49 protein-coding genes and 1 pseudogene (1 of these 50 running past the window's edge) are annotated in these 51904 nt (G+C 70.8%); 17 read left to right on the top strand and 33 right to left on the bottom strand.

Annotated elements, in window-relative coordinates; genetic code table 11:
* Positions 1–546, top strand: partial view of a bifunctional 2-polyprenyl-6-hydroxyphenol methylase/3-demethylubiquinol 3-O-methyltransferase UbiG gene (ubiG, locus tag ABLE88_RS13145; protein ID WP_348832130.1) — the 3' portion only. Its footprint begins 195 nt before the window's first position; 546 of the gene's 741 nt are visible here — the last part of the coding sequence; its start codon lies beyond the left edge, outside the window; the stop codon is at positions 544–546.
* A gap of 13 nt (positions 547–559) precedes the next feature.
* On the opposite strand, the gene ABLE88_RS13150 is transcribed toward ubiG, so the two are convergent.
* The 8 genes from ABLE88_RS13150 to ABLE88_RS13185 form a co-directional block, all read right to left on the bottom strand.
* Entirely contained in the window at positions 560–1042 is a 483-nt protein-coding gene (locus ABLE88_RS13150) for a DUF1178 family protein (RefSeq protein ID WP_348832131.1), read from the bottom strand.
* Positions 1039–1923, bottom strand: coding sequence for a carbon-nitrogen hydrolase family protein (locus ABLE88_RS13155; RefSeq protein ID WP_348832132.1), 885 nt, complete (start codon positions 1921–1923; stop codon positions 1039–1041). Before ABLE88_RS13155 ends, ABLE88_RS13150 begins: the two co-directional genes overlap by 4 nt.
* A 114-nt stretch (positions 1924–2037) precedes the next feature.
* Positions 2038–2295 (bottom strand): glutaredoxin 3, encoded by a 258-nt coding sequence (gene grxC / locus ABLE88_RS13160; RefSeq protein WP_348832133.1) that lies wholly within the window; start codon positions 2293–2295, stop codon positions 2038–2040.
* A 62-nt stretch (positions 2296–2357) separates the two neighbouring features.
* Positions 2358–3116 (bottom strand): ComF family protein, encoded by a 759-nt coding sequence (locus ABLE88_RS13165; protein ID WP_510182895.1) that lies wholly within the window; start codon positions 3114–3116, stop codon positions 2358–2360.
* Between the two features lie 156 nt (positions 3117–3272).
* Entirely contained in the window at positions 3273–3899 is a 627-nt protein-coding gene (locus ABLE88_RS13170) for a GNAT family N-acetyltransferase (protein ID WP_348832135.1), read from the bottom strand.
* A 158-nt stretch (positions 3900–4057) separates the two neighbouring features.
* Positions 4058–4330, bottom strand: a complete 273-nt coding sequence (gene rpmA, locus ABLE88_RS13175; RefSeq protein WP_348832136.1) for a 50S ribosomal protein L27 — start codon at positions 4328–4330, stop codon at positions 4058–4060.
* Positions 4331–4405: 75 nt separating this feature from the next.
* The gene (rplU, locus tag ABLE88_RS13180) at positions 4406–4714 is read right to left on the bottom strand and encodes a 50S ribosomal protein L21 (RefSeq protein ID WP_348832137.1); all 309 of its coding nucleotides are present in this window, start codon (positions 4712–4714) and stop codon (positions 4406–4408) included.
* A gap of 170 nt (positions 4715–4884) precedes the next feature.
* Positions 4885–6096 carry a linear amide C-N hydrolase gene (locus ABLE88_RS13185; RefSeq protein ID WP_348832138.1) on the bottom strand — a complete coding sequence of 404 codons (1212 nt, stop codon included), beginning with the start codon at positions 6094–6096 and terminating at the stop codon, positions 4885–4887.
* Between the two features lie 234 nt (positions 6097–6330).
* Between ABLE88_RS13185 and ABLE88_RS13190 the strand changes: the two genes are divergently transcribed.
* Positions 6331–6726 (top strand): acyl-CoA thioesterase, encoded by a 396-nt coding sequence (locus tag ABLE88_RS13190; protein WP_348832139.1) that lies wholly within the window; start codon positions 6331–6333, stop codon positions 6724–6726.
* 9 nt (positions 6727–6735) lie between these two features.
* Here the strand turns inward: ABLE88_RS13190 and ABLE88_RS13195 are convergent, their stop codons facing one another.
* Genes ABLE88_RS13195 through ABLE88_RS13215 form a run of 5 tightly spaced genes read right to left on the bottom strand, consistent with a single transcriptional unit; the run spans position 6736 to position 13056 of the window.
* Positions 6736–7875 (bottom strand): DUF1513 domain-containing protein, encoded by a 1140-nt coding sequence (locus ABLE88_RS13195; RefSeq protein ID WP_348832140.1) that lies wholly within the window; start codon positions 7873–7875, stop codon positions 6736–6738.
* A 12-nt stretch (positions 7876–7887) separates the two neighbouring features.
* Positions 7888–8973 (bottom strand): imelysin family protein, encoded by a 1086-nt coding sequence (locus ABLE88_RS13200; RefSeq protein WP_348832141.1) that lies wholly within the window; start codon positions 8971–8973, stop codon positions 7888–7890.
* A 58-nt stretch (positions 8974–9031) separates the two neighbouring features.
* The gene (locus tag ABLE88_RS13205) at positions 9032–10276 is read right to left on the bottom strand and encodes a di-heme oxidoredictase family protein (protein WP_348832142.1); all 1245 of its coding nucleotides are present in this window, start codon (positions 10274–10276) and stop codon (positions 9032–9034) included.
* Positions 10273–11745: a multicopper oxidase family protein gene (locus tag ABLE88_RS13210; RefSeq protein WP_348832143.1), complete on the bottom strand. Its 1473-nt coding sequence runs from the start codon at positions 11743–11745 to the stop codon at positions 10273–10275. Before ABLE88_RS13210 ends, ABLE88_RS13205 begins: the two co-directional genes overlap by 4 nt.
* Positions 11746–11763: 18 nt before the next feature.
* A complete protein-coding gene (locus ABLE88_RS13215) occupies positions 11764–13056 on the bottom strand; it encodes an imelysin family protein (RefSeq protein WP_348832144.1) in 1293 nt (430 codons plus the stop codon).
* 536 nt (positions 13057–13592) lie between these two features.
* Between ABLE88_RS13215 and ABLE88_RS13220 the strand changes: the two genes are divergently transcribed.
* A complete protein-coding gene (locus tag ABLE88_RS13220; RefSeq protein ID WP_348832145.1) occupies positions 13593–14438 on the top strand; it encodes an FTR1 family iron permease in 846 nt (281 codons plus the stop codon).
* Between the two features lie 19 nt (positions 14439–14457).
* On the opposite strand, the gene ABLE88_RS13225 is transcribed toward ABLE88_RS13220, so the two are convergent.
* On the bottom strand, positions 14458–14823 hold the full coding sequence (locus ABLE88_RS13225; protein WP_348832146.1) for a hypothetical protein: 366 nt from the start codon (positions 14821–14823) through the stop codon (positions 14458–14460).
* Positions 14824–15160: 337 nt separating this feature from the next.
* Here ABLE88_RS13225 and ABLE88_RS13230 point away from each other — a divergent pair, with 337 nt between their 5' ends.
* The 3 genes from ABLE88_RS13230 to ABLE88_RS13240 are packed head-to-tail and all read left to right on the top strand — an operon-like array spanning position 15161 to position 18008.
* Positions 15161–15907, top strand: coding sequence for a transaldolase family protein (locus ABLE88_RS13230; RefSeq protein ID WP_348832147.1), 747 nt, complete (start codon positions 15161–15163; stop codon positions 15905–15907).
* Positions 15904–17286, top strand: a complete 1383-nt coding sequence (locus ABLE88_RS13235; protein ID WP_510182896.1) for a Ppx/GppA phosphatase family protein — start codon at positions 15904–15906, stop codon at positions 17284–17286. Before ABLE88_RS13230 ends, ABLE88_RS13235 begins: the two co-directional genes overlap by 4 nt.
* Entirely contained in the window at positions 17283–18008 is a 726-nt protein-coding gene (locus ABLE88_RS13240) for an RlmE family RNA methyltransferase (protein ID WP_348832149.1), read from the top strand. The genes ABLE88_RS13235 and ABLE88_RS13240 overlap by 4 nt, the downstream gene beginning before the upstream one ends.
* A 4-nt stretch (positions 18009–18012) precedes the next feature.
* Here the strand turns inward: ABLE88_RS13240 and ABLE88_RS13245 are convergent, their stop codons facing one another.
* Positions 18013–19473 carry an MFS transporter gene (locus tag ABLE88_RS13245; RefSeq protein WP_348832150.1) on the bottom strand — a complete coding sequence of 487 codons (1461 nt, stop codon included), beginning with the start codon at positions 19471–19473 and terminating at the stop codon, positions 18013–18015.
* Positions 19474–19683: 210 nt separating this feature from the next.
* On the opposite strand from ABLE88_RS13245, the gene ABLE88_RS13250 reads away from it, so the two are divergent.
* Entirely contained in the window at positions 19684–19935 is a 252-nt protein-coding gene (locus ABLE88_RS13250; protein ID WP_348832151.1) for a hypothetical protein, read from the top strand.
* Between the two features lie 76 nt (positions 19936–20011).
* On the opposite strand, the gene ABLE88_RS13255 is transcribed toward ABLE88_RS13250, so the two are convergent.
* The 3 genes from ABLE88_RS13255 to ABLE88_RS13265 all read right to left on the bottom strand — a co-directional run bounded on the left by ABLE88_RS13255 (position 20012) and on the right by ABLE88_RS13265 (position 21864).
* Positions 20012–20590, bottom strand: a complete 579-nt coding sequence (locus ABLE88_RS13255; RefSeq protein WP_348832152.1) for a hypothetical protein — start codon at positions 20588–20590, stop codon at positions 20012–20014.
* Between the two features lie 276 nt (positions 20591–20866).
* Positions 20867–21628: a tRNA1(Val) (adenine(37)-N6)-methyltransferase gene (locus ABLE88_RS13260; RefSeq protein ID WP_348832153.1), complete on the bottom strand. Its 762-nt coding sequence runs from the start codon at positions 21626–21628 to the stop codon at positions 20867–20869.
* Between the two features lie 8 nt (positions 21629–21636).
* Positions 21637–21864 carry a putative signal transducing protein gene (locus ABLE88_RS13265; RefSeq protein WP_348832154.1) on the bottom strand — a complete coding sequence of 76 codons (228 nt, stop codon included), beginning with the start codon at positions 21862–21864 and terminating at the stop codon, positions 21637–21639.
* A 110-nt stretch (positions 21865–21974) separates the two neighbouring features.
* Here ABLE88_RS13265 and ABLE88_RS13270 point away from each other — a divergent pair, with 110 nt between their 5' ends.
* Entirely contained in the window at positions 21975–22982 is a 1008-nt protein-coding gene (locus ABLE88_RS13270; protein WP_348832155.1) for a polyprenyl synthetase family protein, read from the top strand.
* Between the two features lie 9 nt (positions 22983–22991).
* Here ABLE88_RS13270 and ABLE88_RS13275 read toward each other — a convergent pair whose 3' ends face one another.
* The 3 genes from ABLE88_RS13275 to ABLE88_RS13285 all read right to left on the bottom strand — a co-directional run bounded on the left by ABLE88_RS13275 (position 22992) and on the right by ABLE88_RS13285 (position 27296).
* On the bottom strand, positions 22992–24257 hold the full coding sequence (locus ABLE88_RS13275) for a cytochrome P450 (protein WP_348832156.1): 1266 nt from the start codon (positions 24255–24257) through the stop codon (positions 22992–22994).
* Positions 24254–25963, bottom strand: coding sequence for a di-heme-cytochrome C peroxidase (locus tag ABLE88_RS13280; protein ID WP_348832157.1), 1710 nt, complete (start codon positions 25961–25963; stop codon positions 24254–24256). Before ABLE88_RS13280 ends, ABLE88_RS13275 begins: the two co-directional genes overlap by 4 nt.
* A 196-nt stretch (positions 25964–26159) precedes the next feature.
* Positions 26160–27296: a helix-turn-helix transcriptional regulator gene (locus ABLE88_RS13285; RefSeq protein WP_348832158.1), complete on the bottom strand. Its 1137-nt coding sequence runs from the start codon at positions 27294–27296 to the stop codon at positions 26160–26162.
* Positions 27297–27607: 311 nt separating this feature from the next.
* On the opposite strand from ABLE88_RS13285, the gene ABLE88_RS13290 reads away from it, so the two are divergent.
* Positions 27608–29092 (top strand): peroxidase family protein, encoded by a 1485-nt coding sequence (locus ABLE88_RS13290; RefSeq protein ID WP_348832159.1) that lies wholly within the window; start codon positions 27608–27610, stop codon positions 29090–29092.
* Between the two features lie 124 nt (positions 29093–29216).
* Here ABLE88_RS13290 and ABLE88_RS13295 read toward each other — a convergent pair whose 3' ends face one another.
* On the bottom strand, positions 29217–30608 hold the full coding sequence (locus ABLE88_RS13295; RefSeq protein WP_348832160.1) for a PP2C family protein-serine/threonine phosphatase: 1392 nt from the start codon (positions 30606–30608) through the stop codon (positions 29217–29219).
* A 62-nt stretch (positions 30609–30670) separates the two neighbouring features.
* On the bottom strand, positions 30671–31099 hold the full coding sequence (locus ABLE88_RS13300) for a two pore domain potassium channel family protein (protein ID WP_348832161.1): 429 nt from the start codon (positions 31097–31099) through the stop codon (positions 30671–30673).
* A 266-nt stretch (positions 31100–31365) separates the two neighbouring features.
* Between ABLE88_RS13300 and typA the strand changes: the two genes are divergently transcribed.
* The 4 genes from typA to ABLE88_RS13320 all read left to right on the top strand — a co-directional run bounded on the left by typA (position 31366) and on the right by ABLE88_RS13320 (position 37301).
* The gene (typA, locus tag ABLE88_RS13305; protein ID WP_348832162.1) at positions 31366–33195 is read left to right on the top strand and encodes a translational GTPase TypA; all 1830 of its coding nucleotides are present in this window, start codon (positions 31366–31368) and stop codon (positions 33193–33195) included.
* An 855-nt stretch (positions 33196–34050) separates the two neighbouring features.
* The gene (locus ABLE88_RS13310) at positions 34051–34554 is read left to right on the top strand and encodes a hypothetical protein (protein WP_348832163.1); all 504 of its coding nucleotides are present in this window, start codon (positions 34051–34053) and stop codon (positions 34552–34554) included.
* Between the two features lie 344 nt (positions 34555–34898).
* The gene (locus tag ABLE88_RS13315; RefSeq protein WP_348832164.1) at positions 34899–35564 is read left to right on the top strand and encodes a hypothetical protein; all 666 of its coding nucleotides are present in this window, start codon (positions 34899–34901) and stop codon (positions 35562–35564) included.
* A 267-nt stretch (positions 35565–35831) separates the two neighbouring features.
* On the top strand, positions 35832–37301 hold the full coding sequence (locus ABLE88_RS13320; RefSeq protein WP_348832165.1) for an outer membrane protein: 1470 nt from the start codon (positions 35832–35834) through the stop codon (positions 37299–37301).
* 133 nt (positions 37302–37434) lie between these two features.
* Here the strand turns inward: ABLE88_RS13320 and ABLE88_RS13325 are convergent, their stop codons facing one another.
* The 3 genes from ABLE88_RS13325 to ABLE88_RS13335 form a co-directional block, all read right to left on the bottom strand.
* The gene (locus tag ABLE88_RS13325; protein WP_348832166.1) at positions 37435–37608 is read right to left on the bottom strand and encodes a hypothetical protein; all 174 of its coding nucleotides are present in this window, start codon (positions 37606–37608) and stop codon (positions 37435–37437) included.
* Between the two features lie 60 nt (positions 37609–37668).
* Positions 37669–38451: a DUF1499 domain-containing protein gene (locus ABLE88_RS13330; RefSeq protein ID WP_348832167.1), complete on the bottom strand. Its 783-nt coding sequence runs from the start codon at positions 38449–38451 to the stop codon at positions 37669–37671.
* 152 nt (positions 38452–38603) lie between these two features.
* The gene (locus ABLE88_RS13335) at positions 38604–39305 is read right to left on the bottom strand and encodes an HAD family hydrolase (RefSeq protein ID WP_348832168.1); all 702 of its coding nucleotides are present in this window, start codon (positions 39303–39305) and stop codon (positions 38604–38606) included.
* A 185-nt stretch (positions 39306–39490) separates the two neighbouring features.
* On the opposite strand from ABLE88_RS13335, the gene ABLE88_RS13340 reads away from it, so the two are divergent.
* Complete coding sequence (locus ABLE88_RS13340) at positions 39491–41002, top strand: extensin family protein (protein WP_348832169.1); 1512 nt, start codon at positions 39491–39493, stop codon at positions 41000–41002.
* Between the two features lie 310 nt (positions 41003–41312).
* Here the strand turns inward: ABLE88_RS13340 and ABLE88_RS13345 are convergent, their stop codons facing one another.
* Positions 41313–41915 (bottom strand): L,D-transpeptidase, encoded by a 603-nt coding sequence (locus ABLE88_RS13345; protein WP_348832170.1) that lies wholly within the window; start codon positions 41913–41915, stop codon positions 41313–41315.
* Between the two features lie 319 nt (positions 41916–42234).
* Here ABLE88_RS13345 and ABLE88_RS13350 point away from each other — a divergent pair, with 319 nt between their 5' ends.
* Both ABLE88_RS13350 and ABLE88_RS13355 read left to right on the top strand, forming a co-directional pair.
* Complete coding sequence (locus tag ABLE88_RS13350) at positions 42235–42447, top strand: hypothetical protein (protein WP_348832171.1); 213 nt, start codon at positions 42235–42237, stop codon at positions 42445–42447.
* A 259-nt stretch (positions 42448–42706) separates the two neighbouring features.
* Positions 42707–43684 (top strand): magnesium transporter CorA family protein, encoded by a 978-nt coding sequence (locus ABLE88_RS13355; protein WP_348832172.1) that lies wholly within the window; start codon positions 42707–42709, stop codon positions 43682–43684.
* A 15-nt stretch (positions 43685–43699) separates the two neighbouring features.
* Here the strand turns inward: ABLE88_RS13355 and ABLE88_RS13360 are convergent, their stop codons facing one another.
* On the bottom strand, positions 43700–44416 hold the full coding sequence (locus ABLE88_RS13360) for an SDR family NAD(P)-dependent oxidoreductase (protein ID WP_348832193.1): 717 nt from the start codon (positions 44414–44416) through the stop codon (positions 43700–43702).
* A 178-nt stretch (positions 44417–44594) separates the two neighbouring features.
* On the opposite strand from ABLE88_RS13360, the gene polA reads away from it, so the two are divergent.
* The gene (gene polA, locus ABLE88_RS13365; protein ID WP_348832173.1) at positions 44595–47594 is read left to right on the top strand and encodes a DNA polymerase I; all 3000 of its coding nucleotides are present in this window, start codon (positions 44595–44597) and stop codon (positions 47592–47594) included.
* 108 nt (positions 47595–47702) lie between these two features.
* Here the strand turns inward: polA and ABLE88_RS13370 are convergent, their stop codons facing one another.
* From ABLE88_RS13370 to nifH, 5 genes and pseudogenes are all read right to left on the bottom strand, one after another.
* Complete coding sequence (locus ABLE88_RS13370; protein WP_348832174.1) at positions 47703–48002, bottom strand: ferredoxin family protein; 300 nt, start codon at positions 48000–48002, stop codon at positions 47703–47705.
* A 27-nt stretch (positions 48003–48029) separates the two neighbouring features.
* On the bottom strand, positions 48030–49337 hold the full coding sequence (locus ABLE88_RS13375; RefSeq protein ID WP_348832175.1) for an FAD-dependent oxidoreductase: 1308 nt from the start codon (positions 49335–49337) through the stop codon (positions 48030–48032).
* A 12-nt stretch (positions 49338–49349) separates the two neighbouring features.
* Complete coding sequence (locus ABLE88_RS13380) at positions 49350–50459, bottom strand: electron transfer flavoprotein subunit alpha/FixB family protein (protein WP_348832176.1); 1110 nt, start codon at positions 50457–50459, stop codon at positions 49350–49352.
* Between the two features lie 41 nt (positions 50460–50500).
* Positions 50501–51349: an electron transfer flavoprotein subunit beta/FixA family protein gene (locus ABLE88_RS13385; protein WP_348832177.1), complete on the bottom strand. Its 849-nt coding sequence runs from the start codon at positions 51347–51349 to the stop codon at positions 50501–50503.
* Positions 51350–51781: 432 nt separating this feature from the next.
* A pseudogene (nifH, locus tag ABLE88_RS13390) lies at positions 51782–51904 on the bottom strand (nitrogenase reductase); the annotation flags it as partial.

Raw genomic sequence — 51904 nt, forward strand, 5'->3', positions numbered from 1 at the left:
TCGGTGCTCGACATCGGCTGCGGCGGCGGGCTGCTCAGCGAGCCGCTCGCCCGCATGGGCGCGCAGGTGACCGGCATCGATCCCGCCCCCGGTAATGTCGAGGTGGCGCGCGCCCACGCCGCCGAGGCGGGGCTCGACATCGAATATTTCCCCGTCACCGCCGAGGAGCTCCTGGCGCGCGGCGCGCGCTTCGACGTGGTGGTGGCGCTGGAGGTGGTGGAGCACGTGGCGGACGTGGCGCTGTTCGTGCGCACCGCCGGCGCTTTGGTGGCGGAGGGCGGCGCGCTGGTGCTCTCGACCCTGAACCGCACCCCGAAGAGCTTCGCCCTCGCCATCGTCGGCGCGGAATACGTGCTGCGCTGGCTGCCGCCGGGCACGCACCGCTGGGACCGCTTCATCACCCCCGACGAGCTCGAGGCGACGCTGGCCGGCGTAGGCTTCGCGGTCGCCGAGAAGGCCGGCATGGTCTATGACCCGCTGAAGAGCGCCTTCCGCCTCAGCGAGGACATGGACGTGAACTATTTTCTGGTTTGCGCGCGTAGCTGAACTAAAAGACAGTTCAGTTGCGGTCCTCCGGCAAAACGGGCAGCGGGAACACCTCCACCTCGTCCTCGCGCAGGGCCTTCACCTCGTCCTTGGTCGCCTCGCCATAGATCGAGCGATGCTCCAGCTCGCCTTCGTGCATCTTGCGGGCGAGGTCGGCGAAATCGGCACCCACATAATCGGCGTTCGAGACCACGTGGTCGCGCAGCCGGCGCAGCAGATCGGCGAGCTCGCCCTCGGGGCGGCCCATGAGCGCCACCGGGGTCGCGCCCGGCGGGGCCTCCTCACGGGCGGGATCGGGAGCCGCCGACACGGCGGGCCGGCCGGTCTTGTCGGTGCGGGCGACGGCGGGCGCCATCACCGCCTTCTCCACCGTGGTGGCGCCGCAACTCGGGCAGGTCACGAGCCCGCGCGCACGCTGGCCGTCATAGCTCTCCGAGGACGGGAACCAGCTCTCGAAGCGGTGGCCGCAGGCGCAGGTCAGCGTGTAGCGAATCACGATGTCGCCCCGACCACGTGCAGGTGCCCGCTCTGTCCCTGAGCCGCCACCTCGAAGCGCCGCCCATGGGTGAGCGAGGGGATGCGGGCGCGGGCGGCGGCGACCTCGGCGAGATCGAGCTCGGCCAGGATCACGCCCGGATCGGTGCCGCCTTCGGCGATCACACGGCCCCAGGGATCGACGATCAAGGAATGCCCGTAGGTCTCGCGGCCATTCTCGTGCCGGCCGCCCTGGGCGGCGGCGAGCACATAGGCGCCGTTCTCGATCGCGCGGGCGCGCAGCAGCACCTGCCAGTGGGCTTCCCCGGTGGGCCGGGTGAAGGCGGCGGGAACCGTGAGCACCCTCGCCCCCGCCTCGGCCAGGGCGCGGTAGAGCGCCGGGAAGCGCAGGTCGTAGCAGATGGTGACGCCGACCGGCACGGCGCCGATCTGCGCCAGCACGGCGCGCTCGCCCGGGCGATAGGCGTTGGATTCGCGATAGCTCTCGCCATTGCCGAGATCCACGTCGAACATGTGGATCTTGTCGTAGCGGGCGGTGATCTCGCCCTCGGGATCGATCAGGAAGGCGCGGTTGACGGCTCGGTTCTCCGACACCTTGAGGGCCAGCGAGCCGACATGGAGGTGGATCTTCTCCTCCCGCGCCGCCGCGCGCAGGCCGGCGAGGGTCATGTCGTCCTCCTCCGCGGCCAGCTTCTCGAACAGGAGCGCGCGGTCGAGCTCCATCATGTTCGTGGTCTCGGGGGTCTGAACGTATTGGGCGCCGTCGCGGGCCGCCTCGCGCACCAAGGCGCGCGCGGCCTCCAGATTGGCCCCGGCCTCGCGCCCGGAGCGCATCTGCACGAGTCCCACCCGCAGGGTGGTCGGCGTGTCGGAGGAGGTCATGCAATGATCTCTCGATGGGTGGGGCGGCGCGCGCGCGGTCCGCAGTCGGTCCATGACTAACCCATGTGGACGCGCCGTGTCACGGCGGCGCGCACGACGCAGGCCGGGCGGCGGTCAGGCCGCCATCAGGGAATCGAGCTTGCCGGCCTCCTCGAGGGCGTAGAGATCGTCGCAGCCGCCCACATGGGCATCGCCGATGAAGATCTGGGGCACCGTGGTGCGCCCGTGGGCGCGGCGCGCCATGTCCTGTTGGCCCTCGGCGTCGGTGGTGACGTCGATCTCGGTGAAGGTCCAGCCTTTGCGGCGCAGCAACTCCTTGGCCGCATGGCAATAGGGACAATAGCTCTTGGTGTAGATGACGATTGGCTTCATGGGATGTCACAGGTGGCCGCGACGGGGCGAATGCCGTCACGAAAGCGTCGCATCATAGGGATTCAGCCCGTTTCCACAACCCGCGCGAAGGTCAAGGCGTCCACTCGCGCGGCACCTGCGCGGACCAGCGCGCGGGCGCAGGCGTCGAGCGTCGCGCCCGTGGTGTAGACGTCGTCGACGATGACCACGCGCGCTTCGGCGACCCGACATGCTGCATCGCCGCGGACGGCGAAGGCGCCTGCCACGTTGGCGCGCCGCGCGGCGCGCGACAGCGTGGTCTGTGACGGCGTCCCGCGCGTGCGCGCGAGCAGATCGGTGCGGGCCGGCACGCCGCTCTCGCGGGCGATGTGGCGCGCCAGCAGCGCCGCCTGGTTGAAGCGCCGCCGCCACAGGCGCAGCGGATGGAGCGGCACCGGCACCAGCACATGGGCCTCGGCGAGCAGCTCGGCGCCGGCCTGGCGCATGAGGCGCGCCATGGGCCGTGCCAGATCTAGGCGGTCGGCATATTTGAGATTGTGGACCAGGTCCCGCGCCACGCCCTCGAACACCACCGCCGCGCGTGCCCGGTGGAAGCTGGGCGGATCGGCGGCCGCGTCGGCGCTGAGCATGGCGCCGGCGTCATAGGCGAAGGGGGCGCCGGTGCGCTCGCAATACGGACGGGTGATGAAAGCGAGGCGGCTCCAGCAGGTCCCGCACAGGCCGCCCTCGGCGCCGGTCACCTGGGCGCAGGAGATGCAGGTCGGCGGCAAGGCCAGGCCGAGCACGCTCTGCCCCAGACGACGCAGGGCGCCGGCGGCCGGACCGAGATGCGACGATGACAGGAGCATGAGGCCCCCTCCCGGCGCAACCATGGGTGGACGGACGGCGGCTGTAAAGATGGCACCACGCTGCCCTCTCCCCCAACGGGGAGAGGGGCCGCGCGGTGCCCGCTGACACGCGGCGCCCCCTTCCGGATGGTAAGCGGCGCCCGCCGCGCCTCAATGGGCGAGGCGGCGGGGCAAAGCGGCGGCGCCCCAGGCGCGCAGCGAAGCCCAGATGCGCCGGTCGAGCTGGAACCGGTCCACCGGCACCGAGGCGCCGAGCGCCTTGACCCGGCACAGGCCGACGCCCGACCATTGGAAGCCGCACTTTTCCAGCACCCGGCGCGAGGCGGGATTGACCACCCGGGCGGCGCCGATGATGAGCTCGGTTTCGGTCTCGGAGAAGGCGTAGTCGATCACGGCGCGCACCGCCTCGGTGGCGATGCCGAGGCCCCAATGGGGCTCGCCGATCCAATAGCCGATCTCCGGGGCGCTCTCGCCGGCGCGGCGGCCGAAGGAGCACATGCCGGCGAAGCCGAGGTCGCCCTTGCGCTTGAGGAACACGGCGAAGCTGGCGGCGTCCGGAGCGGCGCCGAGGGTCTCCACGAAGGCGCGGGCGTCGGAGGCCCGGTAGGGATAGGGCAGGTTCGCGGTCATCTCCGCGATCTTGCGGTTGTTGGCGAGCTCCGCGACGGCAGCGACGTCCTCGATGCGCGGGGCGCGGAGCACCAGCCGCTCGGTCTCGAGGACGGGGATACAGCTTTCCGCGAGCGGCGCTCCGGGCGTGGTCTCGATGGTCGTCATTGCGGGCTCCTGTCGACGGTCGGTGCGACAAATGAAAAACCGGAGAGGCTTGCCGCCTCCCCGGTTCTCGGGAGCCCAGTTGCGCGGTGCGCGGTCCTGGTCAGGCTCCCCCCGGTTCGGCGACACCGGCGGGACCCTGCATTTTCAGGTCTCGCCGCTTACTCGGCCGCCTCGGCGGCGGCGGGAATGACGGATACGAAGGTTCGGTCATTGGCTTTGGTGCGGAACTCGACCTTGCCCTCGATGAGCGCGAACAGAGTATGGTCGCGGCCCATGCCCACATTGAGGCCGGGATGCCATTTGGTGCCGCGCTGGCGCACGATGATATTGCCCGCGACCACGGCTTGGCCGCCGAACCGCTTCACGCCCAGGCGCTTGCTCTCCGAATCGCGACCGTTGCGCGAGGAGCCGCCTGCTTTCTTGTGAGCCATCTTGCTCTCCTGATCTCGTTCTCAGGCCTCGTCCGCGGCCATGGGCCGGCGCGGCCTTGCGTTAAAGGGGGCGGCTCAGGCGCCGCGGATCTCGGTGATGCGCACGACCGTGAGGTCGGCGCGGAAGCCCCGCTTGCGGCGCGAATTCTGCCGGCGGCGCTTCTTGAAGGCGATGACCTTGTCGCCGCGCGTCTGCTCCACCACCTCGGCGGTCACCGCCGCGCCCTCCACCAGGGGGGCGCCCACGACGATGCTTTCGCCGCCGAGCATGAGGACCGGGAAGGAGACGGACGCGCCGGCCTCGGCCTCGATCTTGTCTACCGTGATGACGTCGTCGGCGGCGACGCGGTACTGCTTGCCGCCCGTCTTGATGACCGCGAACATTCTTGTCTCGCTCTGTTCCGCCACGCCTCGAAGGGCGGGCTTCTTCCGGTCGGAAATTTCAGGGATGCGGACGCAAGCGCCCACGCGAAGCGGGCTCCTTACCGCAAACGGCCGCGATTGGCAACGGGCGGGCGCCCGCGCAAGGCGCGGCGCCGGCCGGCGCCGGGGCGCTATTTCACGTCCACCGGCATGAAGGGAAAGGGCTCGGCCGGCTCGAACCGGGCCGCCGCATTGCCGGCATAGACCTTGCCGCCGGTGAGGGTGAGCTTCTTCACCGGCGCGCCGGGCTTGAGGTCGAGGTCCCCGAGCGGCACCCAGAAGCTGTTGGGGCTGGTGGACGAATCGAAGAAATAGACCTTGTTCTTCTGGTCGCTCACCGTGCGCCAGATGGTCTGGGCGAGGTTCGGCGCGCCGGGGGTGGTGAAGCCCAGGGGCACGCTCACCGCGCGCATCACGCTCGCCACCGAGGCCACCGCCTGGTTGTCATAGGACCGGTCCGGCACCGCCGAGATGATGGCGGGCTCGGCCTTGGTGGGCAGCGACTTGATGAGGAAGCTCGCGCGCACGAACCGGTCCGCGGCCCGGAAGGTGCCGGGCAGGAACACCTCGCCGCCGATCTCCTCCCAATAGGCATCGAGGGCGAGCTGCTGGTCGAAGGTCGGCGAGTTGGTCATCACCTGGTACTGGCGGCCGTGATGGATGACGAGCTTGCCGCCGAGATACTCGAAGATGGCGCTGTCGCCGGAGGCGTCCGAGATGGCGAGGTGGAGTTGCGCCGCCCGCCCATTGGGCAGCACCGCGGTGCGCACCACGAAAGTCTCCTTGGCGAGCGCGTCTACCGCCTCGGCGACGGTGGCGAAATTGTCGAGCACATATTGCGCCCACAGCGCCATGGAGAGCACCGGCCTGCCGCCGGCGGCGGGATATTCCGATTCCGCGAGATAGAGCAGATTGGCGGCCAGCCCCTTCTCGTTCATGCCGTCGGCGGTCCCCACGTCATAGCCCGAGGCGATCAGGCTGCCATATTTGGAGGTCCATTTGGGCGTGTCGCCGCCGGCCGCTCCGGTGCGCGCCATGCCGGCCGGGAAGACCCAGAGGTTGGTGCGCATGTCCTCCGACCAGTCCATGTTGCGGCCGGTGATGTTGACCCCCTCGCCGCCGAGATAGACCGCGCGGGTGCAGGCCTCAGCCCGGCCCGCGCCCAGCACCAGGCCGCCCACGAGGGCCGCGCCGGCGCCCAAGGCGAGGGTGCCGACATGGCTCGCAGCGAGGCCGGTGGCGGCGGCCGCGATGGCCAGTCCGCACAGGGCCGCGGCGCGTCCGCCCCGTCTGCGGGAAGCGGCGCCGCGCACCGGCTCACAGGTCTTGGAACATGACGGCATGGGATTCTCCTCGGCCGGTGGGCGCCGCGTCTTGCGCCGCCGCGTGGCGCGCTGAGGCGCGCCGACCCGCCGGTGCCCGAGCATAGCCCGAAGCGGATGGCGCCCGCATCCTCTCCCCAAGCAAGGCGAAGGGCCCTGCGGGGGATCAATTTTGGCTGTGCGCGGGCGCGAATTTGTCTAATTCGGTGGGCGGATGGCCCTACGGCCCAGCCCGAGCCCTGCCGGAGACCCTCCATGTACGACAAAGAGTCGAAGATGCCGTCCGCCATTCCGGTGATCCGCACCATCGCCATGCCGGCGGACACCAATCCGAACGGCGACATTTTCGGCGGCTGGCTCATGTCGCAGATGGACCTTGCCGCCGGCAACGTGGCGGCGCGCCGGGCGCGCGGGCGCACGGCCACTGTGGCGGTGGAGGCCATGAGCTTCCTCTCGCCCGTGGCCGTGGGCGACGAGGTGAGCCTGTTCGCCCATATCGCCAGGGAGGGGCGAACCTCGCTGCGCATCGAGGTGGAGGCTTGGCGGCGCGCCCGCGCGAGCGAGGAGACCACCAAGGTGACCGAGGCGGTGTTCACCTTCGTCGCCATCGACGAGAGCGGCCGCCCGCGCCCCGTGCCGCCGCCGGAATGAAGGGCGACCTCAGCCCAGCGCCACCATGTGGTTGTCGAAGCGCGGGCCGCCGGTGCGCCGCGCGGTGATGGCAACGCCGTCGCGCGCGGCGGCGATGCGCACCACCTCGCCATAGCCGGAGGTGGCAACGAAGGTGCCGGTCTCCGGCCCCGCCGCGAGGCCGCAGCCGTCGTTCAGCGGCACGGCGCCGAGATAGCGCCCGTCGGCCTGCCACACCGCCACCCGCCCGCCGCGCGGGCTGGCGCAGCCGACGAACCGGCCCGAGCGGTCATAGGCCACCGAGCCCACATAGCCGCGCAAGGCGCGCCATTCGTTCTCCGGGGCGTCGAACGGCGTCAGCGCCCCCGAAGCGGCGATGGCGAAGAGCAAAGGCCGCGCAACGCCGTCCTTCAGCAGCTCCTGCGCCGCCGCCACCGTGCCGCCCCGGCCGTCGCGGTCGAGGTGGCGCAGCGAGAGGCTCGCGAGGTCGGCGGACAGGCGTCCCTCGCCCCGGATGGAGCCTGAGGCGGGATCGAGCAGCGTGATGCCCGAGCCGGTCGCCTCGGCGTCGCGCGCCTCCGGCGTGTTGGGCTCGACGCCGCCATTGGCGATCACCAGCGCCGCGCCGGAGCGCATGAGGTCGTGCGGGCCGTCGCCGCCGCTCGCCCATTCGCCGACGACCTCGAAGCCGGCATCGACGCGCCGCACGGCGACCACGCCCCGCCCCATGGTGGGCACCGGGCCGCCCGCCGGCCGCTCGATCTCGTTGGTGAGGAACAGCGCGCCGTCCGGCGTGAAGCGCCCGTGGCCGGAGAACACCCGGCCCGCGCCGGGCGCGAAGCGGGCCACCTCGCCGCCGTGGCGGCGGTCGAAGACGATGGCCACATGCCCGGGCCGCCGCCCCACGGCCACGGCCAGCGGGCCTTCGGGGCTCGGCGCGATGCCGTGCAGCCGCGCCGGGGCCGGCGCGCGCTCGGCGGCGGCGAAGGCGCCGTCGACCGCCACCGCGGCAAAGCCCTCCTCCACGCCGGCGGTGGTGATCCAGCCCTCCTCGACGGCGTGGTCGAAAGCGTGGAGCCCGCCCGCGAATGCGCGCCCCGGCCCGGCGAGCAGCGCGCCGGAGGCGGCGAGGAAGGCGCGGCGCGTGATGCCGTTGGCGGTGCCGGTCATGGGCGGGTCTCCTCAGTCGCCGTCGAGCGCGTTGAAGCCCAGCGAGATGCCGAAATAGGAGGCGATGGGCTTGTAGACCGTGATCTGCGCGCCCTTGAACGCCTTGACGGCGGCCTGGATCGCCGCCGCGCCGGAGGCCGTCTGCGCCGCCGCGCCGAGATCGACGGGAAAGGCGGCGGCGGCCTGATCGGCGGCAGTGGCGGCCTTGTTCACCACGAATTGCGGCCGGCTCGGCAATTGCAGCGCGATCGCCTTCAGCAGCGCGTCGGCGCTCTCGATCATGGACTTCACAACCCGTCCCGAGCGGCCCGAGCGCCAATTGTCGGCCAGCGTCGGCTTGGCCTCGGACGGCCCGGCGCCGAGCACGGGCAGGATCCTGGTGTCGGTCACCCGCTGATAGGCGCCGGCGAGGTCGGTGAGGATCATGCCCGGCAGCGCGCCCACGTCCGGGAACAAGGCCGGGTCGCCCTTGCCGGAGACGATGGCGCCGAGCGCGCCGGAGGTCCGGTCGCCCCAGCCGGCGCGGATCTCGGCGGCGATGCGCGCGAGATTGCCGGCGATGGCGCTGCCGAAAGCGCAGCGCCGCGCCGCCTCGCCGCCGGCGACGAGCGCGGCGTCCGCGCCCTCTTCGAACAGCAGCCGCTCCATGGCCGGCAGGCCCTGCACCGCGGCGCTCGCCTGCGCGAAGCGCTCGGGCGCGAGGCGGTCCGCATCGGTGTCGCCGATCACCTCCGCCATGGCGCGGGCGACGGCATTGCGCCGGTCGGGGAAGAACGAGAACCGGTCGGCGCGCAGCGACAGCGTCACCGGCCCGAAGGTGATGAACTCCACCGCGTTCCAGGCGTCGTCCGCGGCGCGGTAGGCGTCCTTCAGCGCGCCGACGCCCGCCGCCTCCGGCTTGGCGCAGAAGGCGCCCCAGGCGTCCTTCTGGGCCGCGGTGGTCTGCACCAAGGCGTCGTAGCGCGGCAGCAGCCAGGTCTCGATCGGCGGCACCGGATCGAGGCTGGCGGCGGCGGCCGGCACAGCCGGCACGCCGGCCGCCAGGATCAAAGCGAGCGCCGCGCGGCGGGCGAGGGCGAAGGGGCGGCTAAAGGTCATGTCGCACGGCTCCCGGCGATGAGAATGCGGCCGGCCGCGGCCGGCTTTCGAGGCGACGCTACAGCGACGAGACATAAGCGACGAGCGCGGCCTTCTGTGGACCGGTGAGGGCGTTGAAACGCCGCAGTGCGCTGGCCGCCTCGCCGCCGTGCCAGGCGATCGCTTCCGGCACGTCGCGGGCGCGCCCGTCATGGAGCAGCCCGGTGGCGCGGGCGAGCGCGTCCGAAAGGCCGGCGAGCGGGGCGGTGCGCCATTCGGTGGGGGCGATGCCGGGCTCGGCCATGCCGTCCTTCAAGCCCTCGCCCAGATCGTGGAGGAGGAGGTCGGAGAACAGGCGGGCGCGGTCCGCGCCGGCGCCGATCTGCGGGCGGTGGCAGGCGGCGCAGCCGGTGGCGGCGAACAGGCGCGCGCCCTCCTCGGACGGCGCGCCGTCCGGCGCGCGGACCGGGAGCGTGGCCACATAGGCCACCACCCGGGAGAGGATGGGGTCGCCGATCTCCAGCGCATTGCCCTCCGGCCCGCGGGAGCCCTCGCTTTGGCCGTGCGGGGCATTCCGGCAGGCGGCCTGGGATGGGGTGCAGTCGCCCCATGGCGCGCCGTGGAGCGGGTTGGACATGCCAAGGTCGAGGAAGAAGGCCTCGGCGATCTGCTCGCGCAGCGTCGGGTGGGCGGACTTCCAGCCGAACCGGCCGATCTCCACCCGCCCGTCCGGCCGGGCGATGCGCCGGGCGCGGCCGGAGACCTCGCCGCCGGCGCGCGCCTGCTCGGCCTCCAGCGCCAGGATGTCGGCGTCGGTGATGCGGGCCATGGCGCCGCGGCCGTAGAGGTCCGGCGCGACGCGCAGCGACACGCCGCTCGGGGGCGCGAGCGGGCCGTAGCCGAGATCGCTCGCCTGCGGATGGCGGGCGCGCCGCCCGTCGGGAAGGAATTCGTCGCGGGCGCCGAGCACGCCCTCGGCGCGGATGCCGGGGGCGGCGTCGATCTGCAGCCTGCGGCCGTAGACCGGATCGCCCGCGCCGTCCGGCGCGCCGATCATCAGCACCACGCCGCGGCCTTCCAAATGCCCCTCGGCGTCGAAGCGGGCGGCGGCACGCCCATCCTTGGGATGGCAGGAGGCGCAGGAGCGCGCGTCGAACAGCGGGCCGAGCCCGTCATCGCCGCGGGTGGAGGCGGGCGCCGGCACCCAGGGGCGCTTGAACAGCGCCTTGCCGATCTTGATGTCGAGCTGGTCGAGGGCGCCGGCCGGCTGCGGCAGAAGCAGGAGGAGCGCGCCCGCGGCGGCGAGGAGGCGCCGCGCGCTCATGTGATCCGGAACCAGCCCATGAGGCCGGAATCCATGTGCTCGAGGATGTGACAATGGAACACCCAGTCGCCACTGGTCGCCTTGAAGGCGATCTCCACGCTTTCGTTGGGCTCCACCAGCACCGTGTCGGCGAGATATTGCGGCACGCCCTTCTTCCGCGACGAGGAGAGCACGCGGAAGATGTGGCCGTGCAGGTGCATCGGGTGGGGGTGCTTGGTCACGTTGGCGATCGAGAGGACGTAGCTCTCCCCGTCATGGAGCTCGTCGAGCGGCGGCGGCAGGCGCAGATCCGCCCCCGCGCCCCAGGAATTGCGGTTGATGGCCCAGAAGGTCTTGTCGCCGACGCAGAGCGAATCGATCAGCGCCTTGGCGAGCGGGTCGCCGGGCGGCAGCGGCGGCGCGACGGCGATGGCGCCCGCCGCCGTCTGGACCAGGAAGTCGAGGCGCTTCGCCCGCGTGAGGTCGGCCTGCGGCACCTCCTTGGCGATCGGCAAGGCGAGCGGCTTGAAGGGGCGCTTCTTCTTGCCCTTGTCCACCGCCACGAGGGTGGTGAGCAGATAGGGCTCGGCGGTGCGGTAGTCGTAGATCTTCACTTCCGCGCCCGGCCCCGGCATGCGCACATGGACGTCGAGCCTTTGGGCCGGGCCCATGCGCCAGACGCCGTCCGGAACCTTGTCGAGGCGGACCGGCGGGATCGCCTGCCCGTCGCAGGCGAGGATGGCCGCATCCTCGGTGTCGCAGCCGAAATCGATGACGCGGGTGGAATCGGCGACGATGGCGCGCACCCTCACGTCGCCGTAGGCCGGCGCCGCAACGCGCGGCGGCAGCACCCGGCCGTTGGTGGCGCGCACGGTGCCGAAGGTGCCGGCGGTGGCGGCGCCGTCGTTGGTGAACATATCGAGGAACTGGCCGTCCTCGCCGAGGCGCCAGTCCTTCACCACGATCACGTGCTCGAGGTCGAACGGGACCTTCTCCTCGGCCGGGTCGTCCACCAGCAGCAGCGCCACCAGACCGCGCCCCACCTGGCCGGTCTCGTCGCAATGGGGATGGAAGAAATAGAAGCCGGGATCGGGCAGCGGCACGTCATAGGCGAAGGAGGCGCCAGGCGGGATCGGCTCCTGGGTGATGGGGGCGACGCCGTCCGACAGATAGGGCACGCGCACGCCGTGCCAGTGGACCGTGGTCGGGTCGGGCAATTGGTTGCGGAAATCCACCTTGAGGCGGGTGCCCCGCCGGGCGCGCACGCGCAGCAGCGGCGTGCCGTTATAGGCGCAGACGTGGCGCGTCGCCGGCTTGCCCGCGCCGAGCAGGGGCACCTCCATCTCCTTGGCGAGCAAAGAGAAGGGGCGCACCGGCGCATCGGCGGGCAAGGTGTCGAGGGAGCGCGGCATCGGTCCGGCGGCAGAGGGGGAGAGCGCCAGCGTTCCCGCCGCCGCTCCCCCCAGAACGAAACCCCGCCGTGAGATCATGCGATGCTCCCGCTGGCCTCACTTCTTGCCGACCTTGCTCGGATCGTCGAGGCTGTCCGAGCCCTCCATCTTGATCTGCAGCTTCAGCGCCGCGACGCCGCGCTCGAAGGCGTGGGCCTGGGCGACGAGGGCGTCGACCCCGTCCTGGATCATCTTGTTGCCGGCCGCGTTCCCCTCGGCCAGCATCATGTCGTAATACATCTCGCCGCTGTCGCCCGCGTCCTTGATCTTCTTCAGCGCGGCGAGCGCCGCGTCGGACGCGGCGTCGATCTCGTCGGCGGCCTTCGGGTCGGCGGCGCGCACCAGATCGGCGACCGAGGCGCCGGTGACCTCGCTGCCATCGGCCTTCTTGTAGCGGCCATAATAGACGTCGCGGATCCCCACCTCGTCGAAATAGTGCGAATTGTGGGTGTTGTCGGAGAAGCAGTCGTGCTCCTCCTCGGTGTCGTGGAGGATCAGGCCGAGCTTCATGCGCTCACCCGCCAGTTCACCGTAGGAGAGCGAGCCGATGCCGGTGAAGATCACCGCCAGGCCGGCCTTGTCCTTCTTCTTCATGAGCGCGGCGCGGGCCTTGCCCTTCGGGCCCCAGGCCTTGGCCATCTCGTCGAGGTCGGCGACCAGCGTGTCGGTGGCGACCTTGAGATACTGGGCGCGGCGCTCGCAATTGCCGTGGGTGCAGGCCTTGGCGTCGTAGTCGGTATAGGGCCGCTCGCCGGCGCCCTTGGCGGTGCCATGCAGGTCCTGGCCCCACAGCAGGAATTCGACGGCGTGCCAGCCGCTCGTCACGTTGGCCTCGACGCCGCCGGCGGAATTGAGGTCGTGCAGCAGCTTGGGCGTGATCTTGGTGACGTCGATGGTCTTCTTGCCGACGCGGATCGACTTCGAGGCGATGATGTTGGCGGTATAAAGCGGATTCTCGTCCGAGGTCTCGCCGTAGGACTTCGTCTCCACATAGTCGATCAGGCCTTCGTCGAGCGGCCAGGCGTTCACGTTGCCCTCCCATTCGTCGACGATGGGGTTGCCGAAGCGGAACGCCTCGGTCTGCTGGTAGGGCTCGCGCGCCTTGCGCCAGGCATCGCGCGCGGCGCCGAGCGTCTCGGCGCTGGGGGCGGCGATGAACGCGTCCACCTTGGCCTGCAGCGCCTTGGCCGCAAGCGTCGCGCCCTCGTACATCGTCTGCGCGAGGTCGGCATAGTGCACGATGACGTCGCGCGCCTTGGGCGCCTTCGGAGCCTCCGCATGCGCCGGCATCGCGCAAACCGATGCGCCGATCGCTGCCGCGAGTGCGCCAATCATGATGTGGACGCGCATCGACCTGTCTCCTCGGATGGGCGCGTTTAAGATGGGAGAGGGCATTTCGCCCGTGCCGCGACCTTAGGGAGAGGTCCCCGCGGGAGCAAGGCGCGCGATAAAGAATAGAATTGTTCCACGGTATGAATTCGCCACCAATTGCGGTGTCGGAAAAGATGAAGCGGGCTCGACGGAGCCGGGCGTGACAAATCATCGTCGCCGGTGGATGGGGTCGATTTCTTCAAACCCGCGAGAGCGCGTCGCCAATACGCGCCCACCAAGCATTTCTTCGCCATTCGCGACACGCTCATGCGGCGTGAATCGCTGAAAAATGGAATTATTCCAAATCAAATAAAGGGCGTTCCCGATGACAGGTGCGGCGCTGCGGTGTAGGACTCGGGGCCGAAAATCGAGTTATCGCGCGATTACGCAAGGTAATTCCCATTCGAATTTGGATTCCATCCGGCGGCCGCGCGTATTCCGCCGGTTCCTGCTGCGTTCACGTTCCGGCATGAGTCTCCGGGGCGGCGCCGCAGGGTGTATCGAGGGCCCGGGCCATGCTTGCTGCGTTGCTGATCGTGTTCCGCGAGGTGCTGGAAGCCGGGCTGGTGGTCGGTGTGGTGCTCGCCGCGACCGAGGGCATACGCGGGCGCGCGCTCTTCATTTCCGCCGGCCTGATCGCCGGCGTCCTGGGCTCGGCGCTCCTTGCCTTGTTCGCCGACCGGATTTCCGGCCTGTTCGATGGCTCCGGGCAGGACGTGCTCAACGCCGCCATCCTCTCGGTGGCGGTGGTGATGCTGGTGTGGACCGTGGTCTGGATGGCGAGCCACGGGCGCGAGATGGTGGCCGAGATGAAGGCCGTCGGGCGCGACGTGAAGGAGGGGCGCAAACCGCTCGCCGCGCTCGCCGTCGTGGTCGGCATGGCAGTGCTGCGCGAGGGCGTCGAGATCGTGCTCTTCATGTACGGCATCGTCGCCACCGGCGCGGAGAGCGCGGTCGACGTGGCGCTCGGCGCCGGGCTCGGGCTCGTCGGCGGCGCCTTGGTGTCGTTCGTGCTCTATCGCGGGCTGGTGGCCATTCCGCTGAAGCACCTTTTCAAAGTCACCACCATCCTCATCACGCTGCTGGCGGCGGGCCTTTCCGCCCAGGTGGTGGGCATCCTCCAGGATGCCGGCTTCATCCAGTCGCTGGCCGATCCGGTGTGGAACTCCACCTGGCTGCTCGCCGACGACAGCGCGGTGGGGCGGGTGCTGCGCACGCTGGTGGGCTACCGTGCCGAGCCCACCGGGATGCAGCTGATCGCTTATGGCGCGACGGTGGCCGTGATCGTCGCCCTCTCGGCCGTGGTCAATGGCCGCATCGCCCGCGCGAAGCCGCAATCCGCCGGCGCCGCGCGCGCCTGAGGGCGGCTCCGGCTCAAGATCAGGGGGTCGCGCCCTCGTCGGCGTGGCGCGTCGCCAGCGGCAGGCAGGCGGTGGCGAGCAGCGAGCGATAGCGCCGCCGCGCATCGCGCGCGGTGCCGTTGTCGGAGATGGCGGCCTCCTGGAGTTCCGCCAGCGCCCACGGGTTGGGCTCCATCGGCAGAGCGGCGATCTCCGGCGCGTTGCGCGTGGTGATGAGGACGATGTCCTGGGGCGTGAGCGCCTGCAGCGCGTGGGCGGCGAGCTGGCGCTGATAGGCGCGGCGCTCCGGGGCCAATTGGTCCCAGTCCTCCAGCAGCGGGTAGCGCTGCCGGGAAAACGCGTGCATGGCACGCGCCACGCGTTCCACCATGTCCGCTGAGACCATCCCGCCCTCGCGTCACCTTGAGTGCGATCCGACCCTATGGAACCGCTGCGGTTCCATAGGGTCGGATCGCACTCTTGCTTATTGAATGGAGACGGATTCACTGCCCATAGTGAATCGCGTGGGCGATTCACTATGGGCAGATCCGGCTCTAGCCCAGATCCAGGGCCAGCATGCCGCGCCCCCCTTTCCTGAACGTTGCCTTCGCCCACTTGTTGGCATCATGGTCAATGAAGCCTTAAAAGGGGCGCTCCGGCCGCAGGCGCGCTTCAAGGTGTGGTGCGCGCGCAACGCCGGCCTCGCCCGCCGGCCTGCGAAGGCCCCCCTGATGGAGCACCCCATGTCCGTGACGCTGAAGGATCTCAAGGTGAAGCTCTTCACCGACGGCGCCGACAAGGCGCAGATCGTCGAGATGGCCAAGCAGTCCTTCATCGCCGGATTCACCACCAATCCCTCTTTGCTGCGCAAGGCCGGGGTCACCGATTACGAGGCCTATGCCCGCGACCTCGTGGCCGCGGTGCCGGACCGGCACATTTCGTTCGAGGTGATCTCCGACGACATCCCCGAGATGCGCCAGCAGGCCCGCCTCATCGCCACCTGGGGCGCCAACGTCCACGTCAAGCTGCCGGTCAGCACCACCCGCGGCGAGACCCTGTACGAGCTGGTGCGCGACCTTTGCCAGGACGGGGTGAAGGTGAACCTCACCGCGATCTTCGCCGAGCCGCAGGTGGAGGCCGGCGTCGCCGCGCTCGCGGGCGGCGCGCCGTCCTGCATCTCGGTGTTCGCCGGCCGCCTCGCCGACCTCGGCATCCCCTACGCCCCGGCGGTGAAGAAGGCGGTGGCCCTCGCCCGTGCCACCGCCAATGTGGAGGTGATCTGGGCCTCCACCCGCGAGGTGTGGAACGTGATCGAGGCGGACGAGATGGGCTGCCACATCATCACCGCCCCCGCCGACGTGCTGAAGAAGATGCCTGCGCTCGGCTCCAAGACCGCCGAGGATCTCGCCCTCGACGCGGTCAAGGCGTTCCGCACGGACGCGCTCGCCGCCGGCCTCACCCTCGACGCCTCCCGCGCCGCCGCGGAATAGCGCGGCCGGCATCGGCGGTTTCGGGCGGCAACCGCGCGCGGCGGCGAGGGCCGCCGGCCGCGTCTTTTCCGCGCGCCGTTGCGCCGTCGCCACAGGCTGTTAGACTGATGCCGACGCGGACGGTTGCCGATGCGCCGTTTGGCTGCGGCGGCGGCCGTGGCAAGGGGAACAAGATGAAGGACGAGGCGCACGGATCCCTCGGGGGGCCGGAGCCGTCTTGCCGCGAGGGGTTCGGCCAGGGGCACGGTCTTCAGGGACGCGGTCACACGGATCGCGGGCGGGCGCCCGACGAGCGGAACGGCAGGGCGGAAGCGATGCGTGCGAGCGCGTCGACCGCGCCCTATGCCGCGATCGACCTTGGCACCAACAATTGTCGTCTGCTGGTGGCGCGCCCGACGCCGCGCAGCTTCCGCGTGGTCGACGCCTTCTCGCGCATCGTGCGGCTCGGCGAGGGCCTCTCCAGCACCCGCCGGCTCAGCCCCGCCGCCATGGACCGCGCCGTCGCTGCGCTCGACATCTGCGCCGGCAAGATGGTGGCCCGCGGCGTCGGCCGCGCCCGCATCATCGCCACCGAGGCCTGCCGGGCGGCCGAGAACGGCGAGGAATTCCTCGACCGGGTGGAGACCCGCACCGGCTTGAGGCTCGAAGTGGTGGACCGGCGCACCGAGGCGGGCCTTGCCGCCGCCGGCTGCGCGCCGCTGGTGGATCCCCATTGCGACGGCGCGGTGCTGTTCGACATCGGCGGCGGCTCCACCGAGGTGGTGTGGCTGAGCCGCCGCTCCGCCGGCGACGACGGCCCGCCGCGGGCGCGCATCCGCTCCTGGGTGTCGCTGCCGGTGGGCGTGGTCTCGCTGTCCGAGCGCCATGGCGGGGTGAGCGTGTCGCGCGAGATGTTCCGCGCCATGGTGGACGAGGTGTGCACGATGCTCGACGGCGTGCGCCAGAGCTGGGGCGTGCGCGCGCCGAACCGCATGCACCTCATCGGCACCTCCGGAACGGTGACCACGGTGGCCGGCATCCATCTCGGCCTGTCGCGCTACGACCGCGCCCGCGTGGACGGCGCCTGGCTCGGCGCCGGCGACATCTGCGAGGTGGTGGGCCGCCTGATGTCCATGAGCTTCGAAGAGCGCGTCTCCAACCCCTGCATCGGTGCCCAGCGGGCCGATCTGGTGCTGGCCGGCTGCGCCATCATGGAGGCGGTGCGCGAGATCTTTCCGGCCGAGCGCCTGCGCGTGGCCGACCGCGGCCTGCGCGAGGGCATGCTGGTGCAGCTGATGCGCGCCGACGGCGTCTGGCGCCGCGCCGGCCGTCCGGAGGCCGAGGCCCAGGATGCCGCCCAGGACGCCGTCCAGGACCCCCCTGAGGACCCCTGCTCGTGAGCGGCGAGGCGCGCGGACCGGACGGCCGGCCGCTCAAGGTGCGCGTGAAGAGCGCGCGCGGCCGCACCACCTCCTCGCAGAAGTGGCTCCAGCGCCAGCTCAACGACCCTTATGTGGCGCGTGCCAAGCGCGAGGGCTGGCGCTCGCGCGCCGCCTTCAAGCTGATCGAGATCGACGAGCGGGCGAAGCTCCTCAAGCGCGGCATGCGCATCCTCGATCTCGGCGCCGCGCCCGGCGGCTGGAGCCAGGTGGCGGCGAAGAAGATCGGGCTCGAGCAGGGGCAGGGCCGGATCGTCGCCATCGACCTGCTCGAGATCGACCCCATCCCCGGCGTCGTGTTCGAGCAGATGGACTTCCTCGCCCCCGACGCGCCGGAGCGGCTGATGAAGCTGCTCGACGGGCAGGCCGACCTCGTGATGTCCGACATGGCGGCCAACGCCACCGGCCACAAGAAGACCGACCATCTGAGGATCGTCGGCCTGGTGGAGCTCGCCGCCGATTTCGCCCGCAAGGTGCTGGCGCCGGGCGGGTCGTTCCTCGCCAAGGTGATCCAGGGCGGCACCGAAGGCGCGCTGCTGGCGGACCTGAAGCGCGACTTCGCCCAGATAAAGCACGTGAAGCCCGCCGCGAGCCGCGCCGACTCGGCCGAGCTCTACATGCTGGCGACCGGGTTCCGGGGCAGCGCGGCCGGTGACCGGGACACGGCCGAGGCCGAGGACTGACGCCTTACGGCGGGTTCTGGACCTCGCCCCGGGGATCGGGCAGCTCGGGCTTGCGCGCCGAAAGCGAGGCGCCGGCATCCCGCGGCAGCGCCACGAAGAACACGAGGCTCACGAGGCTGACCGCCGCCACCACCAGGAACGCGGTGGTGAAGTCGCCCAGCGTCACCTGGGTCTCGCCGCGTCCGCCGCGCATCAGCTCCAGAACGAAGCCGGCGAGCGCCACGCCCATGGACAGCGACACCTGCTGGGCGACGCTGGCGAACGAGGTGGCGCGGCTCATCTCCTCCGGCTCCACGTCGGCATAGGTGAGCGCGTTGAGCGCCGTGAACTCCAGCGAGCGCAGGAAACCGCCCACCAGCAGCACGCTCATGATGACCCAGTGCGGCGTGCCGGGCGTGAACAGGGCGTTCAAGGCCATGAAGCCGGCGCACAGCACCGCATTGACCACCAGCACGCGCTTGAATCCGAGCCGCCGCAGGATCGGCGCGGCGGTGAACTTCATCACCATGGCGCCCGCCGAGGCGGTGAAGGTGAGCAGGCCCGAGGCGAAGGCCGACAGCCCGAAGGCGAGCTGGAACATCAGCGGCAGCAGGAACGGCATGGCGCCGATGCCGACCCGGAAGAAGCTCGCGCCCACGACGCCGGCCCGAAACGTGGGGTAGCGCAGAAGCTTGAGGTCGATCACCGCATGGGGCGTGACCCGGGCGTGGAACCAATAGAGGACGAGGCTGGCGAGGCCGGCCGCCGACACCACCGCGGCGATCCAGGTGGGCACCAAATGCTGGCCCATCACCGCGAAGCCGAACACCAGGCCGGCGAGCCCGACCCCCGAGAGCACGAGCCCCTTCAGATCCAGCGGCGGCACGTCCTCCTCGCGCACGTTCTCGATGAAGCGCGTGGCGAGGAACACGCCGAGCACGCCGATCGGCACGTTGATGAAGAAGATCAGCCGCCAGTCGAAATAGGTGGTGATGAAGCCGCCGAGCGGCGGCCCGAACACCGGGCCGAGCAGGGCCGGAATGGTGAGCCAGGCGAGCGAGGCCACCAGCTCGCTCTTCGGCACCGAGCGCAGGATCACCAGCCGGCCCACCGGCACCATCATCGCCCCGCCGAGCCCCTGGACGATGCGGTAGAGCACGAAGTCGAGCAGCGACGAGGACAGCCCGCACAGGATCGAGCCGAGGGTGAAGATGACGATGGCGGTGCGGAACACCGTGCGCGCGCCATAGCGGTCCGCCGCCCAGCCGCTGGCGGGGATGAACACCGCCAGAGACAGCAGATAGGAGGTCAGCGCCAGCTTCAGCGCCACCGGGTCCTCGTTGAGGTCGGCGGCGATCGCCGGCAGCGAGGTGGCGATCACGGTCGCGTCCACCTGCTCCATGAACAGCGCGCAGGCGACGATCAGCGGGATCAGGAGGTGCGGCGGCAATGCGAGGCGGGGAGAAAGGCGGGACGAGCGGGCCATGGGGGCTCCATCGGGGCTGCCATCCTTAAGCCATTGCCCGCAGGCGAAGAAGGGGAGGGCGTGGCCATCGCGCCGAGGTGAATGCGGCCGCGCTCGCGCTGTGGCCCGGGTGCCGGACGCCGCCGGCGCGGCGGCGGGCAAGCTCCCTTGCGTGCGGGCGAACGGCTCCCATATGCAGCATCGGGCCTCGAAGGAGGGCCTGGACGCGCTATGATCTACATTCTCGCCGCTCTGCTTCCGCCGCTCGGCCTGCTGATGAACGGGCAGCCGATCTCGGCGCTGGTGAACCTGGTCATCATCGTGCCGTGCATCCTGCTCGGCCTGATCTTCCCGCTGTTCTTTCTGGTGCCGTCGGCCCATGCGGTGATCGCGGTCCACATGAAGCGGACCGACCGGCGCCAGCGCGAGATCGTCGACGCCATCGAGCGGCACGGCCCGCCGCCTCCCGGCTGGCGCCCGTGAGCGCCCGCGGCCCGCACTGACGGCCGAGCCACCGAACGATAGGCGCGCCCCTCGGGGCGCGCTTTCTGTGCCGGCCTCAGAAGAAGCGGCGGGTGGCCTCGCGGTCCTCTTCGGCCGCCGGCGCGCTCTCGCGGGCGAGGCGCACCGTGGTCTCCTCCCGGCGCACGAAATCGGCGAAGGCGTCGAGCGGGTCGGGCTCCTCGGCCGGCTCGCCGCGCAGGGCCACCGGCTCCGCCGCGGCGGCTGCGGGGCGGACGACCGGCGCCAGCTCTTCCTGATCGTCCACCGGGATGGCGCGCGAGGAATCGGTGGTGCGCGTCGCCTTGATGTCGAGCCACGGCAGCGGGTAGGGCGAGGCGATGTAGGCGACGCCGTCGTCCTGCTCCCAGGCGATCATGTAGACCGCCTCCTCCGCCGGCATGCCCGGCAGGGAGAACATCTGCGGCATCTCGCGGGCCTGTCCGCTCCAGCCCAGGGTATGGGCCAGCTGGAAGGCCTCGTCGAGGAAGGCGCTCACCGCGGCGAGGCGGTCCGCCCTCAGGCCCTGAAGAAAATCCACGTCCAGAAGGTGGCGCAGATAGGCTTCCACGCTGTCCCCGGCGGCCCACTGGGCGCCGGTGGCGAACTGGTAGACATAGACGCGCGGGTTCTCCATCACGCAACTCCGGCTGTTCGACGCAAGATCGGTCGACGGGGGCAACGGCGCCCGAGGCGCTCCGTTCCCCGGCTTCCGACCGGGCCCTTTATATTTCAACCACGCCGGTTAAGACAGTGTGCCCTGACGCAATGGCATGCCGGGCCCGTCCGCGATGCCGCCGCCTCGGACACAAATATTTGTTTTACAATGGGTTATCAGAGGCGCTGCGTCCGGCTTGGTTAACGGATGCCCAGCCGTCTGAGGTAACCGAGGAAAGATCGCCGCCCTTGCGGCTCATCCCAGCGGCTGCGCGTCCCGCAGGATCGCCTGCGCCTCGCGGCTCGGCGCGCCCCCCGCCTCGGCGAGGACGAGGCCGGGCAGGAGCGCCGGCGGCGTGCGCCGCCCCTTCAGCGCCCGCACGATCAGCCGGCCCGCCGGCGCGCCGGGGCCGGGAAACAGCGGAATCAGCTCCGCCGCGCCGAAACGCCCGGCAAGCACCTGGAGAATCTCCGCCAGCGCCTGCGGCCGGTGGATGAGGCATAAGGTGCCGCCCGGCGTGAGGCAGCGGTAGGCGCTCTTCACCCACGCTTCCAGGAGGCCGGTCCCGGCATCATGGGCGAGCGCCCGCCCGCCATGGGGCGAAACCCGGTGCGCCGCGCGCGCGTTGTAGGGCGGATTCATGAGCGCCAGGTCGGCCGCCCCCGCGGCCGGCTCGGGCGGCCCTGCGGCGCGCGCCAGCGCAAGCACGTCCGCCGCCACCGCCCGGCAGCGCGGGGTGAGGCCGTTCGCCGCGATGTTCGCACTCGCGAGGGCGGCGAGCGCAAGGTCGATCTCCACCAGCGTGCCCTGCGCCTGCGGGCAGCGGACGAGGAAGGCGAGCCCGGCCGTGCCCACGCCCGCGCCGAGGTCGATCATGCGCCGCGCGCCGGCGGGCGCGGCGGCGGCGAGCAGGATGGCGTCGTGGCCGGCGCGGTGGCCGGACCTGGGCTGGGCGAGCGCGAGGCGGCCGCCGAGCACGGTGTCGCAGGTGGTCGCGCCGGGCGCCGCCTCAGCCATGGCAGGCCTCAGCCCGGGTCCAGCAGCGCATAGGCCCAGCCCGCGTCGACGAGCAGGCGCCGCGCCCGCGGCGCGTCGTCGTCCACCACCAGGAGGCGGCGGGGCAGGATGCCGATGGAGCCTTCGAGCGCGCTGATATGCGCGTCCGCCACCATGTGGCCGATGTCGGCGGCCTCGAGCAGGGCCTCCATGGCGCTGAGCAGCACCATGTCATTGGTCCGCGCCAGCTCCCGCATCGCTTCCTCTCGATACCGCCGGCCGCGCGCCTTGCGGCGGTGCGCCGCTTGCACGCAACCCCCCGGCATCCCTATGGTGCGGCTCGAAGAAAGACAAGCGGGAGCGCATTTTGGCCCTCGTCCTACCGTTCGAGCCCAACGAGCCGTCCATCGAGGCCTTGGTGCGCCTCGTCTCCGCGGACATGAACCGCGTCAACGCGACCATCCTGTCGCGCACGGGCTCCGACGTGGCCATGATCCCGGAGGTGGCGAACCACCTGATCTCCTCCGGCGGCAAAAGGTTGCGGCCGATGCTGACGCTCGCCTGCGCCGCCTTGTGCGGCTACCAGGGCGAGGGCCATGTGAAGCTCGCCGCCGCGGTGGAGTTCATGCACACCGCCACTTTGCTCCACGACGACGTGGTGGACGAGAGCGACATGCGCCGCGGCAAGCTCGCCGCGCGCAAGCTCTGGGGCAACGAGGCCAGCGTGCTGGTGGGCGATTTCCTGCTCGGCCAGGCGTTCAAGATGATGGTCGAGGTGGGCTCCATGCAGTGCCTCGACATCCTCTCCAACGCCGCCTGCGTGATCGCCGAGGGCGAGGTGATGCAGCTCGCCGCCGCCAAGAACACCGCCACCTCCGAGGACGACTATCTGGCCGTGATCCGCGGCAAGACCGCCGAGCTGTTCGCCGCCGCCTGCGAGGTCGGCGCGGTGCTCGGCCAGCGCTCGAAGGCTGAGCTTGGCGCCTGCCGCTCCTACGGCATGAATCTCGGCATCGCCTTCCAGCTGGTGGACGACGCGCTCGATTATGGCGGCAGCCAGCAGAAGCTCGGCAAGAACGTGGGCGACGACTTCCGCGAGGGCAAGATCACCCTGCCGGTGCTGCTCGCCTTCCGGCGCGGCGACGGGCCGGAGCGCGCCTTCTGGCAGAAATGCCTGGAGGACGGCGAGCCGACCGACGCCCACCTTGCCCAGGCCATCGGCCTGATGACCAAGCACCGGGCGCTGTCCGACACCATCGAGCGCGCGCGCCACTACGGCGCCATCGCCAAGGACGCTTTGGCCCTGTTCCCGCCGAGCGCGGCCAAGGACGCGCTCATGGAGGCGGTCGACTTCTGCCTCTCCCGCGCCCACTGAGGGGGCGCCTCACCTCAGCGCCAGCCGGTATCTCTGCGGGAACGGCGTGCCGCCCATGTCCACCGGGCCGAGGGGGCGGGCGGCGGGGCGCTTGAGCACCGCCTTGACGATCTCCGGGATCATCGCCGCGCCCACGTAGCGCCCCAGGCATTCATGGTGGCCGAAGCCGAAATGCAGGTAGGCATGGGTCGGCCGGTCGGCCCGGAAGGCCTCGGGCTCGTCGACGAAATCGGGATCGAACATGGCCGAGAGGCTGAGCGGGAGCACGTTCGTGCCCTTGCCGATCACCTTCTCGCGCGCCAGGCCCTTGGCGATCGTGACGGTCTCCGCCGCATGGCGGAACATGAAGGCGACGATGGGCGAGAAGCGCAGCGCCTCCCACACATAGCCCGCCACCAGCGCATCGTCGCCCGCCTGCGCTGCCGCGCGGGCGCCGGCCAGCGCGTCCGGGCGGGCGTAGAGCTCGGCCAGGGCGTTCACCACCGCCTCGGCGGTGGTCTCGATGGCGCCGATCAGCAGGCCGCCCACATTGATCACCACCCGGTCCATGCCGAAATGGTCGGCCTGGGGCAGATTGAGGCTGAGGATGCGGGTGAGCATGTCGTCGGGCGCGGTGCCGGCCTTGATCTCGGCGAGCCGCGCCGGGATCAGCTGGGCGAACAAGGCGCGCAGCTTGACGCGCGACTCTTCCGCCGCTTGGTGGATGGCGTCCGCGTCGGGGCGGCCGTCGAAGGGCAGGTTGTTGAATTGGTCCATCTGGTTGGCATAGGACCAATCGAGCAGGTCCTGGTCCGGCCCCTTGATGCCGAAATAGCGCTGCACCACGCGCATGGGCACGAAGCGGGCGAGCTGGGAGACCACCTCGACCTCGCAGCCAGCGGCATCCAGCGCCGCCTCGGCGATCTCGGCCACCATCTCCCGCACGCGCGGCAGGTCGCCCCAGGCGAGGATCGCGCGCATCACCGCCTTGTCGCGATAATTGATCTCGGTCTCGTCCAGAGCGAGCATGAACTCGCCCATCTTCGGCTTGTAGAGCTCCACCGTGAACACGCGCGGCAGGCAGAGCACCTCCATCACGTCCGCGCGCTTGGCGACCAGCGTCACCTCGCAGGTCTCATAGATCGGCGCGTGGGCGCGCAGCTCGGCGAAGAAGGCGCGCGGCTCGCTGGCGATCAGGTCGCGGGCGAGCGGCCAGCGGGCCGACGGCGGCAGCGCCGCGAGCCGATCGAGATAGGGCGTCTTCGCCCTCGAGGGCGCCTCTGCGCACGCGGTCATCGTGGTCCCTCCAGGATCTTCAGATATTCGACGATGGCGTAGCGGTCCTGCGGCTTCAGCCGGGGCTCGGGAAAGGGGTGCCCGGCATTGGAATTGCCCGGCAGCGTGGTGTCGAAGCGGAAGGCCCGCGCCTGCTCGGCGGTGGACAGATCCTCTTCCGAGGAGACGAAGCCGAGCTTCTTCGGGTCGTAGCGCGTCGCGCCGACATAAAAGGTCTTCGGCCGCTCCTCCTCGGGCGCGAGCAGGTCGTAGACGGTGGGCACCGAGCCGTTGTGCAGGAACGGTCCCGTTGCCCAGATGCCGGCGAGCGGGCCGGTCTTGTAGGCGGGCGGCGCGGCCCAGCCCGCCTGCGGCTTCTCGGATCCGGGCGCGAAGCGCCAGCCGTAATAGGCCTTGCGCGCATCGCCGGTGATGCCGCGCGCGCGCAGGTCGTTCTCCACCATGGCGTTGGCCGTGAGCAGCAGGATGCCGCCGGCCGGCACGCGCGGCGCGCCGCCGAAGGCGGGCGCGAGCGGCCCGGTCTCGGCCATGCGCCCGGCGAAGTTGACGAGCATCTTCGGGTCGGTCTTCACCACCTCCTGGGGCACCATGGAGACGGCCAGCCAGCGCCGGCCGCCCTCGGTCTCCGCGGCGGCGGTGTAGCGGTAGTCCGGGCCGCCGTGGCAGCCGGCGCAATGGGTCTTGAACAGCTCGGCGCCGTTGGCCGCGAGCACCGGATCGACCGGGCCGAGCAGGTTCTGCGGATACGGCGGCGGCTTCAGCGTCGCCACCCAGTCCTCCAGCTGCTTCAGATTGTCGAGCAGCGCGGCCGAGGAGAAGGCGGCGACATTGCCGCCGGCGAGGTTCGCATGGCCGAACACGCCCAGCACCTCGCCGAGGTTGCGGCCGATGGGATTGCCGGCGACGCCGTTCCACTGCACGTAGCGCTGGCCCGGCGTGGTCCACAGGAAGGGATAGCTCACCGGCGCGTCGGGGATGCGGAAGTTGGCCTCGACGCCCAGCGCCTCGGCGGCGATCGCGTTGAGGATATGGCCGAAGGCGTCGAGCCGGCCGCGCCCGTAGGGGACGGGTGTGAAGGCGGCGGCCTGGATACGCCGGATCTCGGTGGCGGTGGCCTCCAGTTGGGCGTGGACCGCCTTGGGGTCCTGCTTCAGGCGGGCGGCGAAGCGGGCAAACTTCGCCGGGTCGGAGAGCGTCGCGTCGAGCGCCTTGGACAGGCGCGCCATCAGCATCTGGAAGTCGCCCGCCGCGGCGCCGCCGTCGATCCATACCCGCGTGCCGGCAAGCGTGATCTCGCCAGTGTGGCAGGCGGCGCAGGTGAGGCCGACCATGGGTCCAGCCGCGCCGCCGGGCGCGGGATCCTTCGCAAAGCCCACCGGCAGGCGGTCGGGATTGCGCGGCGAGGCGGCGGGCGCCGGCAGGAAGCCGGTGGCGGCGATGTGGCGGTCGTCCAGGAACAGGCCGTCGCCGTCGGGCTGTTCCAGCGCCAGGAGGAAGGCGTAGGGCAAAAGCCGCGAGCCCTGGGGCGTGTAGTAGAACGCCTCGCGCATCTCGGCGGACCAGCCCTGGTCGAGGAAGGCGGGCGGCGGCAGCGCCGCCTCCGGCGGCGGCGGCGTGTCCGGGCGCGTGAGATAGAGCTCGACGCCCGCCACCAGGGCACCGACCACGAGGATTGCGGCGAGCACGCCGATGATCCGTCTTGCCATATGGTTCGTTTCCTTCGCCCCCGCGCCGCCTCGAAGGCCGCGCGCCCATCCCGTTGCCGCGGCGCCGGTGGTCGGCGCCGGCCGCTGTCCTCCCCACGCTGCGCCAGATGGCCGCCGGCGGCGCCGCAACTCACGGGATAGCGCACGCCTTTGACGGGCGTGTTGCGCTGCCGCTGGCCATCTGCGACCGCACGCCTCAGGCGAGCGTAAGGTCGAGGCTCTCGCGCAGGCGCGCCACCAGTTCGCCCTGGCGGCGGGTGTCGGTCTTCTCGTAGAGCGCCTTCAGCTGGCTGCGTGCCGTGGACAGGGCGACACCGCGCTGCTCGGCGAAATCGGCGAGCGAGGCGCCCACCGCCAGCGCCGCGGCGAGCGCGGCTTCCGCGGGCGTGAGCGTGAAGCCGGTGGCGAGGCGCCGCGCCGCGTCCGCCGCGCCGCGCCCGGGGGCGCGCACCACCACGGCGATCTGCGAGCGCAGCGTGAGGTTCACCTTGCCCTGCACCTGCGGCAGCGGATGGAGCGAGAGGCGATAGGGCGCCTCGTCCGGGTCCTCGCGCTCCAGCTCCATGTGGTCGGCATGGGCGAGCTCGGCCTCGCCGCGGCGGGCGGCGAGCGCGTGCGCCACCGATTGCGCCAGCTGGCGGGTGGCGCGGGCGTCGCGCAAGGCGAGCTTGCCCGCGCGCACCGTGATCTCGCCGCCCTTCAGCATGGCCTCGCCCGCCCGGTTCACGTGGGCGACGCGCAGGTCCGCGTCGGCGAGGAAGATGCCGGCGTCGACGATGTCGAGCGCGGCGCCGATGTCGTCCACCTTCGCCTTGGCTTCATCGAGGATGGCGTAATATTCGAACGCCCGGCGCAGATGCGGCACCACGAGGCCGAGCTTCTGCTTCTCCGGCGCGCCGAACGGCCCCTTGGCCCGGCCGCGCATGGCGGCGATGGTGGCCATCACATCGGCTTCCTGCGCGAAGTAGGAGACCAGCGAATGCTCGATGTCCATGGGCTCCACCACCTCGCGGAACAAGGCGGAGGCGCGGAACTGATCGGCGTCCACCCCGTCCTCGCCGCAGATCACCCGGCCGGGATTGGAGAGGATGTAGGACAGACGCGGGTCCTCGGTGGCGTGGCGATAGAGGAAGGTGCGGTAGGCCATGGGGTCGTGGCCCCACACGCGCCAGGTGGGCTTGCGCTGCTGCTTCAGGCTGAACACCGCCAGCTGGCCGACCCGCCCATCGATGAAGCGGGTGACGCTCTCCAGCACGATTCCCCACTGCGCGGGGTCCACGCTGTACTCGTAGACGTCATTGAGAAGACGGGAATATTCATCGAGATCGCTCATGACCGCCCCTGGTTGGCGCGCGCCGGATCCCGCTCTCCGCCGCGCTTCATGGTCGAACGTCAGGCTGGCACCAAGTGCGGATGCACCGGGGCCCCGCTGCGGCATCCGCTCCCGCAGGGATGCAGGCACAACGCCACGCCCGGCACACGACACCGCCACGGCCCAGCATTGCACATCGGCCGAAGGGTGCAAGGCAACCCCAGGCGGGTCATCCCCCATTTGCAGGATGCCTGGGTGCGGCGCTCCGTGTTCGCCTGCGGGTGCCGCGCGTCGGCGCCCGTCTCCAGCGGCGCCCAGCGGCGGAGACGTGGATGAAGGTAGTCAAGAGGCCGCAGAACATGGACCGCGACCATTTGCGGCCGACCACCCGGGACGCCATCGTGGAGCGCGTGCGCTCGCTCGCCTTGGAGGCCGGCGCGCAGCCGCGCGAGCAGGGATTCTCGCGGCTGTTCCCGGACCTCGCCGCACCGGCGCACCGCCTGCCCGAGGGCTCGCGCACCCTCGACAGGCTGCTCGCCCTCGCCGAAGCCATGGCGGAGGGGGAGGTGATCGATCGCGAGCCGCGCCGCAAATGCGCCGGCGACGGCGACCTGCCGGCCGCCTACACCTATCTGACGGCCTTCGTGCTCAACGATCTGGTATGGCAGCGCCGGCCGGCCGGCCTTCCGGCCCGCCCGTCCGAGAGCGCGCCCATGGAGTGCCTCGATTTGCTGGTGAACCGGCGGGCGGGCGCCCTCGACCTCGAGAGCATCTACGACGCCCCGCGCGATCCGCAGGACGTGCGGCGCATGCTGCTCGGGCGCGTCGCGCCGGCGCCGGCGGGCGTTGCCGGCCCCCCGCGCAAGGCCGACGCCAACGACCTGCCGCGCCAGCCGCGCAGCCTCGATCCCGGCCGCGACCGCGTCGCCCGCGTGGGCGACCCGCGCAACGACGCCATGCTGGTGATGAGCCAGCTTCACGTGGCGTTCCTGAAGGCCCACAACACGCTGGTGGGCGACGGCCTCACCTTCCAGGAGGCGCGGCTCGCGCTGCGCGAGCGCTACCGCTGGATGGTGCTGAACGACCTGCTGCCGCGCCTGTGCGATCCGCAGGTGCTGGCGGCGGCACGGACGCGTGCCGCGCTCGGGGCAGGGGCGCGGGCATCGGTGCCGGCGGAGTTCGCTGCCGCCGCCTTCGTGCTCGCCCCCACCATGGCGCGGCCGAGCTACGACTACAATTGCCGCTATCGCAACGTGGAGCGCGGCGCGCTCGGCACGCGCCTCGTGCTCGGCACCGCGGGCCGGGGCTACGACGCCCTGCCGGAGCACTGGATCATCGCCTGGGAAGGCTTCCTGCCGCTGGAGGCTCTGGCGCCGCAGCGCGCCCGTGCCATCGACTCCCGCATCGCCGGCGCCCCGGCCGCCGCCGGCACGCTGGCGCGCCGCCAACTCCTGGAAGGCTACCGGCTGGGCCTGCCCACGGGCCAGGCCGTGGCGGCCCATCTCGGCCTCGCCCCGCTGTCCGGCGCGCGGCTGCTCGCGGCGCTGCCGCAGAGCCAGCGGGAGGCCGCCGCCCCGTTCGCGCAGGCGACGCCGCTGTGGTTCTACATTCTGGCGGAGGCGGGAGATCCCGAGGGCCCGGCCGGCGTGCGGCTCGGCCCGGTGGGCAGCCACATCGTCGCCGCGACCCTGTGCGGCCTGATGGGACGGGGCCTGCCCGACACGCCGGGACGCCCGTTCGACCACTTCACCTTGAGCGACCTGATCCTGCTCGCCGCGGAGCAGGACCTGTTCCCGCCCGAGGCGGCCGGACCCTAGCGCGCCTGCGCGCGCCCGGCACGGGAGGCGCCCGGAGCCGGAGCCGCATCGGCCGCCCTTCAGCCCGCCAGAGGCGTTCGTCGACCAGGCGGCGCCGATCGCGGGTCCCGCGTCCCATCGCGTCCTATGCCGGGGGCTGGGCCGCCGCCGGCGCGCCATAGGTGAGTGCGAGGACGGTGATGTCGTCGAATGGCGCCGCCCCCCGCGTGAACTGCTCCACCGCGGCCAGGACGTGATCCACGAAGGCGGCATTGGGCAGCGCCCGCGCCGCCATGGTGACGGCATGGAGCCGGGCCTCGCCGAACTGGTCGTCGGTCGGATCGGCGGCATCGGTCAGCCCGTCCGTGAACAGGAACAGGCGCTCGCTTGGGGCGAGCCGCACCCGCTCGGAGCGGAAGCGCGCGGTGTCGAGGATGCCGACCGCCATGCCTGAGGGCGCCAGCAGGTCGCAGCCGCCGTCCCGGCGCAGGACCATGACGTCCAGGTGGCCGCAATTGCAGTAATCGAGCGTCCCGTCGTCGAGGTCGAGCACGGCGCAGAACAGCGTCACGAACATGCTCTCGCTGTTGGTGGCGCACAAAAGCTCGTTGACGATGCCGATGGCGGCGGCGAGGTCGCTCTCGCGCCGCAGCACGTAGCGCAGGGCGGTCTGGGTCGCGCTCATGAAAAGCGCCGCCGGAACGCCCTTGCCGGACACGTCGCCGACGCTCATGGCGAGGCGCCCGTCCGCGAGCAGGAACATGTCGTAGAAGTCGCCCCCCACCTCCTTGGCGGGGCGCATGCACGCCTGGATCTCGGCGCGGCCGCCGAGGTCGGCGGGCTCGATCGGTTCAGGCAGCATGGCGCGCTGGATCGCGGTGGCGCTCTCCATTTCCCGCCGCAGGGCCTGCCGCACCATGATCTCCTCGGCGAGGCGCCGGAAGGAGAGGGAGAAATTGGCGAGCTCCGGCAGCGGGTTGCGCAGGTCGTCCAGGAGCCGCATGTCGAAGTCGTGGCGCTCCAGCGCGTTGAGCGCGCTGGAATAGAAGCCCACCGCCCGGTTGAAGGTCTCGAGCCGGCCGCCGATCTGCCTCAGCGCCGCTTCGAGGAAGGTGGGATGGGCGAGGCCGGCATCCTTCAAGGCCCGGGCGCCGATGCGCACCGCGCTGACCGCGGTCACGGCCTTCACATGGGCGGTGCGGGGCACGCCGGTGAAGGTTGCCACCTCGCCCACCACCGCCGGGGCATGGACTTCCGCGAGGTGGACGTTGTCATAGGGCGTGTCGATGAAAACGAGCGCCGTGCCCTCGAGCAGGAGCAAAGCGAAGTCGCTGGTCTCGCCACGGCCGATCATGATCTCGCCCGGCGCGAAGCTGACGCAGGCGCCGCCGGCGATCAGATCGGCGAGCACCTCGGAGGGCAGCACGCCCATGATCGGATGATCGGCGAGGCGCTTGGCGACGCGGCGCGCCGCGTCGGGCGGCAGCCGCGGCGGCATGCCGTCCTCGCAGAAAAAAGGATCCGATGCCTGCGTCATGGCTAGTGCTTACCGCGCCAGCGGCCAAGCCGCAAACCGCGTGTTGCGGGCCGCCCGCGCGTTCAGCGCAGCCGCAGGACCGCCATGGTGCGCGAGAGCACCGCAAACAGCACCGCCGTGGACCAACCGAACAGCAGCATGCCGTTCGCCGCCGACATGGGGCCGAGCAGGCGCCAGTCGGCATTCGGATCGATCGATGCGCCGAGCGTCGTGAAGTTGGCGAAGGCGAGATAATAGGTGTCCTGGAGCCGGGTCTCGCTGACGGCAGCGTAGGCGAGCGACCAGATGCCGACCTCGACGAAGTGGGTCGCGGTGAGCAGCGTGCCGCCGATCGCCATCAGCGCGGTGAGGGCCGGTACCGGATGGCGCCGCGGCAGATGCCGGCCGGCCTTGCGCGTCATGCGCAGGACGAGGACGGTGGCGAAGGCCTGGACCACCACGCACAACAGGCTCACGAAGGCGCCGAAGAAGAACTGGCCGTGAAGATACATGCGTCTCGCCGCCCAAGGCAGGGATGGAGGAAGCCGGCGCACTCTTGGCCCGGTGTGGGTGCGGGCGCAATGGCTTGGGTGGATTTGGCCGCGGCTGGCGGCGCGATTGTGCGCCGCAGGCAGGGGCCTTCGGCGGGGCCCTTGGGCGCCCCCGCCGGCCGCGCCGCATTGATCTCCGGGCGTTTGTGTGTATTTTGCGCCGCAAAACATCCCCCATCGTCGCGGGCCCGAGGACATCGGACCCGCGTTTTTGTGCTGGACGGCCCATGAAGCTGCGCAACATCGCCATCATCGCCCACGTCGACCACGGCAAGACCACGCTCGTCGACGAACTGCTCAAGCAGTCGGGGTCCTACCGCGAGAACCAGCGGGTGGCCGAGCGGGTGATGGATTCCAACGACCTGGAAAAGGAGCGCGGCATCACCATTCTGGCCAAGGCCACTTCGGTGGTCTGGAAGGACACGCGCATCAACATCGTCGACACCCCCGGCCACGCCGATTTCGGCGGCGAGGTGGAGCGCATCCTGAACATGGTGGACGGCGCCATCGTGCTGGTGGACGCCGCCGAGGGCCCCATGCCGCAGACCAAGTTCGTGGTCGGCAAGGCGCTGAAGGTGGGCCTCAAGCCCGTCGTCGCCATCAACAAGGTGGACCGCTCCGACGCCCGCATCACCGAGGTGGTGAACGAGGTGTTCGACCTGTTCGCGGCGCTCGATGCCACGGACGAGCAGCTCGACTTCCCCATCCTCTACGGCTCGGGGCGCAACGGCTGGATGGCCGACAAGCCCGAGGGCCCGTCCGACCAGGGCATGGCGCCGCTGTTCGACCTGGTGCTGAAGCACGTGCCCGAGCCCACGGTCGACGACGGCCCGTTCCGCATGATCGGCACGCTTCTGGAAGCCAACCCCTTCCTCGGCCGCATGATCACCGGGCGAATCACCTCCGGCTCCATCAAGCCGAACCAGCCCATCAAGGTGCTGGCGCAGAACGGATCCTTGGTGGAGCAGGGCCGGGTCTCCAAGATCCTCGCCTTCCGCGGCATCGAGCGCCAGCCCATCGAGGAGGGCGTGCAGGGCGACATTGTCGCCATCGCCGGCCTGTCCAAGGGCACGGTGGCGGACACCTTCTGCGCGCTCGAGGTGAGCGCGCCCCTGGCGGCCCAGCCCATCGACCCGCCCACCGTCACCATGACCTTCATCGTCAACGATAGTCCGCTCGCCGGCACCGAGGGCGACAAGGTGACGAGCCGCGTGATCCGCGACCGCCTGCTGCGCGAGGCGGAAGGCAACGTGGCGCTGAAGATCGAGGAATCGAGCGAGAAGGATTCCTTCTTCGTGTCCGGCCGCGGCGAACTGCAGCTCGCGGTGCTGATCGAGACCATGCGCCGCGAGGGCTTCGAGCTCGCGGTCTCCCGCCCGCGCGTGGTGTTCCAGAAGGACGAGGCCACCGGCGCCGTGCTGGAGCCGATCGAGGAAGTGCTGATCGACGTGGACGAGGAATATTCCGGCGTCGTGGTGCAGAAGATGAGCGAGCGCCGCGCCGAGATGGTGGAGATGCGCCCCTCCGGCGGCAACCGCCAGCGCCTGGTGTTCTACGCCCCCACCCGCGGCCTCATCGGCTACCAGTCGGAACTGCTCACCGACACCCGCGGCACCGCCATCATGAACCGGCTGTTCCACGAATACGCCGCCTATAAGGGCGAGATCGCCGGCCGCATCAACGGCGTTCTGATCGCCAACGAGCCGGGCGAGGCGGTGGCCTATGCCCTGTGGAACCTGGAAGACCGCGGCCCGATGATCATCGAGCCGGGCTGGAAGGTGTATCAGGGCATGCTGGTGGGCGTGCACAACCGGGACAACGACCTGGAAGTGAACGTGCTGAAGGGCAAGAAGCTCACCAACATCCGCACCACCTCGAAGGACGAGGCGGTGCGCCTCACCCCGCCGATCCGCATGACGCTGGAGCGCGCGCTGGCCTGGATCCAGGACGACGAGCTGGTGGAGGTGACGCCCAAGTCGATCCGCCTGCGCAAGCGCTTCCTCGACCCCAACGAGCGCAAGCGCAACGAGCGCAAGAGCGTGAGCGAGATGGCCTGATCCGGCCGCGCGCCGGCTTGACGGCAGGTCCGCACCTCTTGCGCACCTGAGGCGGCACGCCCGCAGACCCGTGCCGCCTGGCGCGGCCGGTTCGATGGCCCGCGAACTGCGGGCGCCGGAGCATGCGCAGCCTGAGCCCTGCCGCCGGCCGCCGCGCCTGGCGGGGGCCGGGTAGGGGGCGTTCCGCTCCCGCGTGGGCTCCAGGCGCCGCGAGAGAAAGCCGGCGCGCCCGGCGGCAGGCGCCGGAATCCGCGGCCCGCCTGCGCCCCGCATCCCCGGACCAGCCATTCTGCGACCGCGCCCCTCGAACCGCGCGCGGAACCAGCCGCGCCGCCGCCCAGCGGGCGCGCCGGCCGTAGCTGCGCGCTATTTGAGTAAGGGCGGTAGTATTCAGGTGAAGATCGCATGTATTTCACCCCAGAAAACTTCCAAAATTTTGCCGGGTGACGGTCAAAACTTTGAAATACTTCGGGCCTATCCTGTCCGGGGGCAGACGGTTTCGGCGGCCTGGTCAGGGCCGGAGCGGCCATCAACCCTCTGTATCGTAGAGCTAAATCGTCTGTTCCTCCAATTCGGGTCCCCCCCCCCCCCCCCCGAGAACCGCGTCCGGCGTCCGAAATGATCGTCGTTTCCACCAAACGGATGATGCCGCGCCCCGAGCGCCCCATTACAATCGGGCTATCCCAGTAACCGTGCCGGGCGCGGCAATGTTCGAGGGATAACTTAAACTGCAGCCTGTGCAGGTGGGCGTCGACACGTCCGCATACGCGCGTCTTGTCAAATAAAACGGTTCCCTGCACCCAATAATCAGAGATTGTCATGGCCAATATCAAGCATATGACGCGGAACAGTCTCGTGATCGCTGCCCTTTCCGCGGCCGCGATGCTGATCTGGACGCAGAGCGCGTCCGCCTATACATGCTACACCTCGACTGGCAATCCCTATAATTGCCAGAGCAAGGGCGGCGCTGGCGGCGGCGGCGGCGCCGGCTATATGGGCGGTGCTGGCGGCGGCGGCGGCGGCGGCGGCGGGGGCTATTACGGCGGCAAGGGCGGGGGCGGCGGCTCCGGCGGCTCGGGCGGCTATAAGGGCCAGGGCGGCAGCGGCGGCGCCGGCGGCGCCGGCTATTCGGGCGGCTACGGCGGCGGCGGCGGCGGCGGCGGCTCGGCCGTGGGCAAGGGCTCCAAGGGCGGCTCGGGCGGCACGGGCGGCGCCGGTTATTATGGCGGGTCGGGCGGGTCCGGCGGCGGCGGCGGCTCGGCGGTGGGCGGCGGCAAGGGCGGCTCCGGAGGTGGCGGTGGCGCCGGCTCGTTCGGCGGCACGGGCGGGTCCGGCGGCGCGGGCGGCAGCGCCTTCTGAGCCCGAGCAGAGCAGGGTCCGGCGCGGCTTGTCCGCGCCGGGATCTGCCGTCCCGCCCAAGCGGGCGGCCTCGCTTTGGAGGCTTGGCTTTGTCGCCTTGGTCTTGGCGGCGCGGCTTCGACGGTGTCCGCTTTGGCGGTGTCGGCTTGGATGGTTCTCGCGCACCGCAGTGTCGGGTGATCCCCGACGGGACGGTGTGAGCGGCCGAAGGATGACCGCCAGCCCGCCCGCCGCGGCCAGCCCATCTGCGTGCGCCCGGATGCGCGCGGTCCCCGGGACGGGCCTTACCCGGCGCCGGTCCTTGCGGCAGGTCCCGGTCGCACAACACGCGTCCCCTTCATGCAGTGCGTCCTCCAGGAGAGCGTCCCATGAGAATTCTCACTGTTTTTGCGGTCGCGCTGGCGCCGGGCGTCGTCGCCGCGTCATTCGCGCCCACGCTTCTCGCCGCGCCCGCTGCCGCGCGTGCGGCTGATGTCGCGCCTTCGGCGTCGGGCGCGTCCGCGCGCGCGCAGCAGATGCCCGCCGCTGCCATGCGTCTTGCTCAGGCGGCGCAGTCCGGCCAGCCGGGCCGGGGCGGAGACGGCGGAGGTCTTCCCGGATTGCCGGGTGGCCAGGGCGGCGCCTCCGGCGCGGCCGGTGGCGCCGGCGGCGCGCCGGGCATGGCGGGCCTTCCGCCCGAATATCTCAATGATCCCGATCTGGTGAAATACTGCGTGCGCCTGATGCGAACCCAGGGGCGCGCCACGTCGAACGATTACATGCCGGAGGATTGCGCCGCCTATCTCGAGGCCATCAGCGGCGCGGGGCCTTTCGTGGGTGATCTGCCCGGCGCGGCAGGCCGCAGGGGAGCCGGCGGCGCCGGTGCCGACGGGCCGAGCATCAGCGGCGGCGTGGGCGGCAAGGGCGGTGCCGCCGGCTATGGTCCCGGCGGCGGCAAAGGCGGCGCCGGTGGCGGCGGGTCGAGCGGCGGGGTGGGCGGCAAAGGCGGCGCGGGCGGCGGCTCCAATTGATCGCCCCGGGGGGCACGGACACAGCGCCCGGGCCCTATCCCGATTGCAGGCTCGGGTTCAAAAGCGGCGCCGAGGGCGGCGCAAAGCCCCGGAGCCGGCGCCTGATCGGTAGCGCGCAACCGGAGACGTGGCGGGCGGAGGGGACCCGCTTCCGGTTGTGGCGGAAGTATCGCACGCCCCCGCAAGCGGCTCCCTCCGCGCTGGTCGTCGCCGCCTCGCAACGCCAGATGGGGTAAGGTTTCGGTGGAATTCAAAAGGGGCAGCCAGATGAAGTTCCTGCACCTCGGCACGATGGTGGCGGTCGCCGGCATGGTCGGGGCCGGCGCGGCGGGCGCGGCGGATCTTTCCAAGCCGGTCTACAAGGCGTGGCCGCCGGCCCCCACTTGGGCGGGCTTCTATTTCGGAACCCAGACCGGCGCGCTCCTCGGCGGCGACGATCTCTCCGTGATCAATGGCCCCGTGGTCCCGCCCGTGGTCCCGCCATTCGGCGGCGCCGGCGTCCAGAACGGCATCGCCCTGGGCGAGATCGACGGCCCCACGTGGTATCAGGGGCTTTATGCCGGCTACAACTGGCAGCGGGGCAACCTCGTCTACGGCCTCGAGGCGGATATCAACAGCCTCGGCCCGGTGGATTCGGTCCTGGGCAGCGCGCGGGTTCGCCTCGGCTACGGGACTGATCAGTTCCTCCTGTATGGCACCGCGGGCTTGGCGGTGGTGTCCCTGAACGGCGGCGTGGGCGGCGTCTTCGTGGGCGGCAACGGCGGCAATGGGGGCAATGGCGGGCCGGGCGGCGACGGCGGCGCGGGCGGCAACGGGTTCGGCACCCGCATCGTCGGCGTTGACGGCACCACGCAGGCCGGCTTTGTGGGCGGCGTGGGGGCTGAATATCGGCTGGCGCCTGCGGTGGGTATCGGCGTCGAGGCGCTCTATTACGCATTCGATCTCGGCACCGGCAGCTTCGCTTTGCCCGACGATTTTTTCACCGTGCGCGGCCGGCTGAGCTTCTATCCCGGCCAGAGCGATGTGGCGGGCGCCGCATCGGCCGCCGATTGGTCCGGATTCTATGTGGGCGGCCATGTGGGCGCGCTCTATCCCGGCTCGGAGGGCATCGGATCGACGGCGCTCGCGCCCGGCCAGAATGGCGGCGCGGGTGTGCGCGGCATCGATGGCGGCGGCGGCGGCGGCGGCGGTGTCGCCTTTGCGGGCCTCGATCAGACCGCCGCGATCGCAGGCGGCGTCCATGCGGGCTATAATATTCAGCTTCAGAACTTCATTCTCGGCGCTGAGGCCGATTTCGACCTCAGCTCCAGCGGCGCCAATCCCTATTTCGGCACGCTGCGCGCCCGGCTCGGCTGGGCCGGTCCCCAATTCATGATCTATGGCACTGCGGGCGCGGCGGCCACCCGCAGCAAGGCGACCAGCGCGGTGTTCGGCGGCAATGGCGGCAACGGCGCCGATGGCGGCGCGGCGCTGCCGCCGCCCGGCGGGGCCGGCGGCCTCGGCGGGGCGGCGCTCGCCTTCGGCGCGGACGAGACCCTGTGGGGCTTCGTCATCGGCGGCGGCGTCGAGGCGAAGCTCGGCCGCGGCATGAGCGCGGGCCTCGAGGCGCTCTATTACGGCTATGAGAGCGCGTCGGCGCCCCTTCTGGTGCCGGCGGCCGGCCGGACCTTCGTCGCGGGCGGCGACAGCGACGCCTTCGTGGTGCGCTCGCGCCTGTCTTTCGCCCTGCAGCCCTGACCGGGCGCGCCGCCGCCTGCCGGCGCCCGACCGCGCGGTCTGCGCCAACGCGGATCCTCACCCTTCGGACGATCCGCGCCGCGCCGCAGCGCGGGGCGTCGGCGCGCGGGGCCGCCGCATCACCCGCGCGATGTCAACCGGGCCCCACCGAGGGGACGCTGGTGCGCGGATCCGGCCCCAGCATCTCGAAGGCGATGCGCCGGCGCACCTCGTCCTGGCGCGCGCGCACCAGGCCCGGGATCAGGAAGGCGTCCACCACGAACCAGATGATGCCAATCACGAAGAAATAGGACGCGATCTGCAGCAAAGCGGTGGCGGTGCGCCCCAGATAAAAGCGGCGGCTTCGGTCTGCTCAGCGCTGGCCTTTTCAGCGTTGCTTGCGGCGCTCGCTGGACAGTTCGGCCAATAGGCTCTCGATGCGCTCAGCATTGGAGCCGAGGTCGTGCTCGCCATAGCGCGAGGCCGAGCGGGCGTCCACCCGCGCGCCCTTGGGGGTGGAGCGGATGCGGATCACCACGTCGGAGCGGAAGCCCATGACCGGCGAGGTGGCCACCGCCTCGATGCGCCCGTCGCGCCGCGCCCCGCGCGGCGGTGTGGCGTCGATGATGCGCCAGCGCCGTTTCTGGATCAGCGCGAGGAGGCCGTTGAACGCCTCCTCCGGGGTCGCGCTCAGGTCCTGCGGCTTGATGGCGGGATAAGCGGCGCGCTGGGCGCCCGGCGGGTCGCTGGGCTGGTACGCGATCGGGTTCGCCTCGCGCGGCCGCGCCAGCGCCAGCGCATGGAAGCGCGGCGGGTCCTCGAGGTCGGTGGTGATGTCGGCGAGGCGCGGCAGCACGAGCCCGCGCGCCAGCACCGCCGCCGGGCCGGCCACCAGCACGAAGGCGATGGCGGCGCTCGCCATGGCCTTGCCGATGCCGCGCCAGCCGCTCTCCCAGATGATGAAGAAGGCCACGGTGCCGAGAATGCCGCCGAGAAGCGCCATCGCAAGGCCCACCACCAGCGTCGTCACCGCCGGGCGGAACTCCAGAAGGCCCAGGCGGTAGAGCCCGGCCGACAGCAAGATCACCGGCACGGAAAATAGGACGAGGCGGAAGCTCCACTGCGCGAGCGGAGATTGGCGCTCTTCCGTATAGAGCCGGCGTTTGATCATCGCGTGCGTGTATCCAGCATGGCCGTTCGGCACCGGGTGGGGCGCGACGGGCGGGGGGGCCCGCTGCGAGCAATCGGCGCCGCGACCAAGGTTTTGCGCGCGCGGACTGCCGCTTGGCAAGCCCGTCCCCGGTCGGGAGCGCCGATCCGGCGCTAGAGCGCAAGCAGCGCGGGCAGGTCGTCCACGCTGTCCACCACCGCGTCGGCATCTTGGCAGAGCTGCTCCACCGGCGCCGGGCCCGAGCGCACCAGGATGAAGCGGGCGCCCGCGCCGCGCGCGGCCGCGAGGTCGTAGGCGCTGTCGCCCACCACGGCCAGGTCCGCTGGCGCATGGCCGAACGCCTGCGCCACCGCCAGCACCATGCCCGGCGCCGGCTTCGGGCCGAAGCCCGAATCATAGCCGTGCACCGCCCGCAGGAACGGCGCGAGGCCCAGCGCCTCGGCCTGCTGCCGGGCGTTCGCCTCGGCGTCGTTGGTGACGATGGCGAGATCGAGCCCGCGCCCATGCAGCCGCTCCAGAACCGCGCGGGGCCGGCCGATGGCGGTGAGATACCGCAGTCCGGCCTCGGCGAACAAAGCGTCGATGAGGCTGAGAAAGTCCGCGCTCGCCTCCCGGTCCAGGGTCTGCGCCCAAAGCGGCCCGAAATGGGCCGCGGACCCCGCCACCAGCGGCGAGGACGGCAGGAAGCGCGCCTCGTCGGGCAGGAAATGGCTCACCGCCTCGAGCCGCGCCGCGGCGGCGGCATCGCCGGCGGCGAGGGTCTGGATCACGAACCCGGCGGCAGGGCCCCAGGTCCGGTCGAGGTCCACCAAGGTGCCGTCCTTGTCGAACAGCAGCGCCTTCAGGTCCCGCATGGTGCCCCATCCCCCTGTGCGCCGGGGCCCTCCCGCGGGCGGGCGCGGCGCGATCGGCGGTAGCCAAAGCGCCCGGTCCGTGGCAGTGACGCCCCTCGCGGCACCGGCCGGCCGTTCCCCGCGGGCGGGTTCGACCACCGGCCCGCTTGTTGCCTTCCCGGCGGATCGGCTTCAGGTTTCCTAGCATGGCGCAATTGACATCGCGATGCCGTCCAGGGGCCGGCGGCGCGCCCGGCCTCAAGGTGCTTCTGGCGGCGGCCGCGATCACCATCGCGGGAACGGCGGCGCGTGCGCAGGCGCCGCTGCCGCCGCCCAAGCCCGAGGCGCCCGCCGCCTCCCCCTCCGCCGCCTCGGTGCCCTCCGCCCCGCTCCCCGGGCCCCGGCCGCCGGCGCGGCCGGCCGCCCGGCCGCGCCTGTCCACCGATGTCGCGCCCCTGCCGCGCCCGCGCCCGCCGGAGCTCCTGGAGCTGGACGCCGAGGCGGAGCGGCAGCAGGAGGCGCGCGCCGCGCCCGCGCCGCAGGCGCCGCCGGCCTTTGCCTTTCCGCCTCTGTTCGGGCCGGCGCCGGCGGCCCTCGCCGATCCGCCGGCCGCGCCGCAGGCGCCCGCCATCGCCTCCTTGCCCCCCGCCTCCGCGCCCCTGCCGACGCCCCTGCCGACGCCGCGGCCGGCGGGCGAGGCGCCGCCCGCGCCAGCCCGGCCGGCACGGCTTCCGGCGGCCTGTGTGGCGCTGGTCGAGGCGGGCGCCATCGCCGCCGAGATCGAGCCCGATTTCACCTCCAAGCCCGGCTGCGACCTCGCCGATCCGGTGCGGCTCAGCGCCATCCGGCTCAAGGACGGGCGCATGGCGGCGCTGAAGCCGGCCGCGATCCTGCGCTGCGAGACCGTGCTGGCGGTGGCGGCCTGGGTGCGCGAGGACGTGGCGCCGGCGGTGGCCGCCCTCGGCACGCGGGTGGAGGCGGTGAAGGTGGCGGCGTCCTATGACTGCCGCCCGCGCAACCGCGTGCTCGGCGCGCGCATGAGCGAGCATGGCTACGGCAATGCGCTGGACGTGGGCGGGTTCGAGGTGGCCGACCGCCGCCGGCTGGAGGTCGAGGGCGGCGGCTTTCCGCTGAGCCTGCAGAACCTCATGAAGGACAGCGCCTGCCGGCGCTTCTCCACCGTGCTCGGGCCGGGGTCGGACGGCTATCACGAGGATCACATCCACGTGGACATCGCCGCGCGGCGCAACGACTACAAGCTGTGCCGCTGGGAGATCCAGGACAAGCCCGTGGTGGCCGCACCAGTGCCGAAGCCCAGGCCCGCCGAGGCGGCACCGGCGTCCGGCGCCGCGGACGAGGAGGCCGAGGTGCCGAGCGCGGGCGAGGGCACGGAGCCGGCGGCGGCGGTCGCCGCCGAGCGGGCGCAGGACGCGGCCGGGCGCGCGAGTGCCTCCGGCGCCAAGCCGCAGGCGGGCGCTGCGGGCCGGAATGCGGCGGGCGGCGCCGCCCGCAAGGGGGCGGACGGCAAGGGTGCGGACGGCAAGGGGGCGGACGGCAAGGGGACCGCGCCCAAAGGCGTGGCCGCCCAGGATGCGGGACCCAAAGGCGCCGGCGCCAGAAGCGGGCGGAAGGACGGCCCGGCCCGGGGCGCCGCGCCCGCCGCCGATCCGAAGGGCGCCCAATCCGGCACGCCGGCCGGCGCGGCCGGAGGCGGGTAGGGCGCCATCCGTCTGGCGGGCAGATCGCCGCCCTGCGCGCTTCCCGCGAACATGGCTCCGGCCTGCTCGGGGGCTCCCCTTCTAAGGTCAAGAAAGAGCGAGCATATCCCGATCCGCGCGCGGGACGCGGGCCGGGCGGCGCGAGGGCGAGCGCGGCGGCGTGCGCCAGCGTCACCGGCGGACCGACGGCCCGCCCCCTCGGCCGCGCCGCGCGGGCACTGCCCCGGACGGCGCGCCGGCCCGCACAGCAAAAAGGCGCGGCCGAAGCCGCGCCCTCAGTGCATCCGTCCCCGCTCGAAGCGGGTGACGATCAGAGAACCACCACGTCGGCGCCGACGGGCGCGCGGTTGTAGAGGTCGATCACATCCTCGTTCAGCATGCGGATGCAGCCCGAGGAGATGGCCTGGCCGAGCAGCTCGGGCTGGTTCGTGCCGTGGATGCGGAACAGGGTGTCGCGGCTGCCCTGGTACAGATAGAGCGCGCGGGCGCCCATGGGATTGTGCGGACCCGGCCCCACATAAGCCGGCAGGCCGGAAATGCGCTGGTGGATCTCCGGGGTCGGGGTCCAACTCGGCCATTCGGTCTTGCGGCCGACCTTCGCCTGGCCGCGGAAGGCGAGGCTCTCCTCGCCCACGGTCACGCCGTAGCGGATCGCCTTACCCTTGTCCTCGACCAGATAGAGGAACTTGTTGGGCGTATCGACGATGATCGTGCCCGGCTTCTTGCCGGTCGGATAGTCGACGATGTGCCGGGCGAGCCTGCCCTCCGGCTTCACCTTGGGATACGGCGCCTGCGCGAGAAGCTGCTTGTCGCGCGGCTTCAGGGCCGTCTCGGGGGTGGGCGCCAGTGTCTCCGACACGCAGCCACCGAGCATCAAACCGAGCAGAAGTGCCCCAACCGCCCGCCACATCATCTGCGCCTCGTGCGTCTCTCAACCCTCCGAAGAGGGGAATCGAAAAAGGATCGATACATGGATTAACCCATGCACCGCCGTGCTTGAAGGGGATGCCGTTGCGTCGGATACGTCTTCTCAACCAGTGTTGCAAAAATGCAGCACAGCGCCGCCAATGCTTGAAAGATTCGCTATTTCGCAAGCATTTGGCTCTCTGATCGTGGAATGACCTTCGGGTGGCCGCAGCGATTGCACAGTTTTGACGCAGTCCATGGCCATCTGAGAGAGGTCTTGCAGTAAGGCGTTCCACGTATCGGGGCGCTGGGATCAGGAGAGGGACATGTCGACCGAACAGCCGTCGCAAGGGCTCAGCCAGCGCCGTGAAGCCGAACTGAAGCGCGCCCAGGCGCAGCAGGCGTCCCAGTGGGGCGCGATCGGAATCTCGGCCGTGGCCGCCGCGGCGCACCAGAGCAGCGACAAGCGGGCCGCCGAGGCCGAGGGCGCGCAGAAGCGTATCGTGACCTTGCGCGACATCGAGTATTTCGCGGCCTGAGGGGCGCCTGCGCCCGACGGCGGACCGGCCGCCGCACGGGCCTGATGGGACGGCGATGAAGCGAGCGCGGGGGCGCCGCCGCCGCCCGATTTCTCCGGACAAGGAGCGCGCCAGAGCGCGATCCGATCAGATGGACTCAATCTGATCGGCGCATCGCCCTCTAGGTTAAGAATGGAGAACGCGTTATCCGATCAGCTTGCATCGCAAGCAGGTCGGCGCGTGCTCTGCGAGGACGCTCCCCGAGTCCCGAGGATTTTCCATGCTCACAGCCTATGTCCCGGAGAACGGTAGCCTCATCGCGGTTCCCGTGCCGGATGCGGCCGCCCTGCCGCAGGGTTTTGTATGGCTCGATCTGGTCTCGCCGACCGAGGGCGAGGACAAGATCATCGAGCAGGCCATCGGCGTGGAGATCCCCACCCGCGAGGAGATGGGCGAGATCGAGCAGTCGAGCCGGCTCTACAGCGAGAATGGCGCGCGCTACATGACCGCGGCCATCGTCTGCGGCGCCGATACCGAGACCCCCGTGGCCGCCGCCGTCAGCTTCATTCTCACCGCCAAGCTGCTGGTCACGGTGCGGTACGGCGATCCGCGCCCGTTCGCCACCGTGAAGCACAGGCTGGGCAAGGCCTGTCCCGAGAGCGTGGACGGCGAGGGCGTGCTCCTGCATCTGCTCGATGCGGTGGTGGACCGGGCGGCCGACGTGCTGGAGCAGATCGGCGCCGATGTGGAGCGTATCTCCCGCCGCATCTTCGAGCGCGGCCCCGTGGGCGAGAGTGCCAACCAGCGCTACCGCGCCATCCTCTCCCAGATCGGCCGCAAGGAAGGGCTCGTCTCCTCCGCCCGCGAGAGCCTCGCCTCGTTCCAGCGCCTGCTCTCCTTCCTCGGCACCGAGACCGACGCGGCGGAGGTGACCAAGGATCAGCGGGCCGCCATCAAGTCCATGAGCCGGGACGTGGCGGGCCTGTCTGACTATGCCGCGTTCCTCGGCGACAAGCTCCAGTTCCTGCTGGACGCCACCATCGGCATGGTGGGCCTGGAACAGAACAACATCATCAAGATCTTCGCGGTGCTCTCGGTGGTGCTCATGCCGCCGACCCTGATCGCCTCGATCTACGGCATGAACTTCCAGCACATGCCTGAGCTCGACTGGACCTACGCCTACCCGGCGGCGCTGGTGGCCATGGTGATCTCGGGCATCCTGCCATATGTCTTCTTCAAGTGGCGCGGCTGGCTGTGAGCCGGCGCCGGCCGCTCACACGTGCTGGCCGCCATTGATGTGGATCTCCGCCCCGTTGAGGTAGGAGGAGGTCTCGGTGCACAGCACGTAGATGATCTTCGCCACCTCGTCTGGGGTGCCGAGGCGCTGCATGGGGATCTGCTCGACGATCTTCTCCGTGCCCGGCGACAGGATGGCGGTGTCGATCTCCCCCGGGGCGATGGAATTGACCCTTATGCCGCGCCGGCCGAAGTCGGACGCCATCTCCCGCGTCAGCGAGGCGAGCGCCGCCTTGGAGGTGGCGTAGGCCGCCCCGGCGAAGGGATGCACCCGCGAGCCGGCGATGGAGGTGACGTTCACCACCGAGCCCTGCGCCCGCTCCAGCTCCGCCGAGAGCCCGCGCGCCAGGATGATGGGGGCGAAGAAATTCACCTGGAACACGTCGACCCAGGTCTCGAGATCGGTGTCGAGGGTGCCGAGCCGCGAGCCGCCCGCGCCCTTGGGCGAGATGGCCGCGTTGTTCACCAGCGCGTGCAGCCGCCCGTCCGGCAGGCGGCGCTTGACCTCGTCCACCGCCGCCTTGGTGCTCAGCGGGCTCGAAAGGTCCACCTGGATGTGGTCCTCGGGCCCCGCGCCCCAGGGGCACTGCTCGGGAAAGGCGTGGCGCGAGCAGGAGATGACGCGCCAGCCCGCGGCCGAGAATCGCTTCACCGTCGCATGCCCGATGCCGCGGGATGCGCCGGTGAGCAGCATGATGCGCGGCGGCTCTTCGGGGGTCATTCTGTCCTCGTGCGGAACCTTGTTGTCTCGCGCCGACAAGCAGCACCCGTGCGCGCGAAAGGTCAAGCGCGGGGGCGGCGTCCGGCAGGCTTGTTCGCCGCGCCCCCCTCGGGCATCGTGCGCCCCTTCGTTTCACGAGCGCCGGAAGCCCATGTCCCCCTCGCCCCGACCCGTCCAGCCCGGTGACCACGTCTTCCTGGTGGACGGCTCCTCCTTCGTCTTCCGCGCCTACTTCCAGTCCATCAACCAGGACCGGAAGTACAATTTCCGCTCGGACCGGCTGCCCACCGGGGCGGTGCGGCTGTTCTGCACCAAGCTGTTCCAGTTCGTGCGCGACGGCGCGGTGGGCATCACGCCGACCCATCTCGCCATCATCTTCGACAAGTCGGAGGACAGCTTCCGCAAGGAGCTCTACCCCGCCTACAAGGCCAACCGCTCCGATCCCCCCGAGGAGCTGATCCCCCAGTTTCCGCTCATGCGCGAGGCGGTGCGCGCCTTTGGCCTGATCCCGGTGGAGCAGGCGCGCTACGAGGCCGACGACCTGATCGCCACCTATACCGAGCAGGCGGTGAAGGCAGGCGCGGACGTGCTCATCGTCTCCGCCGACAAGGACCTGATGCAGCTCATCGGGCCGAAGGTCGCCATGTACGATCCCGCCTCGGGCGAGAGCGGCGGGCGCGGCGCGCGCCCCGAGCGCCGCATCGGCGTCGGCGAGGTGCTGGAATATTTCGGCGTCCCGCCCGAGAAGGTCACCGACGTGCAGGCGCTCGCGGGCGATTCCACCGACAACGTGCCGGGCGTGCCCGGCATCGGCGTCAAGACCGCGGCGCAGCTGATCGCCGACTTTGGCGACCTCGAGACGCTGCTGGCCCGCGCCGGCGAGATCAAGCAGCCCAAGCGGCGCGAATCGCTGATCGCCAACCAGGAGGCGGCGCGCATCTCCAAGCAATTGGTGACGCTGGTGCGCGACGTGGCGCTCGAGGTGCCGCTCGACGATCTGGTGCTGGAGGCGCCGGACGCCCGGCAGCTCATCGCCTTCCTCAAGGCGATGGAGTTCACCACCATCACCCGGCGCGTGGCGGAAGCCTATGGCGTCGAGGCGGGGGCCGTGGACCCGGACCCGAGGCTGGCGCCCTCCGGCGGCCTGTTCGCGCCCGGCGCCGAGCCCGAGGCCGAAGCGGCGCCCTTGGCAGGCGATGCCGGCGCGGCGCCGGACGGCACGGCGGCGGAGGCCAAGGCGGCGGGCAAGCTCTCTCCCGCCGCGCTGGCGAGCGCCCGCGCCCAGGCGGCGCGCGCGATGCCCGTGGACCGCAAGGCCTACCGCACCGTGACCGACCTCGGCGAGCTGAAGGCGTGGTGCGCCAAGGCGGCGGACCAGGGCTATGTCGCCTTCGACACCGAGACCAATTCGCTCGATCCCATGCAGGCGGACCTCGTCGGCGTCTCGCTGGCGCTCGGCCCCAACGCGGCCTGCTATATCCCGCTTCTGCACCAGGGGGCGGGCGACGGCCTGTTCAGCGAGGGCCTGCTGCCGGGCCAGATCCCGAGCCATGAGGCCATCGCCGCGCTCAAGGGGGTGCTGGAGGACGAGGGCGTCCTCAAGATCGGGCACAATGTGAAGTACGACCAATTGGTGCTGGCGCGCCACGGCATTGCGGTGGCGCCCATCGACTGCACCATGTGCATGTCCTACGCGCTCGATGCCGGGCGCAACGGCCACGGCATGGACGAGCTGTCGGTGCTGCATCTCGGCCACCAGCCGATCGCCTTCACGGAGGTGGCGGGCAAGGGCAAGGGACAGATCACCTTCGACAAGGTGGCGCTCCAGGCCGCCACCGACTATGCCGCCGAGGATGCGGACGTGACGCTGCGCCTGTGGCAGGTGCTCAAGCCGCGCCTCGCCGCCGAGGGCCGGACCACCGTCTACGAGACCCTGGAGCGGCCGCTGATCGGCGTGCTGGCGCGCATGGAGGCGCGCGGCATCGCCATCGACAAGGCCATGCTGGCGCGCCTGTCCTCGGAGTTCGCGCAAGGGGCGGCGCGGGTGGAGGACGAGATCGCCGAGCTGGCCGGCGAGCGGCTGAACGTCGGCTCGCCGAAGCAGATGGGCGACATCCTGTTCGGCCGCATGGGCCTGCCTGGCGGCACCAAGACCGCCACCGGCATGTGGTCCACCAAGGCGACCGCGCTCGAGGAACTGGCCGAGGCTGGCCACAAGCTGCCGCAGAAGATCCTGGAATGGCGCCAGCTGGCGAAGCTGCGCTCCACCTATACCGACGCGCTGCCAAACTACGTGCATCCGCAAACCAGGCGCGTCCACACCTCCTATGCGCTCGCCGCCACCACCACCGGGCGGCTGTCCTCGTCCGATCCGAACCTGCAGAACATTCCCGTCCGCACCGAGGAGGGTCGGCGCATCCGCCGCGCGTTCGTGGCGGAAGAGGGCAACCTTCTCATCTCCGCCGACTATTCGCAGATCGAGCTGCGGCTGCTGGCCGAGATCGCCGAGATCCCGGCGCTGCGCCAGGCGTTCCAGGAGGGGCTCGACATCCACGCCATGACCGCGTCGGAGATGTTCGGCGTGCCGGTGAAGGACATGCCGGGCGAGATCCGGCGGCGCGCCAAGGCGATCAATTTCGGCATCATCTACGGCATCTCGGCGTTCGGCCTCGCCAACCAGCTCTCCATCCCGCGCGAGGAGGCGGGGCAGTACATCAAGCGCTATTTCGAGCGATTCCCCGGCATCCGCGACTATATGGAGGAGACCAAGACCTTCTGCCGCGAGCACGGCTATGTGGAGACGCTGTTCGGCCGGCGCTGCCACTATCCCGACATCGCGGCGAAGAACCCCTCCATCCGCGCCTTCAACGAGCGCGCCGCCATCAATGCCCGCCTGCAGGGCACGGCGGCGGACATCATCCGCCGCGCCATGGTGCGCATGGAGGATGCGCTTGCGCAGGCGAAGCTCTCCGCCCGCATGCTGCTGCAGGTGCACGACGAACTGGTGTTCGAGGTGCCCGAGGGCGAGGCGGAGGCGACGCTGCCCGTGGTGCGCCACGTGATGGAGAGCGCGCCGGCGCCGGCGGTTGCGCTCGCGGTGCCGCTGAAGGTCGACGGCCGCGCCGCCCGGAACTGGGAAGAGGCGCACTGAGAAGAGGCCGAGCCGCGCCGTGGTTCCCTCCCCGAAGGAAAGGGAGAGCCCGGGCGGGCGCGAAGGCGGTGTCGGCCGGGCGACGCGCGGCAGACGCCGCTCCGGTTCTCAGCCGAACTTGAACAGCACGCCGTAGCCGCCGCGCGGATAGTTCCACTCAATGTCGCCCGAGGGCTCGCCGATGATGCGGCAGGTGCCGCATTCGACGCAGCCGTCGGCGGTGATCTCCACCTGGCCGCTGGCGTTGAGCTCGTAGCAGCGCGCCGGGCAGGCGGTGAGCAGCGCGGTCAGCGCCGGGCTGGGGGTGGTGTGGGGCCGCACCTTGATGTGGCAGCGGCCCGCATCCACCAGATAGCGGTTCTGGAACAGCTTGTCCTCAACGCGGACGGCGAGATCGGCAGTGGCCATGTCCCTCTCCTCGGATTCCGGTTCAACTCAGCGCCACGCCCGGGCGAGGCGGAAGGCGTCGCCGAACAGGCCCGCCCACGACCGCGCCGAGGTGAACGATTTCAGGGTCATCTTTTCCTTCTCGATCTTCGGCGTGCCGTCGACGCGCACGAAGCTCTGCATCGCCTTGGAGACCAATTGGGGGTAGGTCAGGAAGAAGTTCTGGGACTGGATGTGCAGCAGCTGCGGCATGTCCTTGTACTTCTTCAGATCCTTGATGATGAAGCTGTCCTCCAGCATCTTCTTGTAGAGCGAGAGGTTCTGCGCCGTCATCGGCTCCTTCTTCGACTTCACCTGGAAGATCGCCTCCGCGGCGATGCGGCCCGAGGTCATGGCGAGGTTCGAGCCCTCGCGGTGGATGGCGTTGTTGAGCTGGGCCGCGTCGCCCACCACCACCCAGCCGTCGCCGAACAATTGCGGGATCGCCTTGTAGCCGCCCTCGGGGATCAGGTGCGCGGCGTATTCCTTCACCTCCGACCCGGCGATGAGCGGGGCGACGGAGGGATGGCGCTTGAACTTCTCCAGGAGCTGGTAGGGCGACTGGCCGGTCTTCTGGAAGTCCGAGACCAGGCAGCCGATGCCGAGCGAGATGCATTCCTTGTTGGTGTAGATGAAGCCCATGCCGGTCATCCCCTGGGAGATGGTGCCGGCGGCCTCGATCACGACGCCCTCGTCGCCCTTCAGGGTGAAGCGGTCCTCGATGGTCTCCTGGGGCAGGAAGTGCATCTCCTTCACCGCCAAGGCGACGTCGGTGGGCTTCGGGATCTTGCGCAGCCCGGCCCTTGTGCCGAGCAGGCCGCTCACGCCCTCCGCCAGCACCACCACATCGGCGTGGATCTGGCCGCCGCCGCGGTCGGTCTTCACCCCGATCACCTTGCCGTAGGCGTCCTGCACCAGCTCGGTCACCGTGGTCTCGCACACCACCAGGGCGCCGGCCTCCTGGACCTTCTTGGAGAACCACTTGTCGAACTGGGCGCGGATGATGGTGTAGCGGTTCGGGGCCTCCTCGTTGAAGTCCTCCGAGCGGTAGTGCAGGCCCACATGGGCCTTGTCATCCATCATCCAGAAGCGCTGCTCGACGAGGTGGCGCTCCAGCGGCGCGTCCTCGCGGAAGTCCGGGATGATCTTCTCCATCATGTCCGAATAGAGAATGGCCCCCTGGACGTTCTTGGAGCCGGAATACTCGCCGCGCTCCAATTGCAGCACCTTGAGCCCGCGCTTCGCCAGGGTGTAGGCCGCGCCGTTGCCGGCCATGCCGGCGCCCACGACGATCGCGTCGAACTTCTCGTCGATCATCTCAATTCCTCCTCAGCTCGCCATCTTGTCGCGGGAATGGGGGGACAGGCGCCGCTTGAAGGCTTCCGTCAGCGTGGGCAGGAAGCGGATGGCGTCGGTGACGATGCCCACATGGGCGAAGTCCATGATCGGCGCGTTCTTGTCGGTGTTGATGGCGACGATCAAATCGGCGCCCTCCACCCCCACGCGGTGCTGGATCGCGCCCGAAATGCCGGCGGCGATGTAGAGCCGCGGGCGGATGGTCTTGCCGGTCTGGCCGATCTGCCGGTCCGAGGCCACCCAGCCCTTCTGCACCAGCGGGCGCGAGCAGCCGTACTCGGCGCCCATGGCGGCCGCGAGCTGGCGCACCAATTGGAAGTTCTCGGGCGAACCGAGCCCCATGCCGCCCGCCACCACCACGTCGGCATAGGCCAGGCTCGACTTGCTGGAATCGCGGTCGGGTAGGAAGCTCAGGATCTTGGTGACGATGTCCGCCTCGGCGAGGGAGAGCTTGTGCTCCACCACCCGGCCGATCGGCTTTTCGACCCGCTCGGGCATGGCCATCACGCGCGGGCGGACGGTCGCCATCTGCGGGCGGTAGTTCAGCGTGTAGATGGTGCACAAGAGCGAGCCGCCGAAGGTCGGCCGGGTCGCCGCGAGCGAGCCGTCCGCGTCCACGTCGAGCTCGGTGGAATCCGCCGTGAGGCCGGTGAGCAGCGTGGTCGCCACCGCGCCGGCGAGGTCGCGGCCGAGCGTGGTGGCGCCCAGCAGCAGGATCTCGGGCTTGTAGGTGTTGACGAGCTCCGTCATGGCCGCCGTGTAGGCCTCGTTGCGGTAGTCGGCGAGCACCTCGTCCGCCGCCACATAGACGAGGTCGGCGCCGTAGCAGAAGGCCTCGGCCACCGCGCCCCGCACCGTCTCGCCCTCGGCGCCGAGCACCACGGCGGCGAGCTCCACGCCGAGCTTGTCGGCGAGCTTCCTGCCTTCGCCCATCAGTTCCCAGGAAACCGGATGGACCTGGCCGCGCTCCTGCTCGACGAACACCCAGACGTGCTTGTACGCCTTGAAGTGCTCGGGCAGCTCCTTCTTGGTGGCCGCGCGTCCGCCGGCGGCGGGGGCTTGGGGCTTCTTCGGCTCGCTCATGGTGGTCGGCTTTCTGTTCTCGGCGTCCTGTGCGGGGGCGTTCAGAAACCGCGCGCCAGCGCGGTCAGATCGGCCTCGAGATTGGGCTGGCGGGCGAACACTTCGGCGATCAGCGCCTCGGCGAGGCTGCCGCCTTCGGGCGCCTCGATGAGCTTTGCCTTCTCCGAGCGGGCGGCCGGGGCGAACACGCGCTTGACGATGGTGGGCGAGCCCTTGAGTCCGCATTTGCCGAGGTCCTCGACACCGGCGTCCTTGGCGTTCCACTTGACGATCTCGGCGCGCGCGGCGCGCAAGGCGTCGGCCATGGTGCCGCGGCGCACCTCGTTGGTGCCCTCCAGCATGGCGATCAGGCACGGCAGCTGCGACTTGAGCACCTGGGTGCCGCCCTCGGCCCGGCGCTCGAGCGTGATGGTGCGGCCTTCCGGGTCGAACGCGGCGATCTTCGCCACATAGGTCACCTGCATCAGACCGAGCCTTTTGGCGATGCCCGGGCCCACCTGGGCGGTGTCGCCGTCGATGGTCTGCTTGCCGGTGAAGACGATGTCGGGGGCGCCCCAGGTCTCGCCGATCTTGGTGATGGCGGTGGCGAGGGCAAACGAGGTGGCGAGCGTGTCGGAGCCGGCGAAGAAACGGTCGGTCAGCAGCACCGCGCGGTCGACGCCGAAGGTGAGCGCCTTGCGCAAGGAATCCTCGGCGGAGGGCGGGCCCATGGTGAGCACGGTCACTTCGCCGCCGAACTTGTCGCGCAGGCGCAGGGCCTCTTCCAGCGCGAACAGGTCGTACGGGTTGATGATGGTGGGCACGCCCTGGCGCATGATGGTGTTGGTCACCGGATGGACCCGGATCTGCGCGCTGTCGGGGACTTGTTTGATGCAGACGACGAAATGCATGACCTTGGCTCCGAGCCGTCCGGTGGGCTCCGAGGACCAGGGAGCAAAGCGCGTGCCAAGGCGCGAATGCTGTAAATAGACAAAGTAAATCAAGCGATTGTCGAACCGACCTCCGGCGTTTTACGTAGCCGGGAGGACATGTCGGGAGCGGACAAAGAAAATGGGCTTGTCGGGAAGGTGACAGGGTGTCGGATCGCCGATGGGCGGGCTCCCGCGCGGCGGCGATCCGACACCCTGGCGCCGGGCGCTCCTCGCCCCCGTCATCCTCCGGCCTGACCGGGAGGCCCCCCTTGCGGCTGGGCTACGGGCACATGGCAGCCGCTTGTTCCCCTCCCCCCTGTGGGGAGGGGCAGGCGTCGGCACGCCGTCGCCCCTGAAAACGAAACCGGCCGGCCCCTCTCGGGACCGGCCGGGCACGGGTTTGCCTCGGGATCAGACGGCGAGCTCGGCGGCGGTCTTGCCGACCTGGCTCTCGTCCACGGCCTTCATGATGCCGTGCTCCATCAGCATGTCCTCGAGCTCGTCCATGGTGATCGGCGTCGGGATGATGCCCTT

The sequence above is a fragment of the Xanthobacter luteus genome (assembly GCF_040049235.1).
GTDB lineage: Bacteria > Pseudomonadota > Alphaproteobacteria > Rhizobiales > Xanthobacteraceae > Xanthobacter.

Bases quoted from the DNA above. Each gene is read 5' to 3' on its own strand.
- ABLE88_RS13265 (WP_348832154.1), bottom strand. From the start codon at position 21,864: ATGCGGGAGCTGGCGCGGACCAATGACATGGTGCTGCTCAGCGCCATG.
- ABLE88_RS13275 (WP_348832156.1), bottom strand. From the start codon at position 24,257: ATGACCGCGTGCGCAGAGGCGCCCTCGAGGGCGAAGACGCCCTATCTC.
- ABLE88_RS13190 (WP_348832139.1), top strand. From the start codon at position 6,331: ATGTACGACAAAGAGTCGAAGATGCCGTCCGCCATTCCGGTGATCCGC.
- ABLE88_RS13195 (WP_348832140.1), bottom strand. From the start codon at position 7,875: ATGACCGGCACCGCCAACGGCATCACGCGCCGCGCCTTCCTCGCCGCC.
- ABLE88_RS13290 (WP_348832159.1), top strand. From the start codon at position 27,608: ATGAAGGTAGTCAAGAGGCCGCAGAACATGGACCGCGACCATTTGCGG.
- ABLE88_RS13375 (WP_348832175.1), bottom strand. From the start codon at position 49,337: ATGATCGACGAGAAGTTCGACGCGATCGTCGTGGGCGCCGGCATGGCC.
- polA (WP_348832173.1), top strand. From the start codon at position 44,595: ATGTCCCCCTCGCCCCGACCCGTCCAGCCCGGTGACCACGTCTTCCTG.
- ABLE88_RS13280 (WP_348832157.1), bottom strand. From the start codon at position 25,963: ATGGCAAGACGGATCATCGGCGTGCTCGCCGCAATCCTCGTGGTCGGT.
- ABLE88_RS13355 (WP_348832172.1), top strand. From the start codon at position 42,707: ATGCTCACAGCCTATGTCCCGGAGAACGGTAGCCTCATCGCGGTTCCC.
- ABLE88_RS13215 (WP_348832144.1), bottom strand. From the start codon at position 13,056: ATGCGCGTCCACATCATGATTGGCGCACTCGCGGCAGCGATCGGCGCA.
- ABLE88_RS13385 (WP_348832177.1), bottom strand. From the start codon at position 51,349: ATGCATTTCGTCGTCTGCATCAAACAAGTCCCCGACAGCGCGCAGATC.
- ABLE88_RS13245 (WP_348832150.1), bottom strand. From the start codon at position 19,473: ATGGCCCGCTCGTCCCGCCTTTCTCCCCGCCTCGCATTGCCGCCGCAC.
- ABLE88_RS13260 (WP_348832153.1), bottom strand. From the start codon at position 21,628: ATGGCTGAGGCGGCGCCCGGCGCGACCACCTGCGACACCGTGCTCGGC.
- ABLE88_RS13345 (WP_348832170.1), bottom strand. From the start codon at position 41,915: ATGATGTGGCGGGCGGTTGGGGCACTTCTGCTCGGTTTGATGCTCGGT.
- ABLE88_RS13220 (WP_348832145.1), top strand. From the start codon at position 13,593: ATGCTTGCTGCGTTGCTGATCGTGTTCCGCGAGGTGCTGGAAGCCGGG.
- typA (WP_348832162.1), top strand. From the start codon at position 31,366: ATGAAGCTGCGCAACATCGCCATCATCGCCCACGTCGACCACGGCAAG.
- ABLE88_RS13155 (WP_348832132.1), bottom strand. From the start codon at position 1,923: ATGACCTCCTCCGACACGCCGACCACCCTGCGGGTGGGACTCGTGCAG.
- ABLE88_RS13230 (WP_348832147.1), top strand. From the start codon at position 15,161: ATGTCCGTGACGCTGAAGGATCTCAAGGTGAAGCTCTTCACCGACGGC.
- ABLE88_RS13205 (WP_348832142.1), bottom strand. From the start codon at position 10,276: ATGAGCGCGCGGCGCCTCCTCGCCGCCGCGGGCGCGCTCCTCCTGCTT.
- grxC (WP_348832133.1), bottom strand. From the start codon at position 2,295: ATGAAGCCAATCGTCATCTACACCAAGAGCTATTGTCCCTATTGCCAT.
- ABLE88_RS13335 (WP_348832168.1), bottom strand. From the start codon at position 39,305: ATGCGGGACCTGAAGGCGCTGCTGTTCGACAAGGACGGCACCTTGGTG.
- ABLE88_RS13285 (WP_348832158.1), bottom strand. From the start codon at position 27,296: ATGAGCGATCTCGATGAATATTCCCGTCTTCTCAATGACGTCTACGAG.
- ABLE88_RS13360 (WP_348832193.1), bottom strand. From the start codon at position 44,416: ATGCTGCTCACCGGCGCATCCCGCGGCATCGGGCATGCGACGGTGAAG.
- ABLE88_RS13200 (WP_348832141.1), bottom strand. From the start codon at position 8,973: ATGACCTTTAGCCGCCCCTTCGCCCTCGCCCGCCGCGCGGCGCTCGCT.
- ABLE88_RS13300 (WP_348832161.1), bottom strand. From the start codon at position 31,099: ATGTATCTTCACGGCCAGTTCTTCTTCGGCGCCTTCGTGAGCCTGTTG.
- ABLE88_RS13185 (WP_348832138.1), bottom strand. From the start codon at position 6,096: ATGCCGTCATGTTCCAAGACCTGTGAGCCGGTGCGCGGCGCCGCTTCC.
- ABLE88_RS13340 (WP_348832169.1), top strand. From the start codon at position 39,491: ATGGCGCAATTGACATCGCGATGCCGTCCAGGGGCCGGCGGCGCGCCC.
- ABLE88_RS13250 (WP_348832151.1), top strand. From the start codon at position 19,684: ATGATCTACATTCTCGCCGCTCTGCTTCCGCCGCTCGGCCTGCTGATG.
- ABLE88_RS13380 (WP_348832176.1), bottom strand. From the start codon at position 50,459: ATGAGCGAGCCGAAGAAGCCCCAAGCCCCCGCCGCCGGCGGACGCGCG.
- ABLE88_RS13255 (WP_348832152.1), bottom strand. From the start codon at position 20,590: ATGGAGAACCCGCGCGTCTATGTCTACCAGTTCGCCACCGGCGCCCAG.
- ABLE88_RS13350 (WP_348832171.1), top strand. From the start codon at position 42,235: ATGTCGACCGAACAGCCGTCGCAAGGGCTCAGCCAGCGCCGTGAAGCC.
- rplU (WP_348832137.1), bottom strand. From the start codon at position 4,714: ATGTTCGCGGTCATCAAGACGGGCGGCAAGCAGTACCGCGTCGCCGCC.
- ABLE88_RS13210 (WP_348832143.1), bottom strand. From the start codon at position 11,745: ATGATCTCACGGCGGGGTTTCGTTCTGGGGGGAGCGGCGGCGGGAACG.
- ABLE88_RS13295 (WP_348832160.1), bottom strand. From the start codon at position 30,608: ATGACGCAGGCATCGGATCCTTTTTTCTGCGAGGACGGCATGCCGCCG.
- ABLE88_RS13170 (WP_348832135.1), bottom strand. From the start codon at position 3,899: ATGACGACCATCGAGACCACGCCCGGAGCGCCGCTCGCGGAAAGCTGT.
- ABLE88_RS13370 (WP_348832174.1), bottom strand. From the start codon at position 48,002: ATGGCCACTGCCGATCTCGCCGTCCGCGTTGAGGACAAGCTGTTCCAG.
- ABLE88_RS13320 (WP_348832165.1), top strand. From the start codon at position 35,832: ATGAAGTTCCTGCACCTCGGCACGATGGTGGCGGTCGCCGGCATGGTC.
- ABLE88_RS13330 (WP_348832167.1), bottom strand. From the start codon at position 38,451: ATGATCAAACGCCGGCTCTATACGGAAGAGCGCCAATCTCCGCTCGCG.
- ABLE88_RS13225 (WP_348832146.1), bottom strand. From the start codon at position 14,823: ATGGTCTCAGCGGACATGGTGGAACGCGTGGCGCGTGCCATGCACGCG.
- rpmA (WP_348832136.1), bottom strand. From the start codon at position 4,330: ATGGCTCACAAGAAAGCAGGCGGCTCCTCGCGCAACGGTCGCGATTCG.